53 protein-coding genes (2 of these 53 running past the window's edge) are annotated in these 55,894 nt (G+C 72.2%); 29 read left to right on the plus strand and 24 right to left on the minus strand.

Translation table 11 applies throughout. The features are described from left to right. The 7 genes from cysC to IEZ01_RS04305 form a co-directional block, all read left to right on the plus strand. On the plus strand, nt 1-338 hold the 3' portion of the coding sequence (gene cysC / locus IEZ01_RS04275; RefSeq protein WP_373287560.1) for an adenylyl-sulfate kinase. 244 nt of this gene lie to the left of the window's left edge; 338 of the gene's 582 nt are visible here — the last part of the coding sequence; the start codon falls outside the window, past its left edge; the stop codon is at nt 336-338. Then, entirely contained in the window at nt 335-1,270 is a 936-nt protein-coding gene (cysD, locus tag IEZ01_RS04280) for a sulfate adenylyltransferase subunit CysD (RefSeq protein ID WP_189199964.1), read from the plus strand. The genes cysC and cysD overlap by 4 nt, the downstream gene beginning before the upstream one ends. Next, the gene (locus IEZ01_RS04285) at nt 1,270-2,619 is read left to right on the plus strand and encodes a sulfate adenylyltransferase subunit 1 (protein ID WP_189199966.1); all 1,350 of its coding nucleotides are present in this window, start codon (nt 1,270-1,272) and stop codon (nt 2,617-2,619) included. The genes cysD and IEZ01_RS04285 overlap by 1 nt, the downstream gene beginning before the upstream one ends. Nucleotides 2,620-2,817: 198 nt before the next feature. Further along, the gene (locus IEZ01_RS04290) at nt 2,818-3,924 is read left to right on the plus strand and encodes an aliphatic sulfonate ABC transporter substrate-binding protein (RefSeq protein ID WP_189199968.1); all 1,107 of its coding nucleotides are present in this window, start codon (nt 2,818-2,820) and stop codon (nt 3,922-3,924) included. Between the two features lie 36 nt (nt 3,925-3,960). Further along, nucleotides 3,961-4,749, plus strand: coding sequence for an ABC transporter ATP-binding protein (locus IEZ01_RS04295; protein ID WP_019890245.1), 789 nt, complete (start codon nt 3,961-3,963; stop codon nt 4,747-4,749). Next, nucleotides 4,736-5,626: an ABC transporter permease gene (locus IEZ01_RS04300; RefSeq protein ID WP_019890244.1), complete on the plus strand. Its 891-nt coding sequence runs from the start codon at nt 4,736-4,738 to the stop codon at nt 5,624-5,626. Before IEZ01_RS04295 ends, IEZ01_RS04300 begins: the two co-directional genes overlap by 14 nt. Nucleotides 5,627-5,636: 10 nt before the next feature. Continuing rightward, nucleotides 5,637-6,371 carry a sirohydrochlorin chelatase gene (locus tag IEZ01_RS04305; RefSeq protein WP_189199970.1) on the plus strand — a complete coding sequence of 245 codons (735 nt, stop codon included), beginning with the start codon at nt 5,637-5,639 and terminating at the stop codon, nt 6,369-6,371. Nucleotides 6,372-6,386: 15 nt separating this feature from the next. Here the strand turns inward: IEZ01_RS04305 and IEZ01_RS04310 are convergent, their stop codons facing one another. The 7 genes from IEZ01_RS04310 to IEZ01_RS04340 form a co-directional block, all read right to left on the minus strand. Further along, nucleotides 6,387-7,007, minus strand: a complete 621-nt coding sequence (locus tag IEZ01_RS04310; protein WP_019890242.1) for a mycothiol-dependent nitroreductase Rv2466c family protein — start codon at nt 7,005-7,007, stop codon at nt 6,387-6,389. Nucleotides 7,008-7,092: 85 nt separating this feature from the next. Next, nucleotides 7,093-7,674 carry a DUF1697 domain-containing protein gene (locus tag IEZ01_RS04315; protein ID WP_019890241.1) on the minus strand — a complete coding sequence of 194 codons (582 nt, stop codon included), beginning with the start codon at nt 7,672-7,674 and terminating at the stop codon, nt 7,093-7,095. Nucleotides 7,675-7,744: 70 nt separating this feature from the next. After that, nucleotides 7,745-8,950, minus strand: coding sequence for a S8 family peptidase (locus IEZ01_RS04320; RefSeq protein WP_189199972.1), 1,206 nt, complete (start codon nt 8,948-8,950; stop codon nt 7,745-7,747). A 202-nt stretch (nt 8,951-9,152) separates the two neighbouring features. After that, complete coding sequence (gene mgt, locus IEZ01_RS04325; RefSeq protein WP_028798106.1) at nt 9,153-10,361, minus strand: macrolide-inactivating glycosyltransferase; 1,209 nt, start codon at nt 10,359-10,361, stop codon at nt 9,153-9,155. Nucleotides 10,362-10,397: 36 nt separating this feature from the next. Then, nucleotides 10,398-11,729 (minus strand): ABC transporter substrate-binding protein, encoded by a 1,332-nt coding sequence (locus IEZ01_RS04330; RefSeq protein ID WP_189199973.1) that lies wholly within the window; start codon nt 11,727-11,729, stop codon nt 10,398-10,400. Next, a complete protein-coding gene (locus tag IEZ01_RS04335; protein WP_019890237.1) occupies nt 11,729-12,571 on the minus strand; it encodes a carbohydrate ABC transporter permease in 843 nt (280 codons plus the stop codon). The genes IEZ01_RS04330 and IEZ01_RS04335 overlap by 1 nt, the downstream gene beginning before the upstream one ends. Beyond that, nucleotides 12,568-13,497 (minus strand): carbohydrate ABC transporter permease, encoded by a 930-nt coding sequence (locus tag IEZ01_RS04340; protein WP_189199975.1) that lies wholly within the window; start codon nt 13,495-13,497, stop codon nt 12,568-12,570. Before IEZ01_RS04340 ends, IEZ01_RS04335 begins: the two co-directional genes overlap by 4 nt. Before the next feature lie 135 nt (nt 13,498-13,632). Here IEZ01_RS04340 and IEZ01_RS04345 point away from each other — a divergent pair, with 135 nt between their 5' ends. Next, nucleotides 13,633-14,484, plus strand: a complete 852-nt coding sequence (locus IEZ01_RS04345; protein ID WP_189199978.1) for a phosphotransferase enzyme family protein — start codon at nt 13,633-13,635, stop codon at nt 14,482-14,484. A 53-nt stretch (nt 14,485-14,537) separates the two neighbouring features. Further along, on the plus strand, nt 14,538-15,368 hold the full coding sequence (locus IEZ01_RS04350) for an alpha/beta fold hydrolase (RefSeq protein ID WP_019890234.1): 831 nt from the start codon (nt 14,538-14,540) through the stop codon (nt 15,366-15,368). Nucleotides 15,369-15,393: 25 nt separating this feature from the next. Here the strand turns inward: IEZ01_RS04350 and IEZ01_RS04355 are convergent, their stop codons facing one another. The 4 genes from IEZ01_RS04355 to IEZ01_RS04370 form a co-directional block, all read right to left on the minus strand. Then, nucleotides 15,394-16,116 (minus strand): 3'-5' exonuclease, encoded by a 723-nt coding sequence (locus IEZ01_RS04355; protein WP_019890233.1) that lies wholly within the window; start codon nt 16,114-16,116, stop codon nt 15,394-15,396. Between the two features lie 90 nt (nt 16,117-16,206). Beyond that, a complete protein-coding gene (locus IEZ01_RS04360; RefSeq protein ID WP_040875214.1) occupies nt 16,207-17,457 on the minus strand; it encodes a DUF5919 domain-containing protein in 1,251 nt (416 codons plus the stop codon). Nucleotides 17,458-17,557: 100 nt separating this feature from the next. Then, nucleotides 17,558-18,889 carry a copper amine oxidase gene (locus IEZ01_RS04365; RefSeq protein ID WP_189199980.1) on the minus strand — a complete coding sequence of 444 codons (1,332 nt, stop codon included), beginning with the start codon at nt 18,887-18,889 and terminating at the stop codon, nt 17,558-17,560. Between the two features lie 94 nt (nt 18,890-18,983). Further along, on the minus strand, nt 18,984-19,820 hold the full coding sequence (locus IEZ01_RS04370) for a hypothetical protein (protein ID WP_019890230.1): 837 nt from the start codon (nt 19,818-19,820) through the stop codon (nt 18,984-18,986). A 127-nt stretch (nt 19,821-19,947) separates the two neighbouring features. Between IEZ01_RS04370 and glgX the strand changes: the two genes are divergently transcribed. Together glgX and treY are read left to right on the plus strand one after the other, a co-directional pair. Beyond that, nucleotides 19,948-22,068, plus strand: coding sequence for a glycogen debranching protein GlgX (gene glgX / locus IEZ01_RS04375; protein ID WP_189199982.1), 2,121 nt, complete (start codon nt 19,948-19,950; stop codon nt 22,066-22,068). 221 nt (nt 22,069-22,289) lie between these two features. Then, the gene (gene treY, locus IEZ01_RS04380; RefSeq protein WP_189199984.1) at nt 22,290-24,659 is read left to right on the plus strand and encodes a malto-oligosyltrehalose synthase; all 2,370 of its coding nucleotides are present in this window, start codon (nt 22,290-22,292) and stop codon (nt 24,657-24,659) included. Here treY and IEZ01_RS04385 read toward each other — a convergent pair. Further along, the gene (locus IEZ01_RS04385) at nt 24,616-25,668 is read right to left on the minus strand and encodes a cytochrome P450 (RefSeq protein WP_019890227.1); all 1,053 of its coding nucleotides are present in this window, start codon (nt 25,666-25,668) and stop codon (nt 24,616-24,618) included. The genes treY and IEZ01_RS04385 overlap by 44 nt on opposite strands. A gap of 616 nt (nt 25,669-26,284) precedes the next feature. Here IEZ01_RS04385 and IEZ01_RS04390 point away from each other — a divergent pair. From IEZ01_RS04390 to IEZ01_RS04445, 12 genes are all read left to right on the plus strand, one after another. Beyond that, nucleotides 26,285-26,884, plus strand: a complete 600-nt coding sequence (locus IEZ01_RS04390) for a hypothetical protein (RefSeq protein WP_189199986.1) — start codon at nt 26,285-26,287, stop codon at nt 26,882-26,884. A gap of 72 nt (nt 26,885-26,956) precedes the next feature. Further along, a complete protein-coding gene (locus tag IEZ01_RS04395; protein ID WP_189199988.1) occupies nt 26,957-28,507 on the plus strand; it encodes an ABC1 kinase family protein in 1,551 nt (516 codons plus the stop codon). Nucleotides 28,508-28,561: 54 nt separating this feature from the next. Next, nucleotides 28,562-29,428, plus strand: coding sequence for an SAM-dependent methyltransferase (locus IEZ01_RS04400; RefSeq protein WP_019890224.1), 867 nt, complete (start codon nt 28,562-28,564; stop codon nt 29,426-29,428). A gap of 41 nt (nt 29,429-29,469) precedes the next feature. Continuing rightward, nucleotides 29,470-30,000, plus strand: coding sequence for a hypothetical protein (locus IEZ01_RS04405; RefSeq protein WP_019890223.1), 531 nt, complete (start codon nt 29,470-29,472; stop codon nt 29,998-30,000). Next, nucleotides 29,997-31,037 carry a DUF2156 domain-containing protein gene (locus IEZ01_RS04410; RefSeq protein WP_189199990.1) on the plus strand — a complete coding sequence of 347 codons (1,041 nt, stop codon included), beginning with the start codon at nt 29,997-29,999 and terminating at the stop codon, nt 31,035-31,037. The genes IEZ01_RS04405 and IEZ01_RS04410 overlap by 4 nt, the downstream gene beginning before the upstream one ends. Nucleotides 31,038-31,084: 47 nt before the next feature. After that, a complete protein-coding gene (locus IEZ01_RS04415; RefSeq protein ID WP_189199992.1) occupies nt 31,085-32,044 on the plus strand; it encodes a ferritin family protein in 960 nt (319 codons plus the stop codon). 43 nt (nt 32,045-32,087) lie between these two features. Then, nucleotides 32,088-33,128, plus strand: coding sequence for a fatty acid desaturase family protein (locus tag IEZ01_RS04420; protein WP_019890220.1), 1,041 nt, complete (start codon nt 32,088-32,090; stop codon nt 33,126-33,128). 87 nt (nt 33,129-33,215) lie between these two features. After that, entirely contained in the window at nt 33,216-34,349 is a 1,134-nt protein-coding gene (locus IEZ01_RS04425; protein WP_189199994.1) for an acyl-CoA dehydrogenase family protein, read from the plus strand. A gap of 319 nt (nt 34,350-34,668) precedes the next feature. Continuing rightward, entirely contained in the window at nt 34,669-35,796 is a 1,128-nt protein-coding gene (locus IEZ01_RS04430; protein ID WP_019890218.1) for an SDR family oxidoreductase, read from the plus strand. Next, the gene (locus IEZ01_RS04435; RefSeq protein WP_019890217.1) at nt 35,793-37,058 is read left to right on the plus strand and encodes an aspartate aminotransferase family protein; all 1,266 of its coding nucleotides are present in this window, start codon (nt 35,793-35,795) and stop codon (nt 37,056-37,058) included. The genes IEZ01_RS04430 and IEZ01_RS04435 overlap by 4 nt, the downstream gene beginning before the upstream one ends. Nucleotides 37,059-37,136: 78 nt before the next feature. Then, nucleotides 37,137-37,601, plus strand: coding sequence for a type II toxin-antitoxin system RatA family toxin (locus IEZ01_RS04440; RefSeq protein ID WP_189199996.1), 465 nt, complete (start codon nt 37,137-37,139; stop codon nt 37,599-37,601). Next, a complete protein-coding gene (locus tag IEZ01_RS04445) occupies nt 37,594-38,136 on the plus strand; it encodes a flavin reductase family protein (RefSeq protein WP_019890215.1) in 543 nt (180 codons plus the stop codon). Before IEZ01_RS04440 ends, IEZ01_RS04445 begins: the two co-directional genes overlap by 8 nt. A 61-nt stretch (nt 38,137-38,197) precedes the next feature. On the opposite strand, the gene IEZ01_RS04450 is transcribed toward IEZ01_RS04445, so the two are convergent. Together IEZ01_RS04450 and IEZ01_RS04455 are read right to left on the minus strand one after the other, a co-directional pair. Further along, the gene (locus tag IEZ01_RS04450) at nt 38,198-40,417 is read right to left on the minus strand and encodes an MMPL family transporter (RefSeq protein WP_189199998.1); all 2,220 of its coding nucleotides are present in this window, start codon (nt 40,415-40,417) and stop codon (nt 38,198-38,200) included. A 109-nt stretch (nt 40,418-40,526) separates the two neighbouring features. Continuing rightward, nucleotides 40,527-41,114 carry an FHA domain-containing protein gene (locus tag IEZ01_RS04455; protein WP_189200000.1) on the minus strand — a complete coding sequence of 196 codons (588 nt, stop codon included), beginning with the start codon at nt 41,112-41,114 and terminating at the stop codon, nt 40,527-40,529. Nucleotides 41,115-41,288: 174 nt separating this feature from the next. Between IEZ01_RS04455 and IEZ01_RS04460 the strand changes: the two genes are divergently transcribed. From IEZ01_RS04460 to IEZ01_RS04470, 3 genes are all read left to right on the plus strand, one after another. After that, entirely contained in the window at nt 41,289-42,260 is a 972-nt protein-coding gene (locus tag IEZ01_RS04460) for a GNAT family N-acetyltransferase (RefSeq protein WP_040875213.1), read from the plus strand. Between the two features lie 135 nt (nt 42,261-42,395). Further along, complete coding sequence (gene treZ, locus IEZ01_RS04465) at nt 42,396-44,162, plus strand: malto-oligosyltrehalose trehalohydrolase (RefSeq protein WP_189200002.1); 1,767 nt, start codon at nt 42,396-42,398, stop codon at nt 44,160-44,162. Nucleotides 44,163-44,241: 79 nt separating this feature from the next. Further along, nucleotides 44,242-45,225 (plus strand): aldo/keto reductase, encoded by a 984-nt coding sequence (locus tag IEZ01_RS04470; RefSeq protein WP_189200004.1) that lies wholly within the window; start codon nt 44,242-44,244, stop codon nt 45,223-45,225. Between the two features lie 9 nt (nt 45,226-45,234). On the opposite strand, the gene IEZ01_RS04475 is transcribed toward IEZ01_RS04470, so the two are convergent. The 3 genes from IEZ01_RS04475 to IEZ01_RS04485 are packed head-to-tail and all read right to left on the minus strand — an operon-like array spanning nt 45,235 to nt 47,803. Continuing rightward, nucleotides 45,235-46,371, minus strand: a complete 1,137-nt coding sequence (locus tag IEZ01_RS04475) for a M24 family metallopeptidase (RefSeq protein ID WP_189200006.1) — start codon at nt 46,369-46,371, stop codon at nt 45,235-45,237. A gap of 14 nt (nt 46,372-46,385) precedes the next feature. Further along, nucleotides 46,386-46,871 carry a hypothetical protein gene (locus tag IEZ01_RS35585; protein ID WP_158685719.1) on the minus strand — a complete coding sequence of 162 codons (486 nt, stop codon included), beginning with the start codon at nt 46,869-46,871 and terminating at the stop codon, nt 46,386-46,388. A 35-nt stretch (nt 46,872-46,906) separates the two neighbouring features. After that, the gene (locus tag IEZ01_RS04485) at nt 46,907-47,803 is read right to left on the minus strand and encodes a LysR family transcriptional regulator (protein ID WP_229832677.1); all 897 of its coding nucleotides are present in this window, start codon (nt 47,801-47,803) and stop codon (nt 46,907-46,909) included. 77 nt (nt 47,804-47,880) lie between these two features. Here IEZ01_RS04485 and IEZ01_RS04490 point away from each other — a divergent pair, with 77 nt between their 5' ends. Continuing rightward, a complete protein-coding gene (locus tag IEZ01_RS04490; protein ID WP_019890207.1) occupies nt 47,881-48,612 on the plus strand; it encodes a CTP synthase C-terminal region-related (seleno)protein in 732 nt (243 codons plus the stop codon). Here the strand turns inward: IEZ01_RS04490 and IEZ01_RS04495 are convergent. Continuing rightward, complete coding sequence (locus tag IEZ01_RS04495) at nt 48,609-49,235, minus strand: nucleoside/nucleotide kinase family protein (protein ID WP_189200010.1); 627 nt, start codon at nt 49,233-49,235, stop codon at nt 48,609-48,611. The two genes, IEZ01_RS04490 and IEZ01_RS04495, sit on opposite strands and share 4 nt — an antisense overlap. A 160-nt stretch (nt 49,236-49,395) precedes the next feature. On the opposite strand from IEZ01_RS04495, the gene IEZ01_RS04500 reads away from it, so the two are divergent. After that, nucleotides 49,396-49,785 (plus strand): VOC family protein, encoded by a 390-nt coding sequence (locus IEZ01_RS04500; RefSeq protein ID WP_019890205.1) that lies wholly within the window; start codon nt 49,396-49,398, stop codon nt 49,783-49,785. A gap of 192 nt (nt 49,786-49,977) precedes the next feature. On the opposite strand, the gene IEZ01_RS04505 is transcribed toward IEZ01_RS04500, so the two are convergent. The 6 genes from IEZ01_RS04505 to IEZ01_RS04530 all read right to left on the minus strand — a co-directional run bounded on the left by IEZ01_RS04505 (nt 49,978) and on the right by IEZ01_RS04530 (nt 55,513). Next, nucleotides 49,978-50,733 carry a hypothetical protein gene (locus tag IEZ01_RS04505; RefSeq protein WP_019890204.1) on the minus strand — a complete coding sequence of 252 codons (756 nt, stop codon included), beginning with the start codon at nt 50,731-50,733 and terminating at the stop codon, nt 49,978-49,980. Then, nucleotides 50,733-52,028, minus strand: coding sequence for a VWA domain-containing protein (locus IEZ01_RS04510; RefSeq protein WP_189200012.1), 1,296 nt, complete (start codon nt 52,026-52,028; stop codon nt 50,733-50,735). Before IEZ01_RS04510 ends, IEZ01_RS04505 begins: the two co-directional genes overlap by 1 nt. 94 nt (nt 52,029-52,122) lie before the next feature. Further along, on the minus strand, nt 52,123-52,536 hold the full coding sequence (msrB, locus tag IEZ01_RS04515) for a peptide-methionine (R)-S-oxide reductase MsrB (protein WP_019890202.1): 414 nt from the start codon (nt 52,534-52,536) through the stop codon (nt 52,123-52,125). A gap of 27 nt (nt 52,537-52,563) precedes the next feature. Beyond that, entirely contained in the window at nt 52,564-53,970 is a 1,407-nt protein-coding gene (gene murC / locus IEZ01_RS04520) for a UDP-N-acetylmuramate--L-alanine ligase (protein ID WP_019890201.1), read from the minus strand. Between the two features lie 103 nt (nt 53,971-54,073). After that, a complete protein-coding gene (locus tag IEZ01_RS04525; protein WP_028798101.1) occupies nt 54,074-54,556 on the minus strand; it encodes a hypothetical protein in 483 nt (160 codons plus the stop codon). Nucleotides 54,557-54,661: 105 nt separating this feature from the next. Next, entirely contained in the window at nt 54,662-55,513 is an 852-nt protein-coding gene (locus IEZ01_RS04530) for a pyrimidine reductase family protein (protein WP_189200014.1), read from the minus strand. Nucleotides 55,514-55,549: 36 nt separating this feature from the next. Here IEZ01_RS04530 and zapE point away from each other — a divergent pair, with 36 nt between their 5' ends. Continuing rightward, a protein-coding gene (zapE, locus tag IEZ01_RS04535; protein WP_189200016.1) for a cell division protein ZapE crosses the window boundary here: on the plus strand, nt 55,550-55,894 show its beginning. 726 nt of this gene lie beyond the right edge of the window; the window shows 345 of its 1,071 coding nt (coding positions 1-345); the start codon lies at nt 55,550-55,552; its stop codon lies off the right edge, out of view.

Genomic DNA, 55,894 nt, shown 5'->3' on the forward strand with positions numbered 1-55,894 from the left:
TCGTCTCCGAGCTGCTCGCGTCGAACGGCGTGAAGGTGCTCGTGCCGGTGATCGCGCCGTACGAGGACAGCCGCGAGGCGGTGCGCGAGCGCCACCGGAAGCAGGGCACCCCGTACGTCGAGGTGCATGTGGCCACGCCGGTGGACGTCTGCTCCGTACGCGATGTGAAGGGGCTGTACGCCAAGCAGGCGGCGGGCGAGATCTCCGGTCTGACCGGGGTCGACGACCCGTACGAGGAGCCGAAGAACCCGGATCTGCGGATCGAGTCCCAGAACCAGACCGTGCAGGAGTCGGCGGCGGCGCTGCACGCGCTGCTCAAGGAGAGGGGCCTCTCATGACCACGGCCGTTACCGTGCACGAGGCGACGGACAGCCCGTTCGCGCTGACCCACCTGGACTCCCTGGAGTCCGAGGCGGTGCACATCTTCCGCGAGGTCGCGGGCGAGTTCGAGCGGCCGGTGATCCTCTTCTCCGGCGGCAAGGACTCCATCGTCATGCTGCATCTCGCACTCAAGGCGTTCGCGCCGGCCGCGATCCCCTTCACGCTGCTGCACGTCGACACCGGGCACAACTTCCCCGAGGTCATCGAGTACCGGGACCGCACGGTCGAGAAGTACGGCCTGCGGCTGCATGTCGCCTCGGTGCAGGAGTACATCGACGCGGGCAAGCTGCGGGAGCGCCCCGACGGTACGCGCAACCCGCTGCAGACCGTGCCGCTGACCGAGGCGATCCAGGAGCACCGCTTCGACGCCGTCTTCGGTGGCGGCCGGCGGGACGAGGAGAAGGCCCGGGCGAAGGAGCGGGTGTTCTCGCTGCGGGACGAGTTCTCGCAGTGGGATCCGCGGCGGCAGCGGCCGGAGCTGTGGCAGCTCTACAACGGCCGTCACGCGCCCGGTGAGCATGTGCGGGTCTTCCCGCTGTCCAACTGGACCGAGCTGGACGTGTGGCAGTACATCGCCCGTGAGGGCATCGAGCTGCCGGAGATCTACTTCGCGCACGAGCGTGAGGTGTTCGCCCGTAACGGCATGTGGCTGACGGCCGGCGAGTGGGGCGGTCCGAAGGAGAACGAGCCGGTGCGGACCCGGCTGATCCGCTACCGCACCGTCGGCGACATGTCCTGCACCGGCGCCGTCGACTCCGACGCCACCACGCTCGACCAGGTCATCACCGAGATCGCGGCGTCCCGGCTCACCGAGCGGGGCGCCACCCGCGCCGACGACAAGATGTCCGAGGCCGCGATGGAAGACCGCAAGCGCGAAGGGTACTTCTAATGAGCAGCACCAGCACCGAGCAGCTGTCCGAGCAGCTCGCGGCCACCACCCTGCTGCGTTTCGCCACCGCGGGCTCCGTCGACGACGGCAAGTCGACGCTGGTGGGCCGGCTGCTGCACGACTCCAAGTCGGTCCTCACCGACCAGCTGGAGGCCGTGGAGCACGCCTCGCGCTCCCGTGGCCAGGAGGCGCCGGACCTGGCGCTGCTCACCGACGGTCTGCGGGCCGAGCGGGAGCAGGGCATCACGATCGACGTGGCCTACCGCTACTTCGCCACGCCGCGCCGCCGGTTCATCCTTGCGGACACGCCGGGGCATGTGCAGTACACCCGGAACATGGTCACGGGCGCCTCCACCGCCGAGCTTGCCGTGGTTCTGGTCGACGCCCGCAACGGCGTCGTCGAGCAGACCCGTCGGCATGCCGCGGTGGCCGCGCTGCTGCGCGTCCCGCATGTGGTCCTCGCGGTGAACAAGATGGACCTCGTCGACTACGCGGAGCCCGTCTTCGCGGCGATCGCCGAGGAGTTCACCAGGTACGCCTCCGAGCTGGGCGTCCCGGAGATCACCGCGATTCCGATCTCCGCGCTCGCCGGTGACAATGTGGTCGAGCCGTCCGCGCACATGGACTGGTACGGCGGCCCGACGGTCCTGGAGCACCTGGAGACCGTGCCGGTCAGCCACGATCTGACGGCCTGCCACGCGCGTTTCCCGGTGCAGTACGTGATCCGTCCGCAGACCGCCGAGCACCCCGACTACCGCGGGTACGCGGGCCAGATCGCGGCCGGCGCGTTCCGGGTCGGCGAAAAGGTGTCCGTGCTGCCCTCGGGGCGTACGACCACGATCACCGCCATCGACGCGCTCGGCGAGTCCGTGGACATCGCCTGGGCCCCGCAGTCGGTGACGATCCGGCTCGCCGACGACATCGACATCTCGCGCGGTGACCTGCTCGCCCCGGCCGCCGACGCCCCGGCGACCACGCAGGACGTCGAGGCGACGGTCTGCCATGTGGCCGACCAGCCGCTCACCGTGGGCCAGCGGGTGCTGCTCAAGCACACCACCCGTACGGTCAAGGCGATCGTCAAGGAGATCCCGTCCCGGCTCACGCTGGACGACCTCTCCCAGCACCCGGCGCCCGGGCAGCTCGTCGCCAACGACATCGGCCGGGTGAAGGTGCGTACGGCCGAGCCGCTGGCGCTGGACGCGTACGCGGACTCCCGCCGCACCGGCTCGTTCCTGCTGATCGACCCCGCCGACGGGACCACCCTCGCGGCCGGTATGGCCGGCGACTCCTTCGCCACCGCCAAGGCCGTGGCCGAGGCCGCCGCCGACGACGACGGCTGGGACTTCTGATGAGACTCGACGTCTACGGAACCTTCGCGAAGGAGGGCGGCCGCGTCGGCAGCGGCGCGCTCGGCGCGGGCACGGGAGGTGTCGCGCGATGTGCCCGATGACCTCCGCGCACCCGATGTGCGCCCGCATCGCGCTCCACCCGCTCCACGCACGACACAGACGAAGACTCACGCAACCCTGACCGAGGAGACGACCTCCGTGCCCGCCACCCGTACCACCCTGCGCCGCTCCCTCGCCGCCGCCGCGGCGATGCCGCTGCTGATCGGCGCACTCGCCTCCTGCGGCTACGGCTCGCAGGCCAAGAAGGACGAGAAGAAGGTGGTGGCCGAGGGCCCGCAGCTCTCCGCCCCGCAGGTGCGGCTCGGATACTTCCCCAACCTGACGCATGCCACGGCCCTGGTCGGTGACCAGGAGGGCTTCTTCCAGAAGGAGCTGGGGGGTACGGAGCTGAAGGTGTCGGCCTTCAACGCCGGCCCGTCCGCGATCGAGGCGCTCAACGCCGGCTCGATCGACATCGGTTTCATCGGCCCCTCCCCTGCCATCAACGGCTACTCCAAGTCCAAGGGCCAGAACCTGCGGATCGTCGGCGGTTCCGCCTCCGGCGGGGTGAAGCTGGTTGTCGACCCGGCGAAGATCAAGACGGTGGACGATCTCAAGGGCAGGAAGATCGCCACTCCGCAGCTCGGCAACACCCAGGACGTGGCGTTCCTCCACTGGATCGCCGAGAAGGGCTGGAAGGTCGACGCCCAGAGCGGCAAGGGCGACGTCTCCGTGGTCCGTACGGACAACAAGATCGCCCCGGACGCCTACAAGTCGGGCTCCATCGACGGCGCCTGGGTGCCGGAGCCGACCGCGTCGAAGCTGGTCAGCGAGGGTGCGAAGGTGCTGCTCGACGAGACGTCGCTGTGGCCCGGCGAGAAGTTCGTGATCACGAACATCATCGTGTCGCAGACGTTCCTCAAGGAGCACCCGGACGTGGTGGAGGCGGTGCTCCGCGGTTCGGTGAAGACGAACGCGTGGATCAACGCCAACCCGGCCAAGGCGAAGGAGTCGGCGAACGCCAGGCTGAAGGCGCTCTCCGGCAAGCCGCTCCCCACGGAGGTCATCGACCCGGCGTGGCCGTCGATCCGGTTCACCGACGACCCGCTGGCCGCGACGCTCCAGGCGCAGGCGGACCACGCGGTGGGCACCGGACTGCTGAAAAAGCCCGACCTGGCCGGCATCTACGACCTGCGGCCTCTCAACAAGGTCCTGAAGGCCGCGGGCAAGCCCGAGGTCGCCGACGCCGGTCTCGGCGCCGAGTAACCGCGTACCCAGCCCAGTTCCCAGGAGGTGACGACCATGGCCACGACACTCGCCAAGGCCGAGGACCGGATCGCGGTGACTCATGCGGCCCGTATCGAGCATGTCTCGAAGTCGTTCGGCGGACCCGCCGGGCGGCAGCTCGTGCTCGACGACATCTCGCTCGATGTCGCCCCGGGCGAGTTCGTCACCCTCCTGGGGGCTTCCGGGTGCGGGAAGTCCACCCTGCTCAATCTGGTCGCCGGGCTCGACCGGCCGTCCGCGGGGTCCATCGAGACCCCGGGTGGCCGGCCGGCCCTGATGTTCCAGGAGCACGCCCTCTTCCCGTGGCTGACCGCGGGCAAGAACATCGAACTCGCGCTGCGGCTGCGCGGCGTACCGAAGGCGGAGCGGCGGCCGGAGGCGGAGCGGCTCCTGGAGCTGGTGCGCCTGGGCGGTTCGTACCGCAAGCGGGTGCACGAGCTGTCCGGCGGTATGCGCCAGCGGGTGGCGCTGGCCCGGGCGCTCGCCCAGGACAGCGATCTGCTGCTGATGGACGAGCCGTTCGCGGCGCTGGACGCCATCACCCGCGATGTGCTGCACGACGAGCTGACCCGTATCTGGCGGGAGACGAGGCTGTCGGTGCTGTTCGTCACCCACAACGTGCGTGAGGCCGTACGACTGGCCGAGCGTGTGGTGCTGCTGTCGTCCCGGCCGGGGCGGATCGCCCGTGAGTGGACGATCGACATCCCGCAGCCGCGCCGTATCGAGGACGCCGCCGTGGCGGAACTGTCCGTCGAGATCACCGAAGAACTGCGTGGGGAGATCCGCCGTCATGGCCAGCACTGAGACGACCGTCAAGGCGGATACGAACGACCTGGCGGGCCTTGAGGCGGGTCTGGACGCGCTGGACGCCGTGCAGGTGCGCCGCACTCCGGTGCGTGAGGTCCTGCTGAAGAAGGTACTTCCGCCGCTGCTGGCCGTCGCGCTGGTGCTGGTGGTGTGGCAGCTGCTGGTGACGGCGAAGGTCACCGACGAGTTCAAGCTGCCGCCGCCGGCCGCGGTGTGGGACAGCCTGTCCACGATGTGGCTGGAGGGCACGCTCTTCGACGTCCTGTGGACCAGTGTCTCGCGGGCGCTGCTCGGCTTCCTGATGGCGCTGGCCATCGGTACGCCGCTGGGTCTGCTGGTCGCCCGGGTGAAGTTCGTCCGGGCGGCGCTCGGTCCGATCCTGTCGGGTCTCCAGTCGCTGCCGTCGGTGGCATGGGTGGCGCCGGCGGTGCTGTGGATCGGTCTGAACGACTCGATGATGTACGCGGTGATCCTGCTCGGCGCGGTGCCCTCGATCGCCAACGGTCTGGTGGCCGGTGTCGACCAGGTCCCGCCGCTGTTCCTGCGGGCGGGCCGGACGCTCGGCGCGAGCGGCCTCAAGGGCGCCTGGCACATCGTGATGCCGGCCGCGCTGCCGGGCTACCTCGCGGGCCTGAAGCAGGGCTGGGCGTTCTCGTGGCGCTCCCTGATGGCCGCCGAGATCATCGCGTCCTCGCCGGAACTGGGCCTTGGCCTCGGCCAGTTGCTGGAGAACGGCCGCAACAACATCGACATGCCGGGGATCTTCCTCGCCATCATCCTGATCCTGATCGTCGGTATCGCCATCGACCTGCTGATCTTCAGCCCGCTGGAGCGTGCGGTGCTGCGCGGCCGCGGTCTGCTGGTGAAGAGCTGAGCTGGCCACGGTGAACCGCCCCGTCCTTCTCGTCGTCGCCCACGGCAGCCGCGATCCGCGGCACGCCGCGACCGTCAACGCGCTGGTGCGCCGGGCGCGGTCGCTGCGGCCGGGGCTGCGCGTGGAGACGTCCTTCCTGGACTTCAACGTGCCCTCGGTGGCGGGAGTGCTGGAGCGGCTGGCGCAGGAGGGGGTCCGGGACGTGGTGGCGCTGCCGCTGCTGCTGACCCGGGCCTTCCACGCGAAGGCCGACATCCCCGCGGTCCTGCGCCAGGCCCCGCCGTCCCTGCGGATCCGCCAGGCGCCGGTGCTCGGCCCGTCGCCCCTGCTCGTCTCGGCCCTGGAACGACGGCTGTACGAGGCCGGGCTCGCCCCCGGCGACAAGCGCTCGACCGGGGTCGTCCTGGCTTCGGCGGGCTCCACGGACCCGGAGGCGATCGCAGTGATCGCAGATATGGCGCGGGAGCTGCGGCACACCGGTTGGTGCGCCGTGCGGCCTGCGTTCGCCTCCGCATCTCTGCCCCTGACCGAGGACGCCGTACGCGCGCTGCGCGCCGACGGCGTGCGGCGGGTGGCGGTGGCCCCGTACGTGATCGCGCCGGGCCGGCTGCCGGACCGGATCGCGGCCGGGGCCCGCGAGGCGGACGTGCTGGCCGATGTGCTGGGGCCGGCGCCCGAGCTGGCGCGGCTGCTGCTGACCCGGTACGACGAGGCGCGCGCCGAGACACGCGCGCTCGCCGCCTAGGACGCCCGGGCGGGCTCAGCCGAAGTCGAGGCCGCCGGTGCGGGTGCGCTTCAGCTCGAAGAAGTCGGGGTGGTTGGCGAGGACCCGGAAGCTGTCGAAGATCCGGGCCGCCTCCTCCCCGCGCGGAATCTTGCGCAGGACCGGGCCGAACCAGACCGTGCCGTCCACATGGATCGTGGGCGTGCCGACGTACGCCTCGGCCGCCGGGTCCTTTCCGGCGTCGTGGCTGCGGCGGACCTCGTCGTCGTAGGCGGGGTCGTGCGCGGCGGCGGCGAGCTCCGGCGGCAGTCCCAGCTCGGCGAGGGCTTCGGTGACGACGGCGTCGAAGTCCTCGGTCTTCTTCTCGTGGATACGGGTGCCGTACGCGGTGTAGAGGTCGCGCAGGACCTCCGGCCCGTGCTGGGCCGCGGCCGCGGCGGCGACCCGGACCGGGCCTATCGACTTGTCGACGAGGGTGCGGTACCAGTCGGGCAGTTCGTTGCCGAGGTTGTGGAAGTACAGGCTCATCACATGGAAGCGCAGCTCGATGTCGCGCTGCTGCTCGACCTCCAGCATCCAGCGTGAGGCGATCCAGGCGAAGGGGCAGGCGGGGTCGAACCAGAAGTCGACTGTTGTCTTCTTCGTCTCAGTGGTCATGGGGTGAGCCTAGCCAGCGAGGTGGCCTGGTTTCCCGGGCCAATGAAAAGACTGTCATCTGGGCCACCTGGGTCACTTGGGCCGGTCAGCCGGGTGTCTCGTCGGCGGCATCGGCGGTCATCTCCACGAGCTTGGCGACGGTGTTCCAGTTACGGGTGGTGGCGACGAGGCCTTTGACCAGGGCGGGGCGGGCGAGGGCGTCGGCGAGCTTGGAGCGGCCGAGGCCGTTCGGGGCGTAGAGGTAAAGGGCGCGGTCGCCGAGGCGGAACTCCTCGGGGAGGAAGGCCTCCTGGTCGAGCGCGGCGAACCGTTCCGGCTCCACGGGTGCGGAGTAGTACGTCACATGGAGCTGCCGGCCCTCCAGCTCCGCGGCGGGGAAGGGGCAGGCGTCGGCGACGGCGCGCAGATAGGCGCCACTGCGGACCAGGCAGTCGACGCGGAAGCCGAAGCGCCGCTCGATGGCGTCCTCCAGGGCGGTGGCGAGCGCGCTCTCGTCGGCCGCGCCGGCGCCTGCGTCGGTGGTGAAGACGGCGTTGCCGCTCTGCAGATGGGTGCGGACGTCGCGGTGTCCCAGCTCCTGGAGGACCAGGCGGAGTTCGGGCATGGGGACGCGCCGGTGCCCGCTGACGTTGATTCCGCGGAGCAGTGCGGCATAGGTGGTCGACATGATCACACCATAGGACGGCCGCCGCGCCCCGTGGGGGAGGGCGCGGCGGCCGCCGTTCAGGGGGTGCCCGCTACTCGACGATCTTCAGCAGCTTGTTGGCCGTGCCCTGGCTCGGGTTGGAGATGGCGCCGTCGGTGGAGCCGTCGACGAGCGCCTTGGCGACCTGCTCCGGGGTGGCGTCCTGGTGGGCCGCCAGGTAGAGCGCGGCGGCACCGACGACGTGCGGGGTCGCCATGGACGTACCGGAGATGGTCTTGGTGGCGTCGCCACCGCCGATCCAGGCCGAGGTGATGTCCGAACCCGGTGCGTAGATGTCCACGACCGAGCCGAAGTTGGAGAAGCTGGACTGCTCGTCCTCCTTGGTGGAGGAGGCCACGGTGATGGCCTCCTTGACCCGGGAGGGGGAGCCCTCGCCGGCGTCGGCGGACTCGTTGCCGGCGGCGACACCGAAGGTGACACCGGAGGCTATGGCCTTGCGGACGGCCTCGTCGAGGGCGGGGTCGGCGCCGCCGCCGAGGCTCATGTTGGCGACGGAGGGGCCCTGGTGGTTCTTGGTGACCCAGTCGATGCCGGCGACGACCTGCTCGGTGGTGCCGGAGCCGCTGTCGTCGAGGACCCGGACGGCGACGATCTTCGCCTTCTTGGCGACGCCGTGGGCGGTGCCCGCGATGGTGCCGGCGACATGGGTGCCGTGGCCGTTGCCGTCGCTGGCATCGTTGTCGTTGTCGACGGCGTCGAAGCCGGAGGTGGCCCGGCCGCCGAAGTCCTTGTGGCTGGTGTTGACTCCGGTGTCGATGACGTACGCGGTGACGCCCTCGCCGCCGCCGTCGGGGTAGGTGTACTTCTTGTCCCCGGCGGTCTCGGCCTGGTCGACCCGGTCCAGGCCCCACGACGGCGGGTTGTCCTGGACCTCGTTGATGTGGAACTTCTTGTTCTGGACGACCTTGGCCACGGCCGGGTCGGCGGCGAGGCGCTTGGCCTCGGTCTCCGAAAGGCCGGTGGCGGAGAAGCCGTTGACGGCGGAGTTGTAGCTGCGGCTGAGCGTGCCGCCGTACTCCTTGGCCAGCTTGGTCTTGTCGGCGTTCTCGTCGAGCAGCACGATGTAGCTGCCGTCGATGGCGGTCGCGGCGTCGGCGCCGTAGATCGTGCCCTCCGCGGGGGCGGGGGCGGCTCCGGCGAAGGACGTTCCCAGGACGGTCAGTCCGCCGGCTGCGGCGACGGCGCTGATCGCCGCGACGAGCCGGGTGGTCCTGCGCGCACGCTTGTGAATGGCCATGAAGAGGGGTCTCCTCGGCATTTTGTTGTGTGGGGGGTTCGGTCACGGAGGCAGTGCTTCCGTGACCGCTTCGAAACCATTGCCGATTGACGGGCTCAGATCAAGACCTTCATACAGCTGTGACTTAGTCAACAAGGTTTCGTAATAACAAATCCGGCCTGGAGGGACCAGGCCGGACTTCTCCCCCAACTCCCCCTACCACTCAGCCTTTCGTGACATGAGGGAGCTCCGCCTCGATGAGGTCGGCGGCGCGCCGGGTGCCGCCCTCGGCCGCCATCCGCTGCCGGACGTCGTCCAGCCGGCGGGCCACCTCGGGATCGTCCACGAGCTCCAGCACGGCCTTGCGCAGCGCGTCGGCGGTGGCTTCGGCGAGCGGCAGTTGTCGGGCGACTCCGAGGGCCTCGAGCATCTCGGCGTTGCCGAACTGGTCGGTGGCGAGCGGCACGGCGACCATGGGGGTGGCGGTGGCCAGGCCCTCCTGGCTGCCGCCCGCTCCGGCGTGGGTGATGAAGGCGTCGGCCTGCTTCAGGACGGCGAGTTGCGGCACCCAGGAGCGCACCTCGACATTGCCGGGGATCTCGCCGAGTTCGGCCGGGTCGACGAACTTGCCGATCTGCAGCACCACATGCCAGCCGGGCAGGTCGCCGAAGGCTCGCAGGCACTCTCGGTAGAAGTCGGGCTGCTTGGTCATGGCCGAGCCGAGCGAGACGAGCAGCACCTTCTCGGCATCGGCCGGCCGCTGCCAGTCGCCCTGTTCGGCGCGGTCGCCCTGGCAGGCGCCGACGAAGGTGTAGACGGACTCGTCGACCCGGTCGGCATGCGGCTGGAGGGCCTCGGGGATGAGGACGACGGCCCGGCGGGGACGGGCGACGAACCGGTCCGGGTGGGTGTCGATGCCGTGGCCGGCGAGCCAGTTCTCGAAGCGGGTGTAGTACGCCTTGCCGCGCTCGGAGGCCTTGAGGCCGGCGAGCATCGGCTCGGCGACCTCTTCCTCGTACCCCTCCCACGGCACCAGATTGGGCCACAGGGAGACGGCGGGTACGCCCCAGCGGTGGGCGAGGACGGGCGCCGGGTAGGAGGTGATGTCGTGGAGGACGAGGTCCGGCTCGTCCCCGGCGAACGCGTCGGCGAGCTGCGGCAGCGCCTGGACGGCGTCGCTGAGGAACGGCTCGATGTAGTCGATGGGTTCGGTGCCCCAGGCGTCGGGGTCGTCGTCGGTCGGCAGCGTGGAGTTGTATACGACCGGCTCGGCACCGGTGGCGGCGACCTTCTCGGCGAAGGAGGCGGGGATGGCGTAACTGACGCGGTGTCCACGGGCGACGAGCTCCCGGATGACTTCGAGGCTCGGGTTCACGTGCCCGTGGGCGGCGATGGAGAACATGGCGACATGGGCGCGGTGACGACTGGTCATGCGCACACATTATTCGAGACGATACGTCTCGTCCAGTTAATTCCGCTGGTACCTGGCGAGGACCCGGTTGCCGTCGCCCACCAGACGCCCGCGCAGCTCGGCGAGGTCGATCGCGCCGCTGTAGTACTCCTGGAACGCCGGGGTGGCCACCTTGTCCTTCCACTCCGGATAGCCGCGTACGGACTGCGCGGGCGCGGGCCGCAGATGCCGGGCGAGCGCCGCGCCGGTCGCCCAGCCGTCCTTCTCGGTGTGCAGCGCGGGGTCGCGCAGCGCCGCCGTCCCGGTCGGCAGCATCCAGTCCCCTTGCGCCAGCCGCACCATGTTCCGTGGCTGGAGGAGGAAGTCGATGAACCGCGCGGCCTCCTTCTTGTACGGGCTGTCCTCGGCGATGGAGAGGGTCTGCGGGGAGACGCCCTGCGCGAGCCCGCCGGCGCCGGCCGGGGCGGGCAGGACCGTCCACTCGAAGCCCTCCGGTGCCTGCTGCGCGATCTGCTGCCGGTAGGAGAACCCGAGCGGCACCATCGCGTACGTGCCGCCGAACAGTCCGGGCAGGGTGTCGGAGCCGCCGCTGCCCAGGGTGGTGCGCGAGGCGCTGGCGTCGGTGTTGATCTGGTCGCGGACGGTGCCGGGGACGACCGCGTCGGCGTCGGTGAAGCGGATCGTCACCTTCCCGTCCTCGCCCCGATGGAAGAGCCGACCGCCGCCGGACAGGCCGAGGTTGAGGGAGACCGAGACGGGCTCCTTCAGCGGCCAGGCGACGGCGTGCTTCCCCTTGCCCATCGTGGCCGTCAGATCCTTGGCGACCTGGCGGAACTCCTCCCAGGTCCAGGGCTTGGCGGGGGTCGGGATGCGGACGCCGGAGGCCTCAAGGATCTTCCGGTTGGCGATGATCACCCGCGGTTCCTGCAGGAACGGCACGCCGTACACTCCCTCGCCGAAGGTGGTGGTCCGCCAGCTCTGTTCGGGAATGTCCGCGCGCAGCCGCTCGGGCAGCAGTCCGCGCAGGTCCGCGAGGTACCCGCCGTAGGCGAAGTCGGCCAGGTCGTCGGAGGCGTCGTGGATGATGTCGGGCGCCTCGCCGCCCTCGAAGGAGGTGAGCAGCTGGTCGTGGACGCTGTCCCAGCTGCCCTGGACATACTGCACCTGGATGTCGGGGTGGGCGGCGTTCCACTCCCGCACGAGCTCCTTGTTGGCGTCGACGGACTCCTTCTGCCAGGCGAGGGACTGGAAACGGAGTCTGATCGTCCCGTCGGAGGGTCTCTCGTCGCCGCCGCATCCGGTGAGCAGCAGGGCGAGCGCGGCGGCCGCCGCGGTCAGTGCCCGTACCCGCGTCGAGGTCCGTACCCGTCTCGATGTCCGTACCCGCATCAGGACTTCACCGCCCCGGCCAGCATGCCGCCGGTGATCCGCTTCTGGATGACCGCGAAGACGACGAGCGAGGGGAGGGTGGCGAGGAACGCGGCCGCGGCGAGCGGGCCGAGGTCGGCGACGCCCTCCGCGCCGAGGAAGTGCGTCAGGACGACCGGCAAGGTCTGCTTCTCCGGGGTCTTGAGCAGGACGAGCGCGAAGAAGAACTCGTTCCATGCGGTGATGAAGGCGAACAGCGCGGTGGCGACGATGCCGGGGGCGAGCAGCGGCGCGGTGACCGAGACGAGCGTACGGAGCCGGCCCGCGCCGTCGACGGCGGCGGCCTCCTCCAGCTCGGCCGGCACGGCCCGTACGTAGCCGACCAGCATCCACAGCGCGAACGGCAGCGACCAGACCACATAGACCAGGACCAGACCGATGACGCTGTTGATGAGGTGAAGGTTCTTGAGGATCAGGAACAGCGGAATGATCACCAGCACGAAGGGGAACGCCTGGCTGACCACGACCCAGCCGGTGGCGGCGGTGGAGAGTCTGCCGCGGTGCCGCGCGATCACATAGGCCATGGGGGTCGCGAGGACGACGCAGACGACCGCCGCGCCGAGGGCGGCGAGCAGGCTGTTCCCGGCGGCCTGGAGGAGCGGCTGTTCGTCGAAGGCCTGCCGGAAGTTGCCGAGGGTGGGGTTCTCGGGGATCCAGGTGGGATGCAGCGAGGCGAGTTCCCGCGCGGGCTTGAAGGCGGTGGAGATCAGCCAGAGGAAGGGGAAGGCGAGGAAGACGAGATAGGCGAGGAGCGCGAGGTACTGTCCGGCGCGCGCGGGCCCGCTGGTGCGCAAGCCGCTCATCGGTCCTCGCCTCCCTTCAGGCGGCCCACCAGATACAGGGCGAGCAGTACGGAGATGACGGCGACCATCACACAGCCCATGGCGGCGGCGTAGCCGAACTGGCCGTAGCGGAAGGCCTCTTCGTAGGCGAAGAGCATGGGCAGCCGGGTGCGGCCGCCGGGGCCGCCGCTGGTGAGGACGTAGACCAGGGCGAACGAATTGAAGTTCCAAATAAAATTGAGTGCGGTGATGGCGAGGGCGACCGGCCGCAGGGCGGGCCAGGTCACGGTCCGAAAGCGCCGCCAGGCGCCCGCGCCGTCCAGGGCGGCGGCCTCGTGGAGTTCGTGCGGCGTGTTCTGGAGGCCGGCGAGCAGGGCGACGGTGGTCTGCGGCATACCGGCCCAGATGCCTACGAGGATCACCGCCGGCAGCGCGGTGGCCAGGCCCGCCAGCCAGTCCCGGCCGTCGCCGAGGCCCAGGGTGCGCAGGGTTTCGTTGAGGATGCCCGCGTCGGGGTTGTAGACGAGCCGCCACATGATGCCGACCACGACCTCCGGCATCGCCCACGGAACGATCGCGAGGGCCCGCGCCAGCCAGCGCAGCCGCAGATTCTGGTTGAGCAGCAGGGCGAGGCCGAGGGCGAGCAGGAACTGCGGGACGGTGACGCCGACCGCCCAGAGCAGGCCGATGCGGAACGAGTCCCAGAACAGAGTGTCGTGCAGCAGGTCCTGGAAGTTGAGGGTGCCGATCCAGCCGGTGGCCTGGGTACGGCCGGACTGGGCGTCGGTGAAGGCCAGCGCGATGCCGTAGAGCAGCGGGCCGACGCTCAGGACCAGGATCGGGATCAGCGCGGGCAGGACCAGGAACCAGGCGCCATGATCCCGGGGGCGTTCCGGTCGTCTACCGGCGGTGGCGCCGGACCGCTTCGCTGCGGTCGCCAAAGTCACAGAATTGACCCCTTATATGCCCTTTTATTAAGTTCAACCAGCTTCCGTCATGGTCCTGAGGGACCGTCGGTTCGTCAACCCGTCGTGCGTAGGTGCGAAAATTTGGCGCATTCGCACACGCAGAGGGAGAGACAGATGGACGAGTCCCGTGCCCGGGAGATCCTGGCCGCCGCGGCGCTGCCCGCCGACGGGACCCTGCTGGCGCTCGGCGAGAACGCCGTCTTCGCCGCCGGCGATCTGGTGATGAAGGTCGGCCGCGGCGCCGAGCTCCTCGCGCGCGCCGAACGGGAGCTGGCCGTGGCCGCCTGGCTCGCCGAGGCGGACGTCCCCGCCGTACGGGCCGCCGAGGCCGCGCCCCGGCTGGTGGACGGCCACCCCGTCACCCTCTGGCACCGGCTGCCTGACGCGGTGCGCCCCACCGAGCCCCGGGACCTCGCGCCGCTGCTGCGCCAGGTGCACGCCCTGCCCGCCCCGGCGTTCGAGCTGCCCCGCCGGGAGCTGCTCGACGGCGTCGAGCGCTGGCTGCGCCTGGCGGGCGACGCCGTCGACGCGGCCGACGCCGACTATCTGCGCGAGCGCCGCGACGGGTTCGCCGCCGCGGCCGCCGCGCTCACCCCGCATCTGCCCCCCGGCCCGATCCACGGCGACGCCCTGCCGCGCAACGTCCACGTCGGCCCCGGCGGCCCGGTCCTGGTGGACCTGGAGACCTTCTCGGCCGATCTGCGCGAACACGATCTGGTGGTCCTCGCCCTCGCCCGGGACCGCTACGGCCTCGACCCGGCCGCGTACGACGCCTTCACCGCCGCCTACGGCTGGGACGTACGGGAGTGGTCCGGCTGCGCGGTCCTGCGCGGCGCCCGGGAGACCGCGAGCTGCGCCTGGGTGGCCCAGCACGCCCCGGCCAACCCCAAGGCGCTGGCCGAGTTCCGGCGGCGGGTGGCGTCGCTGCGCGACGGCGACCCGGAGGTCCGCTGGTACCCGTTCTGACATCATGACGACAGTCCTTACCGGGCATAACTCCCTTCCGTGATCGGAGCGTTGTGACGCGTATCGAACTGACCGACGTGACGCTGGACGTCCAGGACAGCGGCTCGGGCCCGGCCGTCCTGTTGGTACACGGCTTCCCCGACACCCATGAACTCTGGCGCCACCAGGTCCCCGCGCTGAACGCGGCCGGCTACCGCACCGTCGCCCCCACACTCCGCGGCTTCGGCGCCTCCGGCCGGCCCGCGGGCACCGAGGCGTACGCACCGGCCCGGTCCGTGGCCGACCTCCTGGAGCTGCTCGACCGGCTGGAGATCGAGACCGCCCATCTGGTCGGCCACGACTGGGGCTCGGGCATGGTCCAGCAGCTCGCGATGGCCGCGCCCGCGCGGGTGGCGTCCTTGAGCATCCTGTCCGTGGGACATCTGGGCGCGCTGCGCGACGCGGGCTGGGAACAGCTCCAGAAGTCCTGGTACATGCTGCTGTTCCAGTTCGAGGACCTCGCCGAGGAGTGGCTGTCACGGGACGACTTCGCCCGCTTCCGCGAGATGCTCGGCAACCACCCCGACAAGGAGGAGATCGTCGCCCTGATGCGGGAGCCGGGCGCGCTGACGGCGGCGCTGTCGGTGTACCGCGCGGGTCTGCCCCCTCAGGTGCAGTTCGGCCCGCCGCAGCCGCTGCCCCCGCTGCCCGGGCCGGTCCTGGGCATCTGGTCGACCGGCGACCCGTTCCTCACCGAGCGGTCGATGACCGGCACCGACAAGCACGTGGACGGCACCTTCCGCTACGAGCGGGTCGAGAACGCCGGCCACTGGCTCCAGCTGGACGCCCCTGAGCGGGTCAACACCCTGCTCCTGGACTTCCTCGCGGAGCACCCGGCCAACTGAGCCTGCCGGCCCCGGCCGTGCCGCCTCAGTGCACGGCCGCGGTCAGCTCCCGCAGCGGCCAGCACGGGTCGATCACCGCGTCCGCGTTCCCCTTGCTCCGTAGGAACCGCTGGAAGTCCTCGGCCCACTCGGCGTACCAGACGATCTGGCGCTCATGGAGCTCTTGCGGGCTGAGCGCGGCCACCGACGGATGCCGCTCGGCTATCGCCCGGGCCACCCGCACCGCCGCCAGCGCGTCCGCCGCCGCCTCATGGGCGCCGTCGAGGACCACGCCGTACTCCCCGCAGACCGCTTCGAGGGTCCGCTTGCCGCGGCGGTAGCGGTCGACGGCCCGGTCGATGGTGTACGGATCGATGACCGGGCCGATGCCGGCGCCGCCGAGCCGCTCACCGAGCGAGGGCAGTCCGTGGCGGCGCAGCTCCGCCGAGAGCAGGGTCAGATCGAAGGCCGCGTTGTACGCCACGACCGGCACGCCCTGAGTCCAGTAACCGGCGAGGGTGTCCGCGATCTCGTCGGCCACCTCGACGACCGGCCGGCCCTCGGCCGTCGCCCGCTCCGTGCTGATCCCGTGGATCGCCGAGGCCTGGGCCGGGATCCGTATCCCCGGGTCGGCCAGCCAGTCCCGCTGCCGCGCCGGCAGTCCGTCGCGCACACCGATCACCGAGGCGGTCACGATCCGCGCCTGAAGCGGATCGGTGCCGGTCGTCTCCAGGTCGAAGCCGGCCAGTGGCAGCCCATGCCAAGCCATCGGGTCCTCCTTACGTGGTGCTCCCCCGTTGAACCCACACCCTCGCACGCGCCACTGACAACGCCTCCGGCCGCCGGGGCCGGGCGTGACTCACGACACCGGACGGGAGTCCAGCCACACCGACTCGAACTCCTCCCGGTAGGTCTCGAAGAGTCCGCTCTCACCGTCCCGGCCGCTCTGCCCGGAGCGGACCACCGTACGGCCGCCGCCGCGCAGCACGAGCACCGGGGCCTCCATGCCGCGGGCCCGGCGCAGATAGGTCTGGACGACGGCGACCCCGTCCGGCCCGTCGCCGTCGACGAGGTACGCGGTGAAGCGGGGGGTCTCGTCGAAGACATGGATCTGAAACGCGCCCGGGTCGCGGAGCTTGGAGCGGACCCGGCGCATATGGAGGATGTTCATCTCCACCGAGCGGCTCAGCTCGCCCTTCTTCAGGCCGAGTTCGCGCTCGCGCCGTTTGACGGCGCTGCTGGCCGGGTTGAGGAACAGCAGCCGTATCCGGCAGCCCGACTCGGCCAGGCGCACCAGCCGCCGGCCGGAGAAGTTCTGCACGAGGAGGTTCAGGCCTATGCCGGTGGCGTCGAGGCGGCGCGCGCCGCCGAACAGGTCCTCGGCGGGCAGCTGGCGCTGGAGGCGCACCCGGTCGGGGTGGACGGAGACCACGTCCGCGTACCGGTCGCCGACGAGGTCCTCGACCGCGTCGACCGGCAGCCGGTCCGCCGAGGGCACGCCCGCGCCGCTGCCGAGGATCTCCAGGAGCCGGGCGGAGGCCCGCTCGGACTGGGCGAGCACGGTCAGGGAGAGGGCCCTGTTGCGGGAGACGACGTTGCGGGTGACCTCCAGCTCGTCCAGGGCCAGTTCGACCTCACGCCGGTCGTCGAAGTACGGCTCGAAGCACGGCCAGTGCTGCACCATCAGCTCGCGCAGCTGCGGCAGCGTGAGGAAGCTGAGGACGTTGTCGTCGGCCGGGTCGAGGAGATAGCCCTTGCGGCGCGAAACCTCGCGGACGGCGACCGCCCGCTGCACCCACTCCTGGCCGGCCGGGCCCGCCGCGGCCACCACCCAGTCGTCCCCGTGGACCGGTTCGTAGACCGGGCGGAGCACGGCGGCCACGACGGCGCGCAGCCGCTGTTCGACGAGATTCAGCCAGATGTAGGCGCGGCCGGCCCGCTGGGCGCGGGTGCGTACCTCACTCCAGGCCTCCGCGCCCCACTCCAGCTCCGCCCCGATCTCCATCGGACGTGCGAGGGAGACCGCTCCTGGCGGGACTTCTGCGGGGTCATCGGAGTCCCCCTCGTGACCAGGGTCACCTGGAGGAAGCTCCAGCCCTCCCGAGCTCACCCGCGCACCGCCTTCTGCTCCTGGACACCCGTCTGTCAACGATCAAGGAAGGGTACTCCGGGAGCAGTGGGCGGTGCAGCCCGATGCGCAGGCTGCTTCGTCAACGCGGTTGATCCGGCTGGCCGTTCTCGTTGGCGAGGGCGGGCGGAGTGAGCGGATTCATAGCGGTCACGTCCCTGGGGGCGAGCTGGAAGCCCTGCCAGTGCACCGGCATGGGCTGCTGGTCCTCGTCCCGGGCGATGTGGTGGAACCCGATGTTGACCCAGGCGATGGGGTTGACGAGGGGCTCGCCGTTGACCCACTTGTCGACGCTGTCGGGGGCGCCGCGCCCGCAGTCGCGGATGTTGTTCGAGGCGAACTGCTCGCAGGCGCGCGCCTGGGTGAAGTAGATGTCGTGCCGGGTGAATCCGCGGCCGTCGTGCGTGGCGGAGGGGCCGGGCACGATCTCGTAACTGCGGGCGTGGCCGTCCTTGTTCTTGCCGTTCTGGCTCACCACGCGCCACCAGCGCATGGTCTTGGCGTCCCCGGCGAGCTCCTTGGTGACCGGGGTGCGGACAGTCCTCACCTTGGGGCCGCCGTTGCCGGTGGGGCGGGTGACCGTGGAGTCGAACTGCTCGACCCGGTCCTTGGGTGAGCCGTCGAGGCCGAAGTGGAGCCGCCAGAAGACGTTGTGGGCGTGGCTGGTGGCGTAGGAGCGGGCGCCCGTACCGATCGGCCAGCCGCGTCCGTCGGTGGCGTTGTAGTCCATGGGCGAAAGGCTGCCGGTGGCACCGACGTTGGCGGCGATCGTGCCGTCGGAGGAGAAGCGCCACTCGGTGATGTACTCGTACCAGGCCACCTTGTTGACGGTGTAGACGAGCAGGTCCTTGCCCTGCGCCTGCCAGACCTTGGTCATCTGGTCGTTGGCCATGCGGTAGGCGTGGCCACGCGCGCGTGTGGTGGTGCACAGACCCTTGACGGTGCCGAGGTCGGCGACGCGGACGGGTGTGATCGTGCCGCCGGGGCATTCGGCCGGCTTGAGGTTCTGCAGACCCATGCCGAATCCGGCGCCGGTCAGGTCGTCGAACTCGTTCTTGCCGTCGTCGTACGGGACGTGGATCTGGGCCAGTTTGGCGCTGGTGAGGACCCGGATCGGGGCGGCGGCGCTCTTGGGCTGGTAGGAGACCTTGTCCAGGACCAGTCCGGCGTCGGTGTCGTAGCGCCAGCACATGCGCCAGGTGGTGCCGCCGTCGAGGGTCTGCTCGATGCGGTGGGCGGCGCTGCAGTCGGGGCGGGCGGCGGCGGGCGCGGCGGGGGCCGCGACCGGCTCGGCCGCGGCCGGGGAGACCGGGCCCGCGGCGGCGGTGGCGGTGGCGAGGAGGGCGGCGGCGGCCAGCACGGCGCCGGTCCCGCGCAGCCGCGAGGCGGCTGCGAGCTGGGTGGAGAAGCGCATGGAAGAACGGACTCCCTCGTACGGACGTGCCCGCGTGACCGGCTACGGCACGCGGGTGGAAGAAGTGACGGAAGGGATCAGGAGGCGGTGTGGCTCAGCCGACGTCGGTGACCGTGCGGGTGCTCAGGTTCACCACGAGGTCGCGGGTGTCGATCCAGGAGCCGTTGAGGACCTTGGAGGCCAGCCGCACGCAGCGGTGCTCGCCGCACTTCGTCAGCGCCGGCGGCACGTTCTCCTCGCGGTAGGTGCGGTAGACGTCGCCGTTGAACCAGAGCTGATCGGGTGAGGTGAGGTCCTTGCCGGTGGCGTCCTTGTAGTCGTCTTTCAGCCCCTTGCCGAGCGGGCTCTTCAGGATCAGCTCGATCGCTTCGCGGAGCTCGACCGGGTGCGGCGAGGGCTGTACGCCGCGCTGCCTGCCGGTCTTCTCAACCTTCCCCGTATCGAGGTTGACGATGCTGGTGATCAGGGTGTTGTGCCGGTAGTCGTAGGAGCGCACCTCGGCGCGGCGTGGCGCGGTGGCCTCGGGCTCGCCTGGGACGGGGTCGGCGAGGTTGGTCGCGAGGTGCTGCGGCCCCCGGGCGCCCTCGACGTCGCTGAAGTCGGCCGCGGCCGGTGGCAGGGCCAGCTGCCGGGCCCGTTTCAGCTCGGTCTCGGTGAGCGGGTCGCTGCCCACGCCGCGCTCTCCCTCGGCCGGCGCGGCGGCCACGACGGCCGGTCCGGGAGGCGGGCCCGAGCCGTCCTCACCCTCCCCGGCGCCCTGTCCGCCGCCTTCGGCGGCTCCCCGGGCCGCGCCGGCCGTCCGCCCTCCGGTGGTGTCATCCGCCCCCGCGGTCCCCGGCAGGGTGACACCGACCATGACGGCCGTCCCCGTGACCGCCAGGGCCGTACCCGCCACCACCTTCCCCAGATGGCGGCGCAACTGCTTGCGCACATTTACCCCCTCTTGTGTCGGTCACCCGGTAGGACGGACCGAAGTCCTAGGAGGTTGGCCCTCTTTCGGGCAGGATCTGGCCGAAGTACACCCCACCACCCGGATCAGAAGTGGAAGAGTCTTATCTATGCAGGTCTGGCCGGGACAGGCGTATCCCCTCGGTGCCACGTACGACGGCGCCGGTACCAACTTCGCGGTCTTCTCGGAGGCCGCCGACCGTATCGAGCTGTGTCTGCTCCATGACGACGGCTCGGAGACGGCGGTGGAGCTGCGCGAGACGGACGCCTTCGTACGACACGCGTATCTGCCGGGTGTGATGCCCGGCCAGCGCTACGGCTTCCGGGTCCACGGCCCGTACGCGCCGGAGCGCGGGCTGCGGTGCAACTCGGCGAAGCTGCTCCTCGATCCGTACGCGCGTGCGGTCGCCGGGGCCGTGGAGTGGGGCGAGGCGGTGTACGGCTACCACTTCGGGCGGCCGGACTCCCGCAACGACCTCGACTCGGCGCCGCACACGATGACGTCCGTGGTGGTCAATCCGTACTTCGACTGGGGCGACGACCGACCGCCACGCACCGACTACCACCGCACGGTGATCTACGAGGCCCATGTGAAGGGGCTGACGATGCTCCATCCGGGGCTGCCGGACGAGCTGCGCGGTACGTACGCGGGTCTCGCCCATCCGTCGGTCATCGGGCACTTGCGGGAACTGGGCGTCACGGCTCTGGAGTTGATGCCGGTCCATCAGTTCGTCAACGACCACCGGCTCTCCGACGCGGGGCTCGGCAACTACTGGGGCTACAACACCATCGGCTTCTTCGCCCCGCACAACGCCTACGCCTCCTGGGGCGACCGGGGCCAGCAGGTGCTGGAGTTCAAGTCGGCCGTGCGGGCCCTGCACCAGGCGGGCATCGAGGTGATCCTCGACGTGGTCTACAACCACACCGCCGAGGGCAACCACCTGGGTCCCACGCTCTCCTTCCGAGGCCTGGACAACCCCTCCTACTACCGGCTCTCCGCCGACCGGCGCTACTACACCGACACCACCGGCACCGGGAACTCCCTGCTGATGCGGTCCCCGCACGTGCTCCAGCTGATCATGGACTCGCTGCGGTACTGGGTGACGGAGATGCACGTCGACGGCTTCCGCTTCGACCTGGCGGCGACGCTGGCGCGGCAGTTCCACGAGGTGGACCGGCTGTCGTCCTTCTTCGACCTGGTGCAGCAGGATCCGGTGGTCAGTCAGGTGAAGCTGATCGCAGAGCCCTGGGACGTGGGCGAGGGCGGCTACCAGGTGGGGAACTTCCCGCCGCTGTGGACCGAGTGGAACGGAAAGTACCGTGACACCGTACGGGACCTGTGGCGCGGTGAGCCGCGGACGCTCGCGGAGTTCGCGTCCCGGCTGACCGGCTCGTCGGACCTGTACCAGGACGACGGGCGGCGCCCGCTGGCCTCGGTGAACTTCGTGACGTGCCATGACGGTTTCACCTTGCACGACCTGGTGTCCTACAACGGCAAGCACAACGAAGCCAACGGCGAGGGCAACCGGGACGGCGAGAGCCACAACCGCTCCTGGAACTGCGGGGCCGAGGGGGAGACGGACGACCCGGCCGTGCTGGAGCTGCGCGCCCGCCAGATGCGCAACTTCATCGCCACGCTGATGCTGTCGCAGGGTGTGCCGATGCTCAGCCACGGCGACGAGTTCGCCCGTACCCAGGGCGGCAACAACAACGCCTACTGCCAGGACAACGAGGTCTCCTGGGTGCGCTGGCCCGAGCCGGGCGCGGAGACGGACGGGACGCTGCTCGCCTTCACGCGCGCGATGGTGGGGCTGCGCCGGGACCATCCGGTCTTCCGGCGGCGCCGCTTCTTCCACGGCCGGCCGGTGGAGGGCACCCATGACGAGCTCACCGACATCGCCTGGTTCACCCCGGAGGGGGTGGAGATGACGGCCCGGGACTGGCAGGCGGCGCAGGCCCGGGCGCTGACGGTGTTCCTCAACGGCAACGCGATCTCCGAGCCCGGGCCGCGCGGCGAGCGTATCGCCGACGACTCGTTCCTGCTGATGGTCAACGCGAGTGCGGAGTCCCGCGAGTTCGTGGTGCCGGACGACCACGGGGACAACTGGCAGGTGCTGGTGGACACGGCGAAGGCGGAGGTCGCGGCGGAGTACGAGGCGCCGAAGGTCTCCGCCGGGGAGCGGCTGCCGCTCCTCGGCCGGAGCCTGGCGGTGCTGCGCCGGCCCGCCTAGCGGGGGCCGGGAGCCACGGCGTCCGGGGCGGCCCGCTGGTGCGGAAGGCCATCGATTCGGCCGGTCGGGTGGTGGCGACGGGAGGCAGCCGGAAGGACCGGTCCGAGCAGGGTGAGTGTGTCGCGGTACGTCCTGGGCATCGGTCGAACGTAGCCCCGGCCGGTGGAACGGACGCATGGGCCGATGACACAGAAGCCGCTCAAGCGGGTACGTACGTTCGCATGACGCCCATTGCCACCTATCGGCTTCAGCTCCGGCCCGACTTCACCTTTCAGGCGGCCGCCCGGGCGGTGCCGTATCTCGCCTCGCTCGGGGTCTCCCATCTCCATCTGTCGCCGGTCCTGGAGGCGCTGCCCGGATCGACGCACGGGTACGACGTGACCGGTCACAGCCGGATCCGCGGGGAGCTGGGCGGCGAGGAGGGCCTGCGGAGGCTGGCGGCGGCCGCGCTCCGGCACGGTCTGGGCCTGGTGGTGGATCTGGTGCCCAATCACATGTCGTCCGTGGCACGGCACAACCGCGCCCTGTGGGAGGTGCTGCGGGAGGGCCCGGCCTCGCCGTACGCGCGCTGGTTCGACATCGACTGGGACGCGGGCGGCGGGAAGGTGCTGCTGCCGGTGCTCGGCGGCCGGATCGGGGACGTACGGGACCGGCTGCGGGTGGAGCCCGGTGAGGGGCCGGGGAGCGGTGTGCTGCGCTACGAGGACCACGTCTTCCCGCTGCGCGACGGCACGGCGTCGCTGCCGTTCGCGGAGCTGCTCGACGCGCAGTGGTACCGGCTCGGCTGGTGGCGGCTGGCCCGTACGGAGCTCAACTACCGGCGGTTCTTCACCATCTCGGAGCTGATCGGGGTGCGGGTGGAGGATCCGGAGGTGTTCGCGGCCACCCATGGGAAGGTGCTGGAGCTGGTGCGCGAAGGGGTGATCGAGGGGCTGCGGATCGACCATCCGGACGGGCTCGCGGACCCGGAGGCGTATCTGGAGCGGCTGCACGCGGCGACCGGGGGACGCTGCTGGACGGTGGTGGAGAAGATCCTCACCGGTGAGGAGCGGCTGCCCGCGCGCTGGCCGGTCGACGGCACCACCGGCTACGACGCGCTGCGGTACGTCGACGGGCTCTTCGTCGACGGTCCGGGGGCGGAGCGGCTGACCGAGGCGTACCGGGCGTTCGCCGGGCCGGCCCCCGACCGGGGCGGGATCTGGGAGCCGACCGTACGCCGGGCGATGGACTGGGTCGTCACCCATGAGCTGGCCACCGAGCTCAGCCTGCTGACTCGTACTGCCGGACGGATCTGCGCGGCCGACCCGGTACTGCGTGACCATGCCCCATGGGCGCTGCGTACCGCCACGACGGAGCTGATGGTGCGGTTGCCCGTCTACCGCCCCTACCGCATCGGGGGGCAGGAAGTGCTCACCGAGGAGGCGGCACGGGAGGCGAAGGAGACGTTCGCGGTGGAGGAGGAGGCGGTCGCGGTCGATGTGATCCGTGACCTCGCCCTGGGCCGCCTCGGCGAGGGGCCGGACCACACGGCGTTCCGGGCCAGGTTCGCGCAGACGGCGTCCGCGCTGCGCGCCAAGTCCGTGGAGGACACCGCCTTCTACCGCTACACCCCGCTGCTGTCGGCGAACGAGGTCGGCGGGGACCCGGGCAGGCCGGCGGTGTCGCCGCAGGAGTTCCACGGGTACGCGGCCCGGCTGGCCCGGGACTGGCCGGCCACCGGCACGGTCCTCTCGACCCATGACACCAAGCGCGGCGGGGACGTCCGGGCGGCGATCGCGGTGCTCTCCCAGTGCCCGGAACGCTGGGCCAGGCTCCTCGACGAGCTGACCGCCGCGTCGCCCGTACCGGCGCCCGATCCGCATCTGGCGTGGAGCGCCTGGCAGACGGCCTTCGGTCTGGGCCCGGACCTGGCCGCGGTGCCGGGCAGGCCCGGGGACGCGCTGCTGAAGGCGGTACGGGAGGCGGGTCTGCGGACCACCTGGACCGAGCCGGACCCGGGGTACGAGCAGGCGGTCACCGACTTCGTCGCGGCCTGGCCCCCGGGCGGCCCGCCCGAGCTGACCAAGGCCGTGCGGGAGCTCGCCCCGCACACCCGGGCCAACGCGCTGGGCGCCGCGCTGGTGCAGCTGACGATGCCGGGGGTCCCGGAGCTGTACCAGGGCACCGAGCGGACGTGCCGCACGCTCGTCGATCCGGACAACCGCCGTCCCTTCACGGCCGGGGAGCCGGACGAGCGGACGGCGCTGACCCGGGCGGCGCTGCGGCTGCGCCGCCAATTTCCGGAGATCTTCGGGGATTCGGGGCGGTACGCGCCGCTGACGGCGGCCGGCCCGGCCGCGGACCACTGTCTGGCCTTCGTCCGCTCGGGCGCGGTGGTCACAGCCGTCACCCGGCTCTCGCTGCGGCTCGCGGAGTCGGGTGGCTGGGCGGGCACCGTGCTCGAACTGCCGGACGGGCCGTGGTTCGACCTGCTGGCCGGGCAGCGGCGGGTGGAGGGCGGTGCGGTGGTACTCGCCGAGCTGTTCGCGGACCGGCCGGTGGCGCTCCTCAGCCGGCTGGCCGTACCAGAAGAGCCCTCGGTGCCCTTGTGATCACGCCGGTGTGGTCGGGGCGGAACCCGTCGGCCCAGCGCAGCCGCGGCATGGCCTCCAGCAGCGCCCGCAGGCCGAAGTCGGCCTCCAGGGCGGCGAGGACGACGGCCGGGCAGAAGCCGGTGCCGAAGGTGAGCTGGCCGGGATCGTCGCGGAGCAGGTCGAACCGGTCGGGGGCGGTGAAGCGTTCCGGGTCGCGGCCCGCGGCGCCGATGAGCAGGGCCACGGACGCGCCGGCCGGGATGGTGCCGCCGCTGACCTCGACCTCGTGGGTGGTGCGGCGTACGGCGATCTGGACGGGCGGGTCGCGGCGCAGTGACTCGGTCCAGGCCCGGCGGAGCAGTTCGGGCGGCCCGGTCCGTACGGCGGCCAGCTGGTCGGGGTCGTCGAGGATGTTGGCGAGGAAGGAGGCGAGCGCCTTCTGCCGCAGCGTGATCAGGCTGGTGCACCGCCCGGCGGCCGATCCGGCCGCCCGCCCCCGGACCAGCCGCATCATGTCCCGGTAGGGCACGCCGACGGCCGCGGCGGCCGTGCCGGCGGGCAGCCAGCGGCAGAAGTCCTCGACGAGGTCGACCTGGTGGCGTCCGGCGAGCCGGCGGGCCAGGACGTGGGCGACGCGTTCGGCGACATGGCGCAGTCCGGCGGCGGCGTCGCCCTGGTGGGCGGGGGCGCAGGGCGGGTCGCCGGGCCGGTGGCCGCGGGTGAAGCGCGGGTCGGTGAGGGCGGCGGCCACGTCGGCGTACCGGCTGAGCAGCCAGGCCCGCAGGTCCGGGTCGTAGGTGAGGGGGAATTCCTCGCGCAGGATCCGGTAGAGGGGGTACGGGTCCTTGGCGACGCCGTGGCCGAGGGGGCTGGGGGCGACGGTGCGGGATCCGGGGCGGTGTGGGGCGGGCGGGGTCTTCGCGGGCGAGGGAGTCTTCGTGCGTGCCGGGGTCGGCGGGCGGGCGGGCCAGGTGCCCGCGCCGCGCAGGCCCACGCGTCGTATGCCCACGGGCGGGTCGTCTCCCATCGCGCTCCCCGTCTCGGTGTCGGCGCCGCTGTCGCCATCGGTGCGCTGTCGGCTTCGGTGTCGGCCGCACCCCGGGATCGGCGGCGGGCGTCCTTCCACCTCAGCACCGCCCCCGCCACGACGCAGGCGACGTACGTCCATTCGAGTGAAGAAGAGGCGTACGAGACCGGCGCGTGAGGCGCCTTCCGGGCCCGGACATCACCTTTCACCCTGCCCCCACTGGCCTTCCACGCCGGGGCACACCACGGCGTGAGCGCGGTCGAAGATCGGCCAGCCGATGGAGAGCTCCTCACCGCGCCCGCCCCGAGCAATTCGTTTCAGCAGGCCGCCCACGCATGTCCGAAAACAAGCACATTTTCAGTCTGTATCACGACTCCCACGGCTTATGGAAGCGCTTTTGACACCCGGTGCCCGAATGAATGAAGCGAGGAATCGCGCGTTTGTGGGTCACCGTTCCGGACGATGAAAGTATCCGTGACCGAGGACGGGGCGGAAATCAACCACCGCATTCGAGGAGGGAGATGGACGGAGAGAAAGCAGAAAAGCAGCCACGCCTTCGCTCGGATCACCCGTGAACAGCCGGTGACCTTCGGGTTTATTGGAAAGGATTCAGCCAATGGCCGACAAGCCCAGTACCACGGATACCGTCAAGGATTTTCTCAGCGAGATCGCAGACAGCGCGAACAAGGCGTACAACGAACTTCTCGACCCGCCCCGCAAGGACAAGTCGAAGAATTCCGCGTTCGGCGAGATGCTGCCTTTTGGCCATCCACTTCAGGCCGTCGCCGGACTTCCCACCGAGACACTGCGTGCCGTGGGCGCGCTGGCCGCGCTCGGCGGCTCCGCCAACCCGCTGGCCGCTCTGGGCGGCTCGGCCAACCCGCTGGCGGCGCTGACCGCCGCCGCCAATCCCCTCGCGGCCCTGGCCCAGCCGGCGGCCGCCGCCGGGGCGGCGAGCAACCCGCTGGCCGCGCTCGCCGGGGCGATCCCCGGGCAGCTGCCCGCGCTCGGCGGCGGGACCCCGGCCAATCCGCTCGCCGCCCTCTCCGGGGTGGGCGAGACGGTCGGCGGGCTCGCCGAACTCCCCCAGCAGATCGCCCGGCTGACCGAGCTGGTGACGACCCTGCTCACCGCGCTGGAGGCGGTCCAGGGCATCGCCGGAGCCGTCGGAGGCGCCGTGCGCGCCCCCGCGCCCCGCAAGAGCGCCTCCTCCTGACCCTCGCCCCACCGGTCGTCCGCCGCTCCTCACCGCGGCCGGCCGAACCCCTGCCGAAGGAGAGATGACCTCATGGCGGCCATGGTCGGCGACCGTCTGCGTCTGGTCGTGAAGGTGCTCGGCGGTCTTGCCGCCGACGAGGTCGGCCGGGCGGCGCGCGACCGCCGCCGCCCCGTGAACCGCACGCCGTACCCGGAGGAGGAGCTCTCCTCCGGGCACGAGCAGCGGCGCGCTCGGGCATTACGCCGGGCCCTGGAGAGCCTCGGCCCCTTCTATGTGAAGCTCGGTCAGATCCTGTCGACGCGGCCGGACATGGTGTCGCCGACGGTGATCGCCGAACTTCAGAACCTGCACGACCAGGTCGACGTCCAGCCTTTCACGGTGTTCGAGCCCGTGCTCGCCCGCGACCTCGGACCGGACTGGAAGTACCGCTTCGACGACGTCGAGACGACCGAGCCGCTGGGCGCCGCGTCGCTCGCCCAGGTGTACCGCGTGACGCTGTCCGACGGCCGGCCCGCCGTCGTCAAGATCCAGCGGCCCGGCATCCGCGAGACGGTCCTCGCCGACATGGCCCTGATGCGCAAGGCGGCCCGGCTGCTGGCCCGTACCGCGCCGCGCTTCAACGAGGTCATCGACGGGGAGGCGATGCTCGGCTCCATCTTCGACGCGATGGAACCCGAACTGGACTTCACCGGCGAGGCCCGCAACATGGAGGAGGCTGCCGAGAACATCCGTCCCTACTCCACGCTGGCCGTTCCTGACGTCCTCCTCGCCACCCCGCGGGTCCTCGTCCAGTCGCTCGCCCCGGGCACGTCCGTACGCCACGTCGACCGCGGCCGCTTCAGCGACCGGGAACGCGACGCCATCGGCAAGGACCTGCTGCGGTTCATGTACCGCGGCTACTTCGTGGACCGGATGTTCCACGCCGACCCGCACGCCGGGAACGTGTTCGCCCAGCCCGGCGGGCCCGCGACGCTCATCGACTGGGGCATGGTGGGCCGGCTCGACCGGCGTACGAGCCTGCACCTGCTGCCGCTGCTGATGGCGGTGGCGCAGAACGACGGGCACGGTCTCGCGCGGGCCTGGGCGGAGATGGGGCGACTGACCCCATGGTCCAACCTGCCCGCGTTCGCCACCGACATGGCGGCGCTGGTCCCCAAGATCTCCGGTGCTTCGCTGGACGAGCTCGACTTCGGGGTGTCGCTGACCAAGGTGCTGGAGCGGGCCTCCAAACGGGGTATCGGCTCGGCGCCCTCCATCTCGCTGCTCGGCAAGTCCTTCGCGAACCTGGAGGGGTCGGTGCGCTGTCTGGCGCCCGAGATCGCGCTCGCCCCGGTGTTCAAGAAGGAAGTGCGCTCCATCCTCACGTCCCTCGCGGGCGAGTTCTTCGCGCCGGAGCAACTGGCCCGCGCCGCCATGGACTTCATGGTCACCGCCTCCACCGGCCCGGAGCAGCTGCGCGGCCTCCTCAACGACGCCGCGAGCCGGCAGCTCGGCCTCCAGGTCCACCAGCCCCGCACCCCGGCGGCGCTCGGCGGCCGGCACCCCGCACAGCCGTCGTGGCCGCTGCTGGCCCTGGGCGCCGCCGCGGTCTTCCTGGACCACCGCCGCCGGTCGCGCTGACCCCGGCCTCGTACGTACTCCCCTGCCTTCCGAGTGAGAGAGGAACGAAGCACCATGTCCGACAACGACAACCAGGACGCCGAGACCCCCTCGGGCCCGCTCGCGGGTGTGTCGCAGACGGCCCTGTGGACCGCGCGCATGCGCGCCCAGGAGGCCGCCAAGGACGCTCCGTGCGTCGAGGACCCCTGGGCCGCGCGGTTCCTCACCGCCGCCGGGGAGACCACCCGGCCGCCCGGATCCGGGCTCCTGCAGGACGTGCTCCCCGACTGGATCGCGGTCCGCACCCGCTTCTTCGACGACTTCCTCCTCGCGGCGACCGGCGCTGGCTGCCGCCAGGTGGTGATCCTCGGCGCCGGTCTCGACGCCCGCGCCCACCGGCTCGACTGGCCGGACGGGGTACGGGTCTTCGAGGTCGATCTCGCTCCGGTGCACGCCTTCAAGGCCGCGGCGCTGGCGGGGGCGCGGCCCGAGCGGGCCGAGCGGGTCGCCGTACCGGCCGATCTGCTGGGGCCCTGGGATCTCGCGCTCAAGGACGCCGGTCACGACCCGGCCGCGCCCACGGCCTGGCTCTGCGAGGGGCTGCTGTTCTATCTGGAGCCGGAACAGGTCGCCGGGGTCGTCGAGACGGTCGGCGGGCTCTCCGCCCCGGGCAGCCGGATCGGGGCCGAGTGCCTGAATGCCGCCGCGGCCGAATCGGCCTTCATGGGCCCCTGGCTGGAGGCGCTGTCCGCCTCCGGGACGCCGTGGCGCTGGCAGCTGCCCGCCGACTGGGAGACCTGGTGGGCGCGGTACGGCTGGACGGCCCGGGCGGCGGACCTCTTCGAGCTGCCGTACGCGGTGGAGCGTTTCTCCGCCTACCGGCAGTTCCTGGAAGGCAGCGACAACGAATCCATGCGTCTGATCACCGGGGTCCGCTCATGACGCCGCCGCGCCGCCCGGCGGCCCTGGACGGGGGGTGATCCGTGGACGCCCACAACCTCTGCCAGACGCCCACCACCTACCGGCTGCTGAGGCTGGAGTACCTCGTCGGGCTGCTGGTGGCCGCCGGGTTCTTTCTGGCCCACCTGGACGAGGTGCGCTGGTGGGTGGCCCTGCTCCTGTTCGCCCACATCGACCTCATCGGCTATCTGCCCGGGGCGCTCGCCCATCGCCGCAGCCCGGACGGCCGGATCCCGCGCGTGTACTACGTGCTGTACAACACGATGCACAGCCTGCTCACCCAGGCCCTGGTCGTCGGGGCGTGGATGTGGCTGGTCGGTCCGGAGTGGGCGCTGCTGGTCGTGCCGATCCATCTCTTCGGCGACCGGGGGCTGTTCGGCAACTTCGTCAAACCGTTCACGGTGGCTTTCGAGCCCCGGCCGCATCCGGCGGTGCAGTCGGCGCTGGCCGACTTCGCGACCGTACCCTGGCACGCCTGGCCACCTGCCGAACCCGGCCGGGACGGGCAGCGCATGGCGGCCGGCCGCGGGCCCGAGCACGGACTCGTCCCATGACGGCCCCCGGGACCCACCGGCCCCAGCAGACGCAGGGGACCCAGCGCACAGAACAGGTCTTCCGGGCGTTGAGCCGCCACGGGAACCACAGCAGCGCCTTCCTGACCATGGGCAGCGGGTTGCGTCATCTGTCCGTGCCAGGTGACGACGGCTTTGTCGCCCACCGCACCGCCGGGCGCCACATGTTCGAGCTGTGCGGCCCGGTCTGTGCCGACGCCGACCGGGAGCGGCTGCTCGCCGCGCTGCTCGACCGGGCCGCGGAGGAGCGCCGCAAGGTCGTCGGGGTGCAGCTCTCGCGCCGCGACGCCGTGCTGCACGCCGCTCATGGCTTCACCGCCGACCAGCTCGGCGCCTCGTTCAGCATCGCGCTCGACGGGTACTCCCTGGGCGGCAGGCGCATGGTGAAGGTGCGCAACATGGTCAACAGGGCGCGCAAGGAGGGTGTCACCGCCGACGAGGCATCCCCCGCGGACCGGGACGGCCCGGAGCTGGCCGCCGCGCTCGACGGCGTGGACGCCGCCTGGCTGCGTGCCAAGGGCCGGCACGTCAAGGAGCTGGACTTCATGATCGGCGAGCGCGGCGGGCCGGGTGCCCCGTACCGCCGCCTGTTCACCGCCGTCCACCAGGGCCGGATCGTCGCGTACGTGTCGTACTCCCCGGTCTTCGGCGAGCGGCCGGGCTGGCTGTACGACCTCACGCGGCGGACGCCCGAGGCGCCGCCCGGCACGATCGATCTGGTCTTCGCCACCGCGCTCCGGCGCTTCCAGGACGAGGGCAGCGCGTGGCTGCACCTCGGCTTCACCCCCTTCGTCCAGCTGGAGCCCCTGGAGCGGGCGCCCGGCCGGCCCGGGCGCGGGCTGCGGCCCTGCCTGGAGCTGGTGCGCCGGCGGGGCGCCGCGCTCTATCCGGCCGCCGCGCAGGAGTCCTTCAAGCTCAAGTGGCGTCCCCAGCTGATCGAGCCGGAGTACCTGGCCTTCCAGGGCGGGCCGAGTCCGCGCGCCGTCTGGGACCTGCTGCGGCTGACCCGCACCGTCTGAGCCTCCTCCGAACCGAGCCCCGAATTTTTCTACGGAAGGAAACGACCTTGACCAGTTCCGCGCTGCCCGTGCCGCCCGAGGCGGACCGGATGCTCGCCCCCGATCTGCTGGAGGGCGCCCAGACCATCGAGCTGACACCGGAGGAGTGCGACATCGCGTACTGGCTGCGCGCCGTACCGCAGGGCACGCTCCGCGGCGATCCGATGGGCCGCACCGCCGGGGTGAGCGTGCCGGCGCACATGAAGGAGGACGGGCCGCTGCGCCAGGCGGTGATGCAGGAGCTCGCGTTCCGTTCGATGGCCGAGGAGAAGGCGGCCCGCGCCCTGACCCGGCTCGTCGCCTACGCCCCCGACCTCACCGGCATGGACTTCTTCACCACCCAGCTGATGGACGAGGCCCGGCACGCCTACGCCTTCCGCGGCCATCTCCTCGAACTAGGCGTACCCGAGAGCGAGTTGGCGGCCACGATGGAGGAGCTGGCCGGGGCCGACCGGGAGGCGGTGCTGACCCCGCTGGAGGAGTTCGGACTCGACGTCATGGAGACCGGCCGGGACTACATCGGCGGTGTGGTCACGCTGACCGTGCTGGTCGAGGGGGTCCTCGCGCCCACGGCCGAACTGAGCGAGCGCAAATGGCGCCCTTTCGACCCGGCCGCCGCCGAGATCGAACGCGCCGCCGGAATCGACGAGATCCGGCACCTGTCCGTGGGCAGCACCATCGTCAGGCGCCATCTGCGGGCCCACCCCGAGGAGGCCGGGCGCCTCGCCGAACTCCTGGAGCGCGGCACCCGGCTGTGGGAACGCCTGCCCGTCGCCGAGCTGACCCACCGCCGGGAGCTGCTCTACCAGCAGGGTATGGAGCAGTACGGCGACCTCGTCGGCGACTACGAACTGTGGCCCGGGCGACGGCTCCTCGACACCACCGCCGAGGAGCGGATGGCGACCGCCGCCGAGTGGGCGCGGCGCACCCAGCGCTCCCGGCTCGCCTACATGGGTCTGGTCGGGTGAGCCGGTGACCGTGATCCCCCCGCACTCCGACTCCGGAGGACCCATGGACACCACGGCAACCCATGATCCCGCGGCGATGGACGCGGACTTCCGTGAACTGACCCGGCGCGTCCAGGCCGCCGGGCTGATGGACCGCCGTCCGCTGCGCTACGCCGGCCGGACCGCGCTGGTCTGGCTGATGAACGCGCTCGGCTGGGCCGGCCTGGCGCTCAGCCAGCGGACCTGGTGGCAGATCCTGCTGGCGGCCGGCTGGCTGGCGGTCTGGTCCTGCCAGCTCGCGTTCATCGTGCACGACGCGGGGCACCGGCAGGTCTCCCGCTCGCGGCGGGTCACCCGGGCTCTTGGCCTGCTCCACGGAAACCTTCTGCTGGGCGTCTCCTTCGGCTGGTGGGTGCAGCACCACACCCGCCACCACAACCACCCCAACCATCTGGAGCTCGATCCCGACATCCTGCGCCGGGTCGCGGTCTTCGCCCCCGAACAGGCCGAGCAGCGCACCGGCTTCGCCCGCTTCCTCGCCCGCAACCAGCGCCATCTCTTCTTCCCGCTGCTGGGCCTGGAGGCGGTGGTGCTGCGGATCGCGGGCCTGATCGCCCTGCACCGGCGGGCCATCCGCCACCCCCTCCTCGAAGGCGGCCTGCTGGCCGCGCACGCCCTGCTGTATCTGACGGCGGTGTTCACCCTGCTACCGGTGGCGGACGCGCTGCTCTTCCTCGCCGTCCACCAGGTCCTGCTGGGCTACCTCCTCGGGCTCGGCTTCGCGGTGAACCACAAGGGCCTGCCCACCCGCACCGGCGACGAATGGAGCTGGCTGGAGCGGCAGGTCCTCACCGCGCGGACCATCCCCACCTGGCGGGTCGGCGACTTCTTCTACGGCGGCCTGAACTACCAGATCGAGCACCATCTCTTCCCCGGCATGCCGAGGTCGGCCCTGCGGCACGCGTACCCGCTGGTCCGCGACTTCTGCCGGGAGCGGTCGATCACGTACTGCGTCTCGGGGATCCGGGAGTCGTACGGCGACCTGGCCGAGCACCTCGGCTCCGCCGGCCGGCTCCTGCGGGACCGGCAGTCCACGGCCGCCTGAACCGGCCGTACCGAGCCCCCTGAACCGGACGGTGCCCAGCCCTACGGGCTCGCGGCCGAAGCCATCACTCAGACAGGACGGATCACCATGAGATTCCTCGAACGTGAGCGCGCCACCCTGGAGAAGCTGCTGCCGGGTCTTGACGACGCCCTGCGGGCCGTACCGCTCATCACGCTGGAGAGCCCGGGCACCCCCGGCATCCGGCTCTTCCGCGAGGCCGGCGGCGCCGGGCTGCTCGTGCCGGCCTCCTCACAGGGGCGCGGCGCCACCGCCCTGGAGGCGCTGCGGGTGCAGCGCGCCCTGGGCAGCCGGTCGCCGTCGCTGGCGGTGGCGACCACCATGCACCACTTCTCGATGGCGACGCTGGTGGGCCTCGGCTCCGGCGGCGACGGCCTGGAGTGGATGCTCATCGAGGGGGTGGCCACCGGCGATCTATTGATGGCGTCCGGTTTCGCGGAGGGCAGGCGCGGCTCGGGCATCCTCTCGCCCAGCATGTCCGCCCGGGTCACGGCGGAGGGCGTAAGAATCAGTGGCGTCAAGCGCCCGTGCAGCCTGGCCCGTTCCATGGACCTGCTGACCGCGAGTGTGACCGTGCCCCGCCAGGACGGGCCGGGCGAGGAACTGGCCGTGGCGCTGATCCCGGCCGAGAGCGAAGGGCTGACCGTCAGTGACTTCTGGTCGAGCAGCTTCCTGGCCGGCGCGGAGAGCGACCAGGTCACCCTGGACGAGGTGCTCGTACCGGAGGAGCTGCTCGTGCGGACGGCGTCCCCGTCCGGGCAGCGGATGGACGCCGTGCAGACGGCCGGGTTCGTCTGGTTCGAACTGCTGATGACCGGCAGCTATCTGGGCGCCGCGAGCGGTCTTGTGGAGCGGGTGCTGCTCAACGACCGCGTACCGGAGCACGAGCGCGTCGGGCTGCTGATCGAGCTGGAGGGCGCGATGGCCGCGGCGGAGGGCATCGCCCGCCGGGTGGACGCCGAGGGACCCGACGAGGCGACGCTCGCCGACTCGCTGTACGTGCGCTACTGCGCCCAGGACGCCATCGCGCGGGTGGTGCCGCGCGCGGTGGAGCTTTCGGGCGGGCTGAACTTCATGGCGTCGGACGACGTCGGCCGCCTGGCCGCCAGCGCGGGCGGCCTGAGCCTGCACCCCCCGGCGCGCCCCCGGATGACCGGCCCGCTCGCGGCCCACCTGGCGGGGGATCCGCTGACGATCGCCTGAAGCGCCCGCCGGGCGGCGTACACGGGGCCGAACCGCAGGAAAGGCGGCCGAGGGACCGTCCCGAACAGCCCGCAGGAGCGGAGGTGTCAGGTCCTGCGCGGAACCACTCGCCGGTACGGCGACGTACGCCCTCACCGCCCGTCCGCCCGCACACACGCCCGCCCGCCGCCCCGGCGCCGTACGGCCGCCGTACGGCCGCCGTCGCCGGACCGGCCCCGCTCGGCTGCCGCCGACTCTTCTTGTCCGTGACCCGCGAGGGAGGAACCCCATGTCCCCGTCCCCGTCCCCGTTTCCGCCCCCACTCCCCCACCGACCGCCCGTGTTACCTCTCTCCGTCGCCCTGGGCGGGCGCCGGCCGACTCTGCTGCTCACCGGCGGTGCCGGGGTGCTGGGCCGGGCGCTGATCGACGAGCTGGCGGCGGAGTACCGCATCGTCTGCCTCCGCCATCGCACCCCGCTCCAGGACCCCCGGGTCCAGGAGGTGGGCGCCGATCTGCTCGCCCCCGGTCTGGGGCTGACCCCGGCCGTGTGGCGCCGGCTCGCCGCGGAGACCGACGTGGTGGTCCACTCCGCGGCGGCCACCAACTGGCGGGCCGAGCCCGCCGAGATCCGGCGCACCAACATCGAGGGCACGCGCGCGATGCTGGAGCTCGCCGAGGCCGCCGGAGCACCGCTCTACTACATGAGCACCGCTTTCGTCGCCAACCCGCCCTCTGCCGAGAACGCCGAACGGTTCCCCGGCGCCGCCGCCTACCTCGTCTCCAAGGCGGAGTGCGAGGAGGTGGTACGTGACAGTGCGGTCCCGGCCGTGATCCTGCGGCCTTCGGTGGTGATGGGCGACTCCGCCACCGGGCACATCTCCGGGGCGCAGGGGCTCACCCGGGCGCTCGGCGCCATCGTCAAGGGGCAGGTGCCGGTGCTGCCCGGGGCGCCCGAGGCCCGGATCGACACCGTCCCGCAGGACGTCGTCGCGCGCGCCACGGGCGATCTCGTCCGGGGCGGGGTGACCGGCGGGGCGTACTGGCTGACCGCCGGGGAGCACGCGCTGTTCCAGCACGAAGTGGTTGAGACCTGCCTGGAGTTCGCCGAGCGGTACGGGCCGCGGCCGCACAAGCCGCGGATGATCCCGCTGGAGGCGGTGAACCGGCTGCTGCTGCCGCTGATCGACGGCGCCGGCTTCCCTGCCTCGCTGCGGCGACGGCTGCGGGACTACGCGGAGCTGCTCCTGGTCTTCCAGCGGGACCTGCCCCTGGGCACCTCCCTGGGCACTTCTCCCGGCGCACCGCCCGGCGCCGTGCTCGGCGGCGAGGCGGTCTCCCGGGACTTCCTGCGCCAGGCACTGGTGCGCAACCTGGAGTACTGGGCGGGGCGCCCGGGCGGTATGCGGACCCGGCGCGGGGCCGAGCCCCGGCCGGCCGCCACGGTCACGCGGGAGCTGGCGTCATGAGCACCGCGCTGCCCGCGCCGCGCACCCACGGCGCGGAGACCGTGGAGCTCTACCGCAGACACCTGGGCTCCGGCCGGGCCGTCCTCGGCGCCGTCCTCGGCGGAATGGTCGAGGTGGACTCCGAAGGGCCGTGGGTGCACACCCATGACGGCCGCCGCTTCCTGGACTTCGGCGGGTACGGGGTGTTCATCCTGGGCCACCGCCACCCCTCGGTGGTCGCCGCCGTCCATGAGCAGCTGCACCGCCATCCGCTGGCCACCCGGGTGTTCCTGGAACCGGTCGCGGCCCGCGCGGCCCAGGTCCTCACCGCCCGTACGCCCCCCGGCCTCGATCTCGTCCACTTCGTCAACTCCGGGACCGAGGCGACCGAGGCGGCCCTGAAGCTCGCCCGCGCGCACGGCCGGAACGCCCTGATCAGCATGGAGAGCGGCTACCACGGCAAGACGCTGGGGGCGCTCAGCGTCACCGCCAACCGGCTCTACCAGGACCCGTTCGCCCCGCTGCTGCCGGACACGGCGCACGTGCCGTACGGGGACGCCGGGGCGCTCGCGACGGCGCTCGCGGAGCGCCGCGGCCGGGCCTGCGTGATCCTCGAACCGGTCCAGGGGGAGGGCGGGGTGCGGATCCCGCCGCCCGGCTATCTCGCCGAGGTGTCCCGGCTGTGCCGACGGTACGGCGCGCTGCTCGTCGCGGACGAGGTGCAGACCGGTCTGGGCCGGCTCGGCACCTGGTGGGGTGTGGACGCCGAGCGTGTGGTGCCGGACATGATGCTCGTCGGCAAGGGCCTGAGCGGCGGGGTGGTGCCGGTCGCCGCGATGGTGGCGACGGAGGAGGTCTACCACCCCTTCTCCCGCGACCCTTATCTGCACACCTCCACCTTCGCGGCCTCACCGCTGGCCTGCGCGGCTGCCGTGGCGGCCGTCGAGGCGCTGGACGGCGAGGACCATGTGACACGTGCCGCGGCACTGGGCGAGACGCTGCTCACCGGCGTCCGGGCCGTGTGCGCGCCGTACCTGAACGGCGGGCCGGTCCGGGAGGTCCGGGGCAGAGGACTGCTGATCGGTGTCGAATGCGCGCAGGAACAGGCGGTGGGCGAACTGGTCCTGGAGCTGATCGGCCGGGGTGTGCTGGTGAACCATTCGCTCAACGCCGGCCGGGTGCTGAGGCTCACCCCGCCCGCCGTCATCCGCGAGGCGGAGGTCCAGTTCTTCCTGGCCGCCTTCGCGCAGGCGCTGCGCACCGTCTCCGCGCGGCTGCGCTGACGCTTCGTCTCCCCTTGTCCCGCCCGCATTCAACGCCGTCAACGCCGCCATCCACGCCGACCAGCCCTCGGAGGGCCGATGCGCCATGTGACCGTGACTGTGACCGCTCCCGATCTGACCCCCGACGCCGCCTACCGCCGGATCTGCGACTTCGGCCGCTATCCCGAACTCACCGACACCGTACGGAACGTGGTGGTGCACCCACCGCGGGCGGACGGCTCCACCGTGTCGGAGTGGACCGTCTCCTTCCGTGACGGTCTGATGCGCTGGACGGAGCGGGACGTCTTCCATGAGCAGGAGCTGACGCTCTCCTTCGAGCAGCTCTCCGGCGACTTCGAGACCTTCGAGGGGTCGTGGCGGTGCGAGGCGGCCGGCGGCGGCACGCTCGTCACCTTCGAGGCCGCCTTCGACCTGGGGATGCCGACGCTCGCCGCGATCCTCGACCCGGTCGCGGAGTCGACCTTGCGCAGCAATGTCGAGTGGATCCTGCGGGGGCTGCTCGGCGCGGTCACCGCGGAGCTCGCGGGCGCCGCACATGACTGACCTCGCCATCCCCTCGCCGCCGGAGCGGCTCCTGGCGGAGCCGGGGCCGGACACCGCCCGCTGCCTGGGTCTTTACGCCCAGCTGGTGGCCGGCGTCTCGGTGGTCACCGCGCAGGGCCCGGCGGGTCCCACCGGGATGACGGTGTCGGCCCTGACGTCGCTGTCGGCCCGTCCGCCGCTTCTGCTGGCCTGTCTGCGCAGCGGTTCACGCACCCTTGAGGTGATCCGGGCCCAGGGCGCGTTCGCGGTCCATCTGCTGCGGCAGGAACAGCGTGAGCGGGCGGCCCGGTTCGCCGATCCGGCGGCCTCGTCCGCCGAGCGCTTCGCGGGCACACCGGTCCGCGCGGTGCTCGGCGTCCCGGTCTTCGACGACGCGCTGGCCTGGTCGGTGTGTCTGGTGGAGGACATACGCCGGTACGGCGACCACCACACGGTGGTGGGCCGGGTCGCCGCCGTCCAGGTGGGCACCGGCGCCCCGCTGCTCTGGCACAACCGGCGCTTCGGGTCGGTCGCGGCCCGGGAGCCTGCGGCGTGACACCCCGTAGGGGCGCGCAGTGTGACACCGCACACTGCGCGCCCCCAATGCGCGTCACCCCCTACATGCGGACCGCGTCCCGCGCCCCGGCCGCCTGGGCCGCTCCAGGCATCTGCGTACGTCTGGTGCCGCGCGCCCCGGGCCGCAGCGGCCACCAGCAGCGCTCCCCGAGGAGGGCCATCGCCGAAGGCAGGATGAGCGCCCGCAGCACGATCGCGTCGAAGAGGACCGCCACCGTCAGTCCGACGGCGAGCTGCTTCATCTCGACACGGTCGATGAACAGGAAGCTGACGAAGACCGAGACCATGATCACGGCCGCGCTGGTGACGACGCTCGCCGAGCCCGCGATCCCCTCGACGACCGCCTGCCGGGTCGGCGTCCCGCGCCGCACCGCCTCCCGGATCCGGCTCACCACGAAGATCTGGTAGTCCGTGGAGAGCCCGACGAGGATGGCGAAGACCAGCAGCGGCGTCCGGGAGCCGACGAAACCCAGCGACTCGAAGCCCAGCAACCCTTCGGCCCAGGTGTGCTGGAAGACGAGGGTGAGGACGCCCCAGGCCACCAGCACCGCGGCCAGGTTGAGGAGCGCGCCGATCGCCGCCATCACGGCCGAGCGGAACGCCGCGTACATGATGGCGAGGGTGGCAAGGGAGACGAGTACGACGACCCAGGGCAGCCTGTGTTCCTGGTGGGCGGCGTAGTCGGCGCCGTAGGCGATCTCGCCGGAGACGGCCCATTCGACGCCCGCAGCGCCCGCGGTGGCGGGCAGCAGCGTGGTGCGCAGCCGCTCCAGGGAGTCGGCGGCCTGGGAGGAGTTCTGCGCGTACGGAACGGGCAGGGCGAGCAGGGCCGTTCGGCCGTCGGCGGAGATCCGCGGGACCGGCGCGCGGTCCTGGGCGAACAGGGCGTCGCCCCGGGTGCGGGCGGCCAGCTCCCGCAGCGGCGCGGCCGGGTCGGTGCCGCGGACCAGGACGAGATGGGCGGGCCCCTCCGAGGGGTGGGCCCGGACCGTACGGTCGTAGGCGGCGACGGCGGGGATGCTGTCGGGGAAGGTCTCCTTGCCCTCGGTGCCGAGCTTCATGCCGAGCGTGGGCAGGGCGAGCGCGGCGGTGGCGGCGAGGCCGGCGAGCAGGGTGACGAGAGGGCGGCGCATCACCGGCCGGAGCAGGGCGGTCCACAGCTGGCTCTGCCGGTCGGCGGCGGGTCCGCGGTGCGTACGGCGCCGGGCGGCGCGCCCGTCCAGGCGGTGGCCGAGCTTGGCGAGCAGTGCGGGCAGGACGGTGACGGAGCCGGCCACGGCGACGAGCGTGACGAGGATGCCGCCGGTGGCGATGGACGAGAAGATCACGTCGTTCATCAGGTAGAGACCGGCCAGCGCGAGGGCGACGGCGAGACCGGAGTCGATGACGGCCCGTCCGGAGGTGGCGGCGGCGAGTTCGACGGCCTGCGCGTGGCTGAGGGTGCCGCCGGAGCGCTCTCGTTCCTCGCGGGCGCGCTTGAGGTAGAAGAGCGAGTAGTCGACGCCGACGGCCATGCCGAGCATGAAGATGGCGCTGAGCGCGGCTCCGCCGGCGTCGGGGAACGCCCAGGAGGCGAGTCCGTAGAGGCCGACGGCGCCGGCGAAGGCGGAGAGGGCGAGCAGGACCGGGATGCCCGCGGCGAGGACGGCTCCGAAGACGACGAACAGGATGACGAAGGTGACCGGGAGGCTGATCATCTCGGTCCGCTGGAGTTCCCGGCCCTGCTGGTCGTTGACGGCGTTGGAGATCGAGGCGCTGCCGGTCTGCTCGATCCGCAGGCCGCGGTGGGCGCCCTGGACGGCGGCGGTCTCCTTCAGGAGGGCGTCGACGTCCTTCTTCGCGGTCTCCTTGTCACCGCGCAATGTGACACTCACCAGCAGCGCGGAGCCGTCCTTGGACCGTACGGGGTCGGCGACGGAGACCACGACCGGCGCGAGGCTCATCATCCGCCGCTGGATGTCGCGGGCCGCGGCCTCCTTCTCCGCTGCCGTGCCGCTCCGTGCGGTGCGGTCGTCGGCGGGGCGGTCCTCGACGAGGATCTGCTCCACGGGCGGCGGGGTGAGACCGCTGTCGGCGGCCATGGCCTCGGCCCGGCCGGCCTCCCCCACCCAGAAGTCCTCGAACTTCCCCTTGTTGGTGCCGACCGCGGCCCCCGCGCCGATGCACAGGGCGACGAAGAGCACCCAGCCGACGACGGCCCGCCACGGGTGGGTGGCACACCAGCGTGCGGTACGGACGGTGATCGGCGTTCTGCCCGGCATGCGGGCACCTCCCCTGGAAGCGTTGATCTCTCTCGGGGATCAGCCTTCCGCGCGGGGGCCTTCGGATCATTGGTGGCCGTCGGCGTCTGCGACCGGGGGTTAACCCCACTCAGGGGGCGGGGAGTTGGGGCCGTTCGCGTCCTTCGGTGGCGGGCCCGGAGAGGCGGAAGCTCATCCGCCCGAAGGCGACCTGGTCGCCGGGGCGTACGGCGACGGCGCCGGTCACCCGCTGCCCGTTGACGGTGGTGCCGTTGGTCGAGCCCAGATCGCGCAGGATCCACATCCCGCCCTGGAGGCTCAGTTCGGCGTGCATGCGAGAGACGGTCTCGTGGCTCAGCCGCAGGCCGTTGACCGGGTCGCGGCCGATGCGCAGCGGATGCGGGCCGGGCAGCGGCAGCATGAGTTTCGGCAACCGCTCCGCCTGCCAGGCGCGCCCCAGCCGCACGGTGAAGGCGGACATCCGCTCCACCGCGCCGAACAGCCGCCGGGACCATCGGCCTTCGGTGACCAGGTCGGCGGTGAGCGCCGCCAGTTCGTCCGGGCGGCGGGCCTGCAGGGCCGCCTCCATCCGGTGCAGGAAGGTGTCGTGCGAGAGCTTGCCCTGCGCCGCGCCTTCCCTGAGCATCCACAGCGCCTTGTCCCGCTCGGCGTCCGAGAGCCGCGCGGGGTATGTGTGGAATTCGAAGGAGGACGTCACAGGGTGATTGTCGGTCCGACCGGCCCGGGGTGTCCAGAAGAAGGGCGCGGCCGTTGCCGTACGGGGACACTCCGCCCTCCCCTCTGACCAGCCCGGAAGCCGAAATCCCCACCGGCGGGGGCAAGATCGTCTGTTACGGTCTGCCGCATTCGACACCCTTGGGGGGACCCTCTCTTGACCACGTCTTCGACGACGTCCGACGCCGTGACCCTGCGCCCGCTCGCCGGTCCGTATGAGCTCGACCTCTTCTGCCGGCTCTCCTACGTCCTCGACCACGAACTGGCCGACGACCTCGCGACCGGGCGGCGCGTGCCCGAGTGGATGTGGGTGGCCCTGCGCGGCGAGCAGGTCCTGGCCCGTATCGCCTGGTGGACCAACGCGGCCGGCGGCGCCCCGCTGGCGCTGGACTTCTTCGACATCGACCCCGGCCTGCCGGACGAGGAGGCCGCCGAGGTCGGTCTGCGGCTTCTGCGGACCGCGGCGCGTCAGGTCGTACCGGCGGGTGCCACGTCCCCTGAGTACGGCAGATTCGTTCCTGCCCAGTGGCGTGAGGACGAGGCCACCCGCAGGGTCGTGGAGACGGTGACCGGCGTGGTGGAGCGGGCCGGCGCGCGGCTGCTCGTGGAGCGGCTGCGGCTGGAGTGGCGCCCTGGCACTGCTGTGCCGGAGCCTTCGACGCGGCTGGACTTCCGTCCGGTGAAGGACCGCGAGGACCTGATCGCGCTGATGGCGCTGGCGATCGAGGGCACCCTGGACGCGCACGGCCAGGGGGACCTGGCGTCCGGTCTGTCGCCGCGGGAGGCGGCGGAGAAGCACTACGACGAGGAGTTCGCGGCCTACACCTCACCGCGGGAGTGGTGGCAGGTGGCCCAACTGCCGGGCACCGGAGAGCCGGTGGGGTTCGTCGTCCCGGCCCGTAACAACTACCACCACACGATCGCCTACATAGGTGTGGTCCCGGCACACCGCGGCCAGGGGTACATCGACGACATCCTCGCCCAGGGCACCCGGATCCTCGCCGCCCAGGACGTGCCCCGCATCCGGGCCGCGACGGACCTGGGGAACGTCCCCATGGCGAACTCCTTCGAGCGCCTGGGGTACGTCAACTTCGAGCGGGCGATCAACTACGTGTGGGACGCCTCCTGAGCCGGTCCCGCTCACCGAGGGCGCGGAAGGTGCTCATCAGCGCGGCCGGCCTCGCGCGTCCGCCTGGTGTGCGGCCCCGCGGCCTTGCAGGATGGGTCGTGGGGCCGTGACTTTCGACGACGAGGGGATGCGCCGGTGCAGTTCGAGGTGTGGGCGCCGCAGGCGCGGGACCGGGTGGTGCTGCGGCTCGACGGAGCCGATCACGCCCTGGAGCGCGATCCGGCCCGCGACGGCTGGTGGATCTCCCACGCACGGGAGGCCCCCGAGGCCGGTGACGGGGCGCGGTACGGCTTCTCGCTGGACGGCGGTCCCGTGCTGCCGGACCCGCGCTCGCGGCGCCAGCCGGACGGCCCGGACGGGCTGAGCGCCGTCGTCGACCACGACGCGTACGCCTGGCGCCATCCGTCCGTGGCGGGCGGCGGCGCCGGGCTCCAGGACGCCGTCCTGTACGAGCTGCACATCGGCACGTACACCCGCGAGGGCACCCTCGACGCGGCCGCCGCGCACCTCGGCGAGCTGGCCGAGCTGGGCGTCACCCATGTGGAGCTGATGCCGCTCTGCCCCTTCCCCGGGACGCACGGCTGGGGGTACGAGGGCGTGTCGCTGTGGGCGGTCCACGAGCCCTACGGCGGACCGGAGGCGCTCAAGCGCTTCGTCGACACGGCGCACGGCCTGGGCCTCGGGGTGGTCCTGGACGTCGTCCACAACCACCTGGGCCCCTCCGGTAATTACCTGCCGGCCTTCGGCCCGTACTTCACCGACACCCACCACACCCCGTGGGGCGCGGCGGTGAACCTGGACGCGGCCGGTTCCGACGAGGTCCGCGCGTATCTGCTGCAGAGCGCGCTGGCCTGGCTGCGGGACTACCGGATCGACGGGCTGCGGCTGGACGCCGTCCACGCGCTCGCCGACGACCGGGCGCTGACCTTCCTCGAAGAGCTGTCCGCCGCCGTGGACGCGCTCGCCGCAGAGCAGGGCCGCGGACTGTTCCTGATCGCCGAGTCCGACCAGTGCGACCCGCGCACGACCACGCCGCGCGAGGCGGGCGGCCTCGGGCTGCACGCCCAGTGGAACGACGACTTCCACCACGCCCTGCACACTGCCCTCACCGGCGAGTCCCAGGGCTACTACGCCGACTTCGCGCGCGCCCCGCTCGCCGCCGTGGCCAAGACCCTCGGCCACGTCTTCTTCCACGACGGGACGTACTCGACCTTCCGGGGCCGTACGCACGGACGCCCCGTGGACCGTACGGCCACGCCCGCCCATCGCTTCGTCGGCTACGCCCAGACCCACGACCAGATCGGCAACCGCGCCCAGGGCGACCGGCTCTCGGCGAGCCTCTCCCCCGGGCTGCTTGCCTGCGCGGCGACGCTGGTGCTGACCGGGCCGTTCACGCCCATGCTGTTCATGGGCGAGGAGTGGGGCGCGACCACACCCTGGCAGTTCTTCACCGACCACACCGATCCGGAGCTGGCGCGGGCCGTACGGGAGGGCAGGCGGCGGGAGTTCGCGGCGCACGGCTGGGCGGCCGAGGACGTGCCGGACCCGCAGGATACGGCCACCCGCGAACGGTCCTGCCTCGACCGCGCCGAGCGGGGGCAGGCGCCGCACGCCCGGCTCCTGGCCTGGCACCGCGAACTGATCGCGCTCCGCCACGCCCACCCCGACCTGCGGGACCCGGACCTCGCGGCGGTGCGCGTGGCGTACGACGAGACCGCCAGGCGGCTCGCGTACCGGCGCGGTGACCTGCGGATCGCGGTCAACCTCGGCGGGGAGCCGGCGCGGATGGCGCTGGGCCGGGGCGGGCGGGTGCTCGCCGCCTGGGAACCGGTCGAAGGGCCGGAGATGGACGGGACGCTGGTGCTGCCACCCGAGTCGGCGGTGGTGCTCGCGGTGGGCTGAGAGCGCGGCCGAGCCGAGGACGTGGCCGATTTCCGTCGCTCATGCCCTGGAGCCCGCTCCACGGCCTAGCGTGCTGCCCATGGAACAGCGACATCTGGGCAGGACGGGTCTGAAGGTCAGCGAACTGTGCCTGGGGGCCATGCTCTTCGGCACGGAGAACGAGGCGGAGGCGCACCGCGTCCTCGACACCTTCACCGAGGCCGGCGGCACGTTCGTCGACACCGCCGACATGTACGGCCGGGGCGAGTCGGAGGAGGTCCTCGGCCGCTGGCTGAAGGGGCGCGACCGGGACTCCCTGGTCATCGCCACGAAGGTGTGGGCGCGGATGAGCGACGCCCCCAACGACGCCGGTCTGAGCCGCAAGCACATCGTGTCGGCGGTGGAGGGGAGTCTGCGCCGGCTGGGCACCGACTACATCGATCTCTATCAGACACATGCGTGGGATGCGGCCACACCGATCGAGGAGACCCTCTCCACGCTGGACACACTGGTGAGGGCCGGCAAGGTCCGCTACGTGGGCGCGAGCAATGTGGCGCCCGGACAGCTCCAGAAGGCGCTGAGTGTGTCGCGCGCCGAGGGCTGGGAGCCGTACATCAGCCTCCAGCCGCTCTACAACCTGCTGCGCCGCGAGGTGGAGTGGGAGCTCGCGCCGCTCTGCGTGGCCGAGGGCGTCGGAATCGTCCCGTACAGCCCGCTGCACCACGGCTGGCTGACGGGCCGCTACCGGCGCGGGATGACGGCCGCGCCGGAAGGCTCCCGGGAGGCGGGCCGCGAGGGGTGGCGCGCGCTGGACACCGAGGAGACCTGGCGGGTCGTCGACGCGCTGCTGGAGATCGCGCGCGAGACCGGGCGGGAGCCCGCGCAGGTCGCCCTGCGCTGGCTGCTGCACCAGCCGGGTGTGACGGCGCCGATCGTCGGGGCGCGGACGGTCGAGCACATCACCGGCACGCTGGGGGCGGTCGGCTGGACGCTGACGGCGGAGCAGTTGGCGAGGCTCGACGAGGCGAGCGCCCGCCCGCTGCCCTACCCGTACGACCTGCTGGCGCGGATCGGCCGCCCCTGACCGTGATCCCTATTCGACGATGGCCATCTCGCGGGGGGTGTTGTTGAGCCGGTGGCCGCCGGTCTCGGTGACGGTGACGATGTCCTCGATACGGACGCCGAAGCGGCCGGGCAGGTAGATCCCGGGTTCGACGGAGAAGCACATGCCGGGGACGAGCGGCTGCTCCTCGCCCTCGATCATGTAGGGCGGCTCGTGGGTGGTGACGCCGATGCCGTGACCGGTGCGGTGGATGAAGTACTCGCCGTACCCGGCCTCGGTGATCACCGCCCGGGCGGCCCGGTCCACGTCCTGACACGCGGCTCCGGGCCGCACCGCCTCGAACCCGGCCTGCTGGGCCTCGCGGACGATGTCGTGGACGGCGCGTTCCTCGGCGGTGGGCTCGCCGACGTGGACGGTACGGGTGGTGTCGGAGCCGTAGCCGTGCTTGAGGCCGCCGAAGTCGAGCACCACCATGTCACCGTGTTCGATGACACGGTCGCTCGCCTCGTGGTGCGGGTTGGCTCCGTTGGGCCCGGAGCCGACGACCGTGAAGTCGACCTGGGAGTGCCCGAACTCCCTTAGCAGCATGGCGAGATCGGCGGCGATGTCGTTCTCCCGGCGTCCGGCGAACCGCACCTTCAAGATCTCCCGGTACGCGGCGTCGGCGGCGGCGCCCGCGGCCTCCAGGCGTTCGAGCTCCCGCGCGTCCTTGACGGCCCGGAGCATGGGCAGCGCCTCGGTGAGGGAGACGTAGCGGGTCGCCGGCAGTGCCTTCTGGTACCCCAGCAGATGCATGGCCCAGGTGTTGTCACTGACCGCGAGCCGCCCCTGCGCGCCGAGCAGCGCCGCGGTGATCCCGTACGGATCCTTCCCGTCCACCCAGTCGCGCACCCCGAACGCGCCCGCCCCGGCGGCCTTCCCGGCATCCGCCGCCTCCAGCGCGGGCACGACGAGCACGGGCTCGCGCCCGGCGGTCAGCACGAGAACGGTGAGCCGCTCGGTGACGGCGGTGGGCTGATACCCGGTGAGATGCACCAGATCGGGCCCGGGCGCGACAAGCACCCCGTCGAGCCCGGCCTCTGCGGCGGCCCGGACGGCGCGGTCCATCCGGGCGCGGTAGTCGTCGGCGGTGAAAGGGGCGGGGGTGGCTGCGGGTGAGCTGGGCATGGAGTCTCCTCCTGTCACGGGGTGTCCACGGTGCCGCCGGTGCCGCCGCCCGGGCGGGAGGCCGGGGCGGGGAGCGGAGGGGGTGGGGTGTCGCCGGTGGTGATGTCGCCGTGGGCGTCGCCGCCGACCGCGACCGAGCCGGCGCCGGAGGCCACGACCCCTCCCGCGGCGGGCGGTTCGGGCGCCGGGGCGGGGGTTCCTGCGGGGGCGGGGGTGACACGGGTGGTGATTCTGCCGCGCGCGTCGCCCGCCACGGCTACCGAACCGGCCCCGGCCGACCGGGCGTTCGGCTGCGCGGGCGGGGCGGGGGCGGGCGGGGCGTGGGGCGTCTCGGCCGGGATCGCCAGGGCCAGGGCGACCGCCGTGACGACCAGCGCGCCGAGTGCGATCCCCCACGGCCAGGACGGACTGTCGGTCACCACGTTGGTGACGACGCCGCTCGCCGCCGAGACCACGATCGAGGCGGCCACCACCACGCCGCGCTTGACTGACGTATTCATCCCCTCACCCTCCTTGCGCCGTCGGACGTCCGAGCCTAGACCGCCCTGCTCAGCCGCCGCACCAACTCGCCCGCCGCGCCCGTCGGTTCCCCGGCGGTCACGAGTTCGGTGCGGTGGACGAGGCGGGATCCGGCGAGGGGGACGGCGACGCCGCCCGGCGTGGCGGCCGCGGCCGTGGCGGGCAGCAGGGTCAGGCCGTGGCCGGCGGCGGCCAGGGCGGCGAGGGTCCGTACGTCCGTACCGTCGTAGCGCAGGGCGGGCCGGAAGCCGTACGAGCCGTGGGCGGCGCGCAGGCGTTGCAGCGGGAAGCCGGCGGCGGGGGCGTCGATCCAGCGGGCGTCGACGAGGTCGTCGAGGCGCAGGCCGGTGCGGGCGCGGCGGGCGAGGGGGTGGTCGGCGGGGAACAGCACGGTGAGCGGGTCCTCGGTGAGACCGCGGGCGGTCCCGAGGGCCGAGGCGGTCAGACGGGCCATGTCGGGCAGCGGGAGAGGGTCGTTGGGGGCGGCGAGGCCGTCCGCGACTCCGAGGTCGGCGGCTCCGGTGGCGACGGCGGCGGGGACCTCGTCGCGGGGGATGACGTGCAAGGTGACACTTGTCGGCGGCAGGGCGGCGAGGATTCCCGGGTGGGCGGCGGCCAGCGGGGAGGCGGCGAGGGTCACGGCGCCTCCGGCCGGTTCGGCGGTGAGCCGGGCGAGGTCGGCCCGGGCCGCGTCGAGGCGCAGCAGCAGGGATCCGGCGTGTTCCAACAGGCGTTCACCGGCGCGGGTGGGTGCGACGGGGCGTCGCGAGAGCAGCGGGGTGCCGAGGTCGTTCTCCAGGGCGGCGATGTGCTGGGAGACCGCCGACTGGGTGTAGCCGAGTTCACGGGCGGCGGCCGAGAAGGACGCGAGGCGGCTGACCGTGACGAAGGTGCGGAGCAGATGCGGATCCATGTCCATGAGCATCGCTGATGCGGTCAGCAGTGATCATCGTTGGACGTGATGCCGGGTGCGCCGTGACGATGGCACACATGACACAGCACACCGCACGCATCGCCCTGGTCGGCGACCGCTCGCACCATGTGACCTCGCATGTCCGCGTCCCCGAACTGCTCGACACGCTCGCGGAGCGCGACGGACTCGTCCTCGACGCCTACTGGATCCCCACGCCGGACGCCCTCGAGCCCGACGCCGTCGCCGGCTTCGACGCGGTGTGGGTCCTGCCCGGCAGCCCCTACGTCAGCGAGGCGGGCGTGCTGACCGCGATCCGCACCGCTCGGGAGAACGGCATCCCGTTCCTGGGCACCTGCGGCGGGTTCCAGCACGCACTGCTGGAGTACGCGCGCAATGTCTGCGGTCTGACCCGCGCCGCCCACGCGGAGAACGATCCCGCGGCCGACGGCGACGATCTGGTGATCACGCCGCTCGCGTGCTCGCTGGTGGGCCACGAGGGGACGGTGCGGGTGACGCCGGGGACGCTGGCCGAGTCGGTACTGGGGACGGCCAGCACGCTGGAGCGGTACCACTGCTCGTACGGCCCGGACGGCCGCCACCTGGAGACCCTGCGGGCGCACGGTCTGGCCTTCACCGGCGCGGACGAGGACGGGCAGGTGCGGATCGCGGAGCTGCCGGGGCATCCGTTCTTCCTGGCGACGCTGTTCCAGCCGGAGTTGGCCGGGGACGGCACCCGCCCGCATCCGGTGGTCCGGGCGCTGGCGGCGGCGGCCGTGGAGCACGCGGGTGCGCGGGTGGCGGCGGTCTAGCTCATCAGGACGACGAGGTGGGCGCGGTCCCGGCCGGGCGCCACCAGGCGGGCGTTGGCCTCGTCGGAGTCCCTGACCCAGCGCTCGGCGTGCGGGCGTTCCTTGCCGAAGCGCACATGACGCTCCACCAGCCGCCGCACGCGCCGCGGTTCGTCGAGTTCCAGGAACCACGCCTCGTCGAGGAGGCCGCGGACCGGAGCCCAGGGGCCGTCGTCGTGGAGGAGGTAGTTGCCCTCGGTGATGACGAGCGGTACGCCGGGCGGCACGGGGATGCTGCCGGCGACCGGTTCCTCCAGGGTCCGGTCGAAGGCCGGTGCGTACACGGTGACATCGCACTGTTGTGTACGCAGCCGGTGGAGCAGGGCGACGTATCCGGCGGCGTCGAAGGTGTCGGGCGCGCCCTTGCGCCCGGCGCGGCCGAGCCGGACGAGTTCGTCCTGTGCGAGGTGGAAGCCGTCCATGGGAACGAGGACGGCGAGCCCGTCGAGCCGCTCGACCAGCCGCGCGGCGAGCGTGGACTTCCCGGCGCCGGGCGCCCCGGCGAGGCCGAGGACGCGGCGGCGTCCCGGTACGGCGAGGCGCCGGGCCCGTTCGGTGAGCTCGGCGAGCAGCTGCGCGTCCATGCGGGCCATTGTCCCACCGGGCCGAGACGGCCCCGGCGGCCTCGCTGCCTCCGCGCCCAGCCGTCCGCTGTGCCCGGCCCACCCGCGCCGCCCGCCCTGGCCCTGGCCGCGGCACAGGCGGCCGGACCGGGGCCCGGCCCTGGCCGCCTACGCTGGGCGTATGTCCTTCATCGCCCTGGTCACACTCGTCGTCCGCGACTACGACGAGGCCATCGCCTTCTACACCGACTCCCTCGGCTTCACTCTGGTCGAGGACACGGACCGCGGGGACGGCTCCCGCTGGGTCGTGGTCCGCCCGCCCGGGGCCACCGGCGGTACGGACCTGCTGCTGGCCCGCGCGAAGGACGACCGCCAGGCCGCCGCGGTCGGCGCCCAGACCGGCGGCCGGGTCGGCTTCTTCCTCCACACCCACGATTTCGCCGCCGACCACGCCCGGATGCTCGCGGCGGGCGTCCGCTTCCTGGAGGAGCCGCGCCACGAACCGTACGGCTCGGTCGCGGTCTTCGAGGACCTGTACGGCAACCGCTGGGACCTGCTCCAGCCCGCGTGAAATAGGCCGTGCGGCGTGCGCGTCCGACACGGTACGGGGCGGCCTCGGTCCGGCGCCGAAACAGCCCCTGCCGACAGCGCATTGTCGACATCGTGGGGTCGTCAACCCGGAGTTGCTGCACCACGGCGCGGAGATCGCCCTGCTCCGTGATCTCTACCGGGCGCAGCAACCCTGACGAGCGTCCGCCGTGCCCTAGGAGAGAACCCTTCCCCGGCCACGGGTGAGGCTGTACCCCCAGATGCCGGCAAGCGCGGCGAGGGCCGCGCCGGCCGCTGTCCAGAGCCAGCGGGGGGACCACCAGCCGGACGACCAGCCGCCGTCGGGTTCGACCGCGCGGCCGGTGGAGGGGACGAGCGGGGTGGAGAGGGAGCCGTCGACGGCGGATGCGGCGCCCGCGTCGGCGGTGGTGATTTCGAGGGCGGCGTCCACGGGCTGGCCGAGGTCGGCGGCCGGGGCTCCGACGACGGTCAGGCGGACGTGGTAGACGCCGGGCAGCGGGTCGTTGGCCCAGGGCTCTGCCAGGGCGCGGACCGTTCGGAGGGCGCAGGTGAGTTCGACCGAGCGGGCGTCCGCGGCGAGGGACTTGGTGGTGCTGCCGTAGCGGCACGCCTGGTGGCGGCGCAGGCCGTCGTAGACGTCGAGCTGCCAGGTGTGCGCGCCGCTGCGGGGGGCCGCCTTCTCGGGAAGGGTGACGGTGGCCCGTACGGTGGCGCGGTCACCGGCGTCCGCCGGGAATTGCCAGTAGAGGTAGTCGCCGGTGGAGGCGTTGGCGGTGGCGCGCTGGCCGGGGCGTACGACGGTGGCGGTACGGAAGGACGTACCGGCTTCGGTCGGGGCGGCCTCGGCGCTCGCGCTCGGCGAGGGGGTTTCGGCGTGGGCCGTGCCCGGGAGGGCGAGGAGCGCTGCTCCCCCGAGGAGCAGGCTCGCGAGGGTTCGTACGGTTCGCATCAGTTGGTCCTCCACACGGTGACGCGCCAGCGGGACAGCCAGCCCCACAGCACACCGGCCGCGAAGCCGACGAGGATGAGCGCGGCGAGGAACCACCAGCCGCGGCCGAGGCCGAAGAAGGCGGTGTCGGCGGCTTCGTCGGGGCCGTCGACGACGTCGATGGTCAGCTCGACGGGCAGGCCGGGGGCGGTCTTCACGCCGGCGGGCGCGGAGAAGGAGTTGCTGACGCGCAGGCAGACGGTCTCGGCGGCGGGCTTGCCGTCGCCGTCCCCGGAGTCGGAGTCCGAGTCGTCGGTGTCGGGCTTGGGGTAGCGCAGGCCGGTCGAGATGACGTCCGTACGGCCGTCGCCGGCGGCCTCGCCGCGGACCATTTCGCGGCCGTGGACGGTGGAGGCGCGCAGCATGACGCCGTAGTCGCGGTTGACGGGGCGGTCGGCGGCGACGCTGACGGAGGCGCGCAGTTCCTGGCCCGGCAGCAGGTCGACCTTGTACCAGCGGTGCTGGCCGAAGGTTTCGCGGTCGGAGTAGAGGCCGGTCTTCAGCTGGGGAGCGTTCGCGCAGCTGTCGGCGCCCTGGGCGGGGGCGGGGGTGGCGACGGGGTCGGCGGCCCGGTCCACCAACTGGCCCACGCGGTCGGACAGTTCGTCCTTGTGCCGGATGGAGGTGTACGTACCGCCGGTGGCTTCGGCGATGCACATCAGCTGGGCCCGCATTTTGGCGTTGGGCACGAGGCCGAGGGTGTCGATGGTGAGGCCGATGCCCTTGGCCGCGATCTCGCGGGCCACCTCGCACGGGTCGAGGGGTGCGCAGGTGTCTTCGCCGTCGGTGATGAGGACGATCCGGCGGGTGGCGTTGCCGCCCTCCAGGTCCTTGGCGGCGCCGAGGAGGGCGGGGCCGATGGGGGTCCAGCCGGTGGGCGCGAGGGTCGCGACGGCGGTCTTGGCCTCGGTGCGGTCGAGTCTGCCGACGGGGTAGAGCTGGCGGGTGTCCTTGCAGCCGGTCTCGCGGTCCTTGCCGGGGTAGTCGGCGCCGAGGGTGCGGATGCCGAGCCGCACCTCGTCCGGGACGGCGTCCAGCACTTCGTTGAACGCCTGCTTGGCGGCGGACATCCGGGACTGGCCGTCGATGTCCTTGGCCCGCATGGAGCCGCTGACGTCTAGGACCAGCTCGACCTTGGGTGGTTCCTTCGCCGGGGCCGGTTCGGCGTCGGCGACGGCCGGGGCCGGAGTGAGGCCGCCGGTCAGGGTGACCAGCAGCCCGCACACGGCGGCCGCGAGTCGCTTTCGTGTGATCATCGCCGGATCATATTGATCAAGCGGCGCGCCGTCACACCGAGCCCTCGCCGGACCGCGACCGCCTCGGGGGGCGGCACCGCCCCCCGAGACAGGCTCAGCTCTCGTTCTCGTCCGGGGTCAGCCGCAGCGAGATGGAGTTGATGCAGTAGCGCTGGTCCGTCGGCGTGCCGTAGCCCTCGCCCTCGAAGACATGGCCGAGGTGGGAGCCGCAGCGGGCGCAGCGGACCTCGGTGCGGATCATGCCGTGGGAGGTGTCGGCGAGGAGTTCGACCGCGTCGGAGTCCTTCGGGTCGTAGAAGGACGGCCAGCCGCAGTGGGAGTCGAACTTGGTCTCGGAGCGGAAGAGCTCCGCCCCGCAGGCACGGCAGGAGTAGACGCCGGCCGTCTTGGTGTCGGTGTACTCACCGCGGAAGGCGGGCTCGGTGCCGGCCAGGCGCAGGACCTGGTACTCGGACGGTGTGAGTTCCGCCTGCCACTGCTCGTCGGGCTTTTCCACTTCGTACGCCATCACACGCTCCTCAGCTCGGCAGGCGGGTCAGCTCGACAGGCGGGCGAGGATCCGCGGACCGAGGTCCGTGACGTCGCCCGCGCCCATGGTGAGAACCAGGTCACCGGGGATCGCCATTCCCGCGATCACGTCCGGGACGGTTCCCTTGTCGTGGACCGGGGTGACGTCGGCGCCCGCCGCGCGGGCCGCGTCGACGATCAGCGCGCTGGTGATGCCGGGGATCGGGTCCTCGCGGGCGGGGTAGATGTCGAGCACCACGGACGCGTCGGCGAGTGCCAGGGCGTCGCCCATCTCCTTGCCGAGCTCCTGCGTGCGGGAGAAGAGGTGGGGCTGGAAGACGACCAGGAGGCGGGAGTTTCCGGCGGCGCCGCGCATGGCCTCCAGGTCGGCGGTCATCTCGGTGGGGTGGTGCGCGTACGAGTCGATGACCTGCACGCCCGCCGCCTCGCCCTTGAGCTGGAGGCGGCGGCCTACGCCGGTGTACGCGGTGAGGGCCTGGGCCAGGGCGGCGGGGTCGACGCCGGCGCGGGAGCCGGCGGCGAGGGCGGCGGCGGCGTTGTGGGCGTAGTGGCGGCCGGGGACGGAGACGGTGAAGGTGTGCTCGGTGCCGTCGAGGGCGACGGTGACCTCGCTGGTCATGCCCTTGGGGGTGATGGCGAGGATACGGGCGTCGGAGCCCTCGGACTCGCCGACGGTGATCACGTTCAGATCGGCGCGGCCCCGGACCCGGGCGGCCAGCTCGCGGGCGCCGGAGTGCTCGCCGACGACCAGGGTGCCGCCGGGGCGGATCTTGGCGACGAAGGCCTCGAACGATTCGTAGATCTCGTCCATCGAGGCGTAGTTCGCGTGGTGGTCGAGCTCGACGTTGAGGACGATCGCGACCTCGGGGTCGTACTTCTGGAAGCTCCGGTCGCTCTCGTCGGCCTCGGCGACGAAGATCGCGCCGTCACCGTGCAGGGCGTTGGTGCCGGGGCCGGCGAGGTCCCCGCCGATGGCGTACGACGGGTCGAGGCCGAGCTCGGTGAGGGCGACGGCCAGCATCGAGGTGGTCGTGGTCTTGCCGTGCGTACCGGCGACGGCGATCGCGCGCAGGCCGTCCATCAGGGAGGCGAGCGCGTCGGAGCGGTGCACCACGGGGACGCCGAGCTCGGCGGCGCGGGCCAGCTCGGGGTTGTCGGCGCGGATGGCGCTGGAGACGACGACGCAGGTGGCGTCGGAGGCGAGGTGGTCGGCGGCGTGGCCGATGTGGACGGTGGCCCCCAGCGCGCGCAGCGCGTCGGCGGTGGGGGACTCCTTGGCGTCGCTGCCGGCGACCTTGGCGCCGCGCTGGGCGAGGATCTTCGCGATGCCCGACATTCCGGCACCACCGATGCCGATGAAGTGCGGCCGTTCCATGGCGGAAGGGACGGCGGCGGCAGGGATGGCGGGTGCCATGCGTGTGTCTCCCCGGGGTGCGGCGTTCATGAGGCCCCCAGCCTAGTTCCTCACCACGCCCGGGCCGCCCGGCGCGCGGCCGGGCGGCGGCGCGCCGGTGCGCTCAGGCGGATTCCGGCTCGGCGTGCGCGAACAGCTTGAGGACGGGGACGCCGACCTTGTGGCGGGCCCGGGAGGCCCAGTCTCTGTGGAAGAACTCCTCCACGTAGTGCGGCGCCGTCAGGACGATCACCTCGTCGGCGTCGGACTCGTCCACGACGGCTTTGAGCTTGTCCAGCGGGTGGTCCTCGACGATCTGACCCACGGCCTCGCAGCCCGCGTCGCGCAGGGCCTGGAGGGAGTGCTCGAGGGCCACCGTGGCGGGGCGGCGGGCGTCCTCGCCCGCGGGCTCCTCGCCCTCGCGTGCGGCTTCCTTCAGCTCGCCCATGGCCACGTCGTCGATGGCGCGCAGCAGGACGTCCGCCTGGTCGCCGCGGGGCTGCATCAGCACGATGAAGGAGACGCCCTCGTCGCCGTGCAGGGTGGTGACGAATTCCACGTCGACGGACGTCAGGGGCTTCTCGATCATCAAAACGCTTGTGAACACTGCGTGAGCCCTTCTGCGGAAACCATCCTTCCCCGTGCCCGCACGGGGTCTGCAGAGTAAGTGTGCCCACCGGGAGCTAACCGGAACGACAAATTCCGCCGATTGTCAGATCCGGCGGTAGCGGGTGAAAAGGAACCCGGACTCCTCGAGGAGCGACGCCAGCGCGAACCGCTCCGGCACCGCCACCGACGGCCCTCCGGCGATCCGCTGCGCGCCCCCCGCCGTCATCGTCGGCGACACCGTCAGACACAGCTCGTCCAGCACCCCGGCCGCCACCAGCTGGCCCAGCAGCCGCGGCCCGCCCTCCGTCAGCTGGCGGCGCAGCCCCCGTCCGGCCAGCGCCCGCACCGCCCGCTCCGGCTCCACGCCGGGCCCGTCCCCGGCGACGATCACGACCGCGCCGGCCGCCTCGGCCGCGCGGACGCGGTCGGGCGGCGCGGCCGCACCGGTGAGGATCAGGGTCGGCACCAGCGGCTCGGTGAACAGCGGCAGGGCGAAGTCGAGGTTCAGGGAGGCGCTGACGACGGCAATCGCCGGCGCCGGGCCCTGTCCGGCGGCCTCCCGCCGCTTGGCGAAGGCCTCACGCGCGCGTGCCGGGCGGTAGCCCTCCAGCCGGACCGTTTCCGCGCCGACCACGACCACATCGGCGAGCGCCCGCAGAGTGCCGAAGATCCGCATGTCCGTGTCGCCGGAGATGGGCTGCGAGCGGCCCTCGTGCTGGGCCGCCCCGTCCAGCGAGGAGACCATGTTGGCCCGCAGCCAGGCCCCGGGCCCATGGACCCCCGCGCCGCCCTCCGCCTCCCGGGACCCCGCGTCCGAGGAGCCCGCGCCCACCTCAGCATTCTCGGCGTCCTTGGGGTACGCGTAGGCGTCGGCCAGCTCGTCGAGGGACCACTCCCGGTCCCCGGCGGTGTCGTCGGCTGCTGTCAGGTCGGTCACAGGGAACAGGCGTCGCATCCTCGCAGTCTGACACGGCGCTTACAGTGGGGAACTGTGTCGACCCGTGCCATAACCGAAGCGGCCCCGCTCTCCCTCTGCGCCCGAGAGCCGCATGTCCCCGCCGACCGACTCGTCGCGGAGATGGTGCCGCCGCCGCGCTTCGACGCGGTCCGCTTCGACACGTACATACCGGACCCGAAGCAGCCCAGCCAGACCGAGGCCGTGCGGGTGCTCTCCGCCTTCGCCGGCGGTCTGGGCGGGGCCCACGCCACCGGCGCCGGCAAGCGCCGCTGGTTCGCCCGCAAGCCCGCCGAGCCCACCGGCCCGCGCGGCGTCTACCTGGACGGCGGCTACGGCGTCGGCAAGACCCACCTGCTGGCCTCCCTCTGGCACGCCACG

This window comes from Streptomyces purpureus, assembly GCF_014648195.1.
GTDB lineage: Bacteria > Actinomycetota > Actinomycetes > Streptomycetales > Streptomycetaceae > Streptomyces > Streptomyces purpureus.

Excerpts from the sequence above, each read along its gene's own strand:
- IEZ01_RS04330 (WP_189199973.1), bottom strand. The coding sequence starts at position 11,729 with ATGCGGGTACGGACATCGAGACGGGTACGGACCTCGACGCGGGTACGG.
- IEZ01_RS04295 (WP_019890245.1), top strand. The coding sequence starts at position 3,961 with ATGGCCACGACACTCGCCAAGGCCGAGGACCGGATCGCGGTGACTCAT.
- IEZ01_RS04385 (WP_019890227.1), bottom strand. The coding sequence starts at position 25,668 with ATGGGAGACGACCCGCCCGTGGGCATACGACGCGTGGGCCTGCGCGGC.
- IEZ01_RS04390 (WP_189199986.1), top strand. The coding sequence starts at position 26,285 with ATGGCCGACAAGCCCAGTACCACGGATACCGTCAAGGATTTTCTCAGC.
- treY (WP_189199984.1), top strand. The coding sequence starts at position 22,290 with ATGACGCCCATTGCCACCTATCGGCTTCAGCTCCGGCCCGACTTCACC.
- IEZ01_RS04420 (WP_019890220.1), top strand. The coding sequence starts at position 32,088 with ATGGACACCACGGCAACCCATGATCCCGCGGCGATGGACGCGGACTTC.
- glgX (WP_189199982.1), top strand. The coding sequence starts at position 19,948 with ATGCAGGTCTGGCCGGGACAGGCGTATCCCCTCGGTGCCACGTACGAC.
- IEZ01_RS04355 (WP_019890233.1), bottom strand. The coding sequence starts at position 16,116 with ATGGCTTGGCATGGGCTGCCACTGGCCGGCTTCGACCTGGAGACGACC.
- IEZ01_RS04440 (WP_189199996.1), top strand. The coding sequence starts at position 37,137 with ATGCGCCATGTGACCGTGACTGTGACCGCTCCCGATCTGACCCCCGAC.
- IEZ01_RS04475 (WP_189200006.1), bottom strand. The coding sequence starts at position 46,371 with ATGCCCAGCTCACCCGCAGCCACCCCCGCCCCTTTCACCGCCGACGAC.
- IEZ01_RS04425 (WP_189199994.1), top strand. The coding sequence starts at position 33,216 with ATGAGATTCCTCGAACGTGAGCGCGCCACCCTGGAGAAGCTGCTGCCG.
- mgt (WP_028798106.1), bottom strand. The coding sequence starts at position 10,361 with ATGACCAGTCGTCACCGCGCCCATGTCGCCATGTTCTCCATCGCCGCC.
- IEZ01_RS04530 (WP_189200014.1), bottom strand. The coding sequence starts at position 55,513 with ATGCGACGCCTGTTCCCTGTGACCGACCTGACAGCAGCCGACGACACC.
- IEZ01_RS04320 (WP_189199972.1), bottom strand. The coding sequence starts at position 8,950 with ATGGCCATTCACAAGCGTGCGCGCAGGACCACCCGGCTCGTCGCGGCG.
- IEZ01_RS04395 (WP_189199988.1), top strand. The coding sequence starts at position 26,957 with ATGGCGGCCATGGTCGGCGACCGTCTGCGTCTGGTCGTGAAGGTGCTC.
- IEZ01_RS04490 (WP_019890207.1), top strand. The coding sequence starts at position 47,881 with ATGACACAGCACACCGCACGCATCGCCCTGGTCGGCGACCGCTCGCAC.
- IEZ01_RS35585 (WP_158685719.1), bottom strand. The coding sequence starts at position 46,871 with ATGAATACGTCAGTCAAGCGCGGCGTGGTGGTGGCCGCCTCGATCGTG.
- IEZ01_RS04505 (WP_019890204.1), bottom strand. The coding sequence starts at position 50,733 with ATGCGAACCGTACGAACCCTCGCGAGCCTGCTCCTCGGGGGAGCAGCG.
- IEZ01_RS04510 (WP_189200012.1), bottom strand. The coding sequence starts at position 52,028 with ATGATCACACGAAAGCGACTCGCGGCCGCCGTGTGCGGGCTGCTGGTC.
- IEZ01_RS04400 (WP_019890224.1), top strand. The coding sequence starts at position 28,562 with ATGTCCGACAACGACAACCAGGACGCCGAGACCCCCTCGGGCCCGCTC.
- cysD (WP_189199964.1), top strand. The coding sequence starts at position 335 with ATGACCACGGCCGTTACCGTGCACGAGGCGACGGACAGCCCGTTCGCG.
- IEZ01_RS04450 (WP_189199998.1), bottom strand. The coding sequence starts at position 40,417 with ATGCCGGGCAGAACGCCGATCACCGTCCGTACCGCACGCTGGTGTGCC.
- IEZ01_RS04285 (WP_189199966.1), top strand. The coding sequence starts at position 1,270 with ATGAGCAGCACCAGCACCGAGCAGCTGTCCGAGCAGCTCGCGGCCACC.
- murC (WP_019890201.1), bottom strand. The coding sequence starts at position 53,970 with ATGGCACCCGCCATCCCTGCCGCCGCCGTCCCTTCCGCCATGGAACGG.
- IEZ01_RS04500 (WP_019890205.1), top strand. The coding sequence starts at position 49,396 with ATGTCCTTCATCGCCCTGGTCACACTCGTCGTCCGCGACTACGACGAG.
- IEZ01_RS04310 (WP_019890242.1), bottom strand. The coding sequence starts at position 7,007 with ATGACCACTGAGACGAAGAAGACAACAGTCGACTTCTGGTTCGACCCC.
- IEZ01_RS04470 (WP_189200004.1), top strand. The coding sequence starts at position 44,242 with ATGGAACAGCGACATCTGGGCAGGACGGGTCTGAAGGTCAGCGAACTG.
- msrB (WP_019890202.1), bottom strand. The coding sequence starts at position 52,536 with ATGGCGTACGAAGTGGAAAAGCCCGACGAGCAGTGGCAGGCGGAACTC.
- IEZ01_RS04445 (WP_019890215.1), top strand. The coding sequence starts at position 37,594 with ATGACTGACCTCGCCATCCCCTCGCCGCCGGAGCGGCTCCTGGCGGAG.
- IEZ01_RS04300 (WP_019890244.1), top strand. The coding sequence starts at position 4,736 with ATGGCCAGCACTGAGACGACCGTCAAGGCGGATACGAACGACCTGGCG.
- IEZ01_RS04410 (WP_189199990.1), top strand. The coding sequence starts at position 29,997 with ATGACGGCCCCCGGGACCCACCGGCCCCAGCAGACGCAGGGGACCCAG.
- IEZ01_RS04485 (WP_229832677.1), bottom strand. The coding sequence starts at position 47,803 with ATGGATCCGCATCTGCTCCGCACCTTCGTCACGGTCAGCCGCCTCGCG.
- IEZ01_RS04495 (WP_189200010.1), bottom strand. The coding sequence starts at position 49,235 with ATGGACGCGCAGCTGCTCGCCGAGCTCACCGAACGGGCCCGGCGCCTC.
- IEZ01_RS04365 (WP_189199980.1), bottom strand. The coding sequence starts at position 18,889 with ATGCGCTTCTCCACCCAGCTCGCAGCCGCCTCGCGGCTGCGCGGGACC.
- IEZ01_RS04335 (WP_019890237.1), bottom strand. The coding sequence starts at position 12,571 with ATGAGCGGCTTGCGCACCAGCGGGCCCGCGCGCGCCGGACAGTACCTC.
- IEZ01_RS04435 (WP_019890217.1), top strand. The coding sequence starts at position 35,793 with ATGAGCACCGCGCTGCCCGCGCCGCGCACCCACGGCGCGGAGACCGTG.
- IEZ01_RS04315 (WP_019890241.1), bottom strand. The coding sequence starts at position 7,674 with ATGTCGACCACCTATGCCGCACTGCTCCGCGGAATCAACGTCAGCGGG.
- IEZ01_RS04345 (WP_189199978.1), top strand. The coding sequence starts at position 13,633 with ATGGACGAGTCCCGTGCCCGGGAGATCCTGGCCGCCGCGGCGCTGCCC.